The sequence below is a fragment of the Gottfriedia sp. NPDC057948 genome (assembly GCF_042887255.1).
Lineage (GTDB): Bacteria > Bacillota > Bacilli > Bacillales > Bacillaceae_G > Gottfriedia.
This window is the reverse complement of sequence record NZ_JBHVPN010000015.1, coordinates 1-57,671: the sequence shown is the minus strand read 5'-3', so window position 1 is coordinate 57,671 and position 57,671 is coordinate 1. Positions and strand designations below refer to the sequence as shown.

At 31.1% G+C, this 57,671-nt stretch carries 57 protein-coding genes and 5 pseudogenes (1 of these 62 running past the window's edge); 42 read left to right on the top strand and 20 right to left on the bottom strand.

Annotated elements, in window-relative coordinates; translation table 11 throughout:
• The 3 genes in view from ACFVRR_RS18670 to ACFVRR_RS18660 are tightly spaced (at most 33 nt apart) and all read right to left on the bottom strand, a layout consistent with a single transcriptional unit that may run on beyond the window.
• Positions 1–997: the 5' portion of a cyanophycinase gene (locus tag ACFVRR_RS18670; RefSeq protein WP_387331602.1), read on the bottom strand. Its footprint begins 227 nt before the window's first position; only the first 997 of its 1,224 coding nucleotides appear in the window; it begins with the start codon at positions 995–997; its stop codon lies off the left edge, out of view.
• Positions 998–1,019: 22 nt separating this feature from the next.
• Positions 1,020–2,192 (bottom strand): beta-aspartyl-peptidase, encoded by a 1,173-nt coding sequence (gene iadA / locus ACFVRR_RS18665; RefSeq protein ID WP_387331600.1) that lies wholly within the window; start codon positions 2,190–2,192, stop codon positions 1,020–1,022.
• A 33-nt stretch (positions 2,193–2,225) separates the two neighbouring features.
• On the bottom strand, positions 2,226–3,647 hold the full coding sequence (locus tag ACFVRR_RS18660) for a YfcC family protein (protein ID WP_387331598.1): 1,422 nt from the start codon (positions 3,645–3,647) through the stop codon (positions 2,226–2,228).
• Positions 3,648–3,909: 262 nt separating this feature from the next.
• Between ACFVRR_RS18660 and ACFVRR_RS18655 the strand changes: the two genes are divergently transcribed.
• From ACFVRR_RS18655 to ACFVRR_RS18620, 8 genes are all read left to right on the top strand, one after another.
• Positions 3,910–5,967 (top strand): sigma-54 interaction domain-containing protein, encoded by a 2,058-nt coding sequence (locus ACFVRR_RS18655; protein ID WP_387331596.1) that lies wholly within the window; start codon positions 3,910–3,912, stop codon positions 5,965–5,967.
• A gap of 174 nt (positions 5,968–6,141) precedes the next feature.
• Entirely contained in the window at positions 6,142–8,652 is a 2,511-nt protein-coding gene (locus tag ACFVRR_RS18650; RefSeq protein ID WP_387331594.1) for a cyanophycinase, read from the top strand.
• Positions 8,653–8,802: 150 nt separating this feature from the next.
• On the top strand, positions 8,803–9,228 hold the full coding sequence (locus tag ACFVRR_RS18645; protein WP_387331734.1) for a TspO/MBR family protein: 426 nt from the start codon (positions 8,803–8,805) through the stop codon (positions 9,226–9,228).
• Positions 9,229–9,571: 343 nt separating this feature from the next.
• The gene (locus ACFVRR_RS18640; protein WP_387331593.1) at positions 9,572–10,786 is read left to right on the top strand and encodes a DUF418 domain-containing protein; all 1,215 of its coding nucleotides are present in this window, start codon (positions 9,572–9,574) and stop codon (positions 10,784–10,786) included.
• Positions 10,787–11,337: 551 nt separating this feature from the next.
• Positions 11,338–11,778: a MarR family winged helix-turn-helix transcriptional regulator gene (locus ACFVRR_RS18635; RefSeq protein ID WP_387331591.1), complete on the top strand. Its 441-nt coding sequence runs from the start codon at positions 11,338–11,340 to the stop codon at positions 11,776–11,778.
• Positions 11,779–11,815: 37 nt separating this feature from the next.
• Entirely contained in the window at positions 11,816–12,454 is a 639-nt protein-coding gene (locus tag ACFVRR_RS18630; RefSeq protein ID WP_387331589.1) for a nitroreductase family protein, read from the top strand.
• Positions 12,455–12,489: 35 nt separating this feature from the next.
• Positions 12,490–12,783 carry a putative quinol monooxygenase gene (locus ACFVRR_RS18625; protein ID WP_387331587.1) on the top strand — a complete coding sequence of 98 codons (294 nt, stop codon included), beginning with the start codon at positions 12,490–12,492 and terminating at the stop codon, positions 12,781–12,783.
• A gap of 335 nt (positions 12,784–13,118) precedes the next feature.
• On the top strand, positions 13,119–13,292 hold the full coding sequence (locus tag ACFVRR_RS18620; protein ID WP_025671792.1) for a hypothetical protein: 174 nt from the start codon (positions 13,119–13,121) through the stop codon (positions 13,290–13,292).
• A 131-nt stretch (positions 13,293–13,423) separates the two neighbouring features.
• Here the strand turns inward: ACFVRR_RS18620 and ACFVRR_RS18615 are convergent, their stop codons facing one another.
• Positions 13,424–14,698, bottom strand: a complete 1,275-nt coding sequence (locus ACFVRR_RS18615; protein WP_387331585.1) for an MFS transporter — start codon at positions 14,696–14,698, stop codon at positions 13,424–13,426.
• Positions 14,699–14,956: 258 nt separating this feature from the next.
• On the opposite strand from ACFVRR_RS18615, the gene ACFVRR_RS18610 reads away from it, so the two are divergent.
• Positions 14,957–16,123: a sulfite reductase subunit alpha gene (locus ACFVRR_RS18610; RefSeq protein WP_387331583.1), complete on the top strand. Its 1,167-nt coding sequence runs from the start codon at positions 14,957–14,959 to the stop codon at positions 16,121–16,123.
• Positions 16,124–16,293: 170 nt separating this feature from the next.
• On the opposite strand, the gene ACFVRR_RS18605 is transcribed toward ACFVRR_RS18610, so the two are convergent.
• The 3 genes from ACFVRR_RS18605 to ACFVRR_RS18595 form a co-directional block, all read right to left on the bottom strand.
• Complete coding sequence (locus tag ACFVRR_RS18605) at positions 16,294–16,656, bottom strand: YciI family protein (protein WP_387331581.1); 363 nt, start codon at positions 16,654–16,656, stop codon at positions 16,294–16,296.
• Between the two features lie 151 nt (positions 16,657–16,807).
• Positions 16,808–17,059, bottom strand: a complete 252-nt coding sequence (locus ACFVRR_RS18600; RefSeq protein WP_387331579.1) for a hypothetical protein — start codon at positions 17,057–17,059, stop codon at positions 16,808–16,810.
• Positions 17,060–17,259: 200 nt separating this feature from the next.
• Entirely contained in the window at positions 17,260–17,667 is a 408-nt protein-coding gene (locus ACFVRR_RS18595; RefSeq protein ID WP_387331577.1) for a DUF3888 domain-containing protein, read from the bottom strand.
• A gap of 341 nt (positions 17,668–18,008) precedes the next feature.
• Here ACFVRR_RS18595 and ACFVRR_RS18590 point away from each other — a divergent pair, with 341 nt between their 5' ends.
• The 4 genes and pseudogenes from ACFVRR_RS18590 to ACFVRR_RS18575 form a co-directional block, all read left to right on the top strand.
• Positions 18,009–18,674 carry a DUF2642 domain-containing protein gene (locus ACFVRR_RS18590; protein ID WP_387331575.1) on the top strand — a complete coding sequence of 222 codons (666 nt, stop codon included), beginning with the start codon at positions 18,009–18,011 and terminating at the stop codon, positions 18,672–18,674.
• Positions 18,675–19,074: 400 nt separating this feature from the next.
• A complete protein-coding gene (locus ACFVRR_RS18585; RefSeq protein ID WP_387331573.1) occupies positions 19,075–20,430 on the top strand; it encodes an arsenic transporter in 1,356 nt (451 codons plus the stop codon).
• Between the two features lie 36 nt (positions 20,431–20,466).
• Entirely contained in the window at positions 20,467–21,129 is a 663-nt protein-coding gene (locus ACFVRR_RS18580; RefSeq protein WP_387331571.1) for a DUF2642 domain-containing protein, read from the top strand.
• A gap of 133 nt (positions 21,130–21,262) precedes the next feature.
• Positions 21,263–21,403: pseudogene (locus tag ACFVRR_RS18575) on the top strand (SpoVR family protein); the annotation flags it as partial.
• Positions 21,404–21,878: 475 nt separating this feature from the next.
• On the opposite strand, the gene ACFVRR_RS18570 reads toward ACFVRR_RS18575, so the two are convergent.
• The 4 genes from ACFVRR_RS18570 to ACFVRR_RS18555 form a co-directional block, all read right to left on the bottom strand.
• Positions 21,879–22,742 (bottom strand): N-acetylmuramoyl-L-alanine amidase family protein, encoded by an 864-nt coding sequence (locus ACFVRR_RS18570; protein WP_387331569.1) that lies wholly within the window; start codon positions 22,740–22,742, stop codon positions 21,879–21,881.
• Positions 22,739–23,764 carry a YARHG domain-containing protein gene (locus tag ACFVRR_RS18565; protein WP_387331567.1) on the bottom strand — a complete coding sequence of 342 codons (1,026 nt, stop codon included), beginning with the start codon at positions 23,762–23,764 and terminating at the stop codon, positions 22,739–22,741. The genes ACFVRR_RS18570 and ACFVRR_RS18565 overlap by 4 nt, the downstream gene beginning before the upstream one ends.
• 468 nt (positions 23,765–24,232) lie before the next feature.
• Positions 24,233–24,793 carry a VanZ family protein gene (locus tag ACFVRR_RS18560; RefSeq protein ID WP_387331565.1) on the bottom strand — a complete coding sequence of 187 codons (561 nt, stop codon included), beginning with the start codon at positions 24,791–24,793 and terminating at the stop codon, positions 24,233–24,235.
• A gap of 1 nt (position 24,794) precedes the next feature.
• Complete coding sequence (locus tag ACFVRR_RS18555; protein ID WP_387331563.1) at positions 24,795–25,202, bottom strand: hypothetical protein; 408 nt, start codon at positions 25,200–25,202, stop codon at positions 24,795–24,797.
• Between the two features lie 472 nt (positions 25,203–25,674).
• On the opposite strand from ACFVRR_RS18555, the pseudogene ACFVRR_RS18550 reads away from it, so the two are divergent.
• The 5 genes and pseudogenes from ACFVRR_RS18550 to ACFVRR_RS18530 all read left to right on the top strand — a co-directional run.
• Positions 25,675–26,210: pseudogene (locus tag ACFVRR_RS18550) on the top strand (alkaline phosphatase); the annotation flags it as partial.
• A 233-nt stretch (positions 26,211–26,443) separates the two neighbouring features.
• The gene (locus ACFVRR_RS18545; protein WP_387331561.1) at positions 26,444–27,316 is read left to right on the top strand and encodes an alkaline phosphatase family protein; all 873 of its coding nucleotides are present in this window, start codon (positions 26,444–26,446) and stop codon (positions 27,314–27,316) included.
• 279 nt (positions 27,317–27,595) lie between these two features.
• Positions 27,596–28,279: a DUF975 family protein gene (locus ACFVRR_RS18540; RefSeq protein ID WP_387331559.1), complete on the top strand. Its 684-nt coding sequence runs from the start codon at positions 27,596–27,598 to the stop codon at positions 28,277–28,279.
• An 826-nt stretch (positions 28,280–29,105) separates the two neighbouring features.
• Positions 29,106–30,275 carry a M48 family metallopeptidase gene (locus ACFVRR_RS18535; RefSeq protein WP_387331557.1) on the top strand — a complete coding sequence of 390 codons (1,170 nt, stop codon included), beginning with the start codon at positions 29,106–29,108 and terminating at the stop codon, positions 30,273–30,275.
• Between the two features lie 267 nt (positions 30,276–30,542).
• A complete protein-coding gene (locus ACFVRR_RS18530) occupies positions 30,543–31,262 on the top strand; it encodes a metallophosphoesterase family protein (RefSeq protein ID WP_387331555.1) in 720 nt (239 codons plus the stop codon).
• A 49-nt stretch (positions 31,263–31,311) separates the two neighbouring features.
• Here the strand turns inward: ACFVRR_RS18530 and ACFVRR_RS18525 are convergent, their stop codons facing one another.
• A complete protein-coding gene (locus tag ACFVRR_RS18525) occupies positions 31,312–32,208 on the bottom strand; it encodes a DMT family transporter (protein WP_387331553.1) in 897 nt (298 codons plus the stop codon).
• A 272-nt stretch (positions 32,209–32,480) separates the two neighbouring features.
• On the opposite strand from ACFVRR_RS18525, the gene ACFVRR_RS18520 reads away from it, so the two are divergent.
• The 5 genes from ACFVRR_RS18520 to ACFVRR_RS18500 all read left to right on the top strand — a co-directional run bounded on the left by ACFVRR_RS18520 (position 32,481) and on the right by ACFVRR_RS18500 (position 35,936).
• Entirely contained in the window at positions 32,481–33,008 is a 528-nt protein-coding gene (locus ACFVRR_RS18520; RefSeq protein WP_387331551.1) for a dihydrofolate reductase family protein, read from the top strand.
• Positions 33,009–33,336: 328 nt separating this feature from the next.
• On the top strand, positions 33,337–34,023 hold the full coding sequence (locus tag ACFVRR_RS18515) for a Dph6-related ATP pyrophosphatase (RefSeq protein WP_387331549.1): 687 nt from the start codon (positions 33,337–33,339) through the stop codon (positions 34,021–34,023).
• Between the two features lie 177 nt (positions 34,024–34,200).
• Positions 34,201–34,476 (top strand): DUF4190 domain-containing protein, encoded by a 276-nt coding sequence (locus tag ACFVRR_RS18510; protein WP_387331547.1) that lies wholly within the window; start codon positions 34,201–34,203, stop codon positions 34,474–34,476.
• Between the two features lie 162 nt (positions 34,477–34,638).
• Positions 34,639–35,010, top strand: a complete 372-nt coding sequence (locus ACFVRR_RS18505; RefSeq protein WP_387331545.1) for an iron chaperone — start codon at positions 34,639–34,641, stop codon at positions 35,008–35,010.
• A gap of 371 nt (positions 35,011–35,381) precedes the next feature.
• The gene (locus ACFVRR_RS18500) at positions 35,382–35,936 is read left to right on the top strand and encodes an AAA family ATPase (RefSeq protein ID WP_387331543.1); all 555 of its coding nucleotides are present in this window, start codon (positions 35,382–35,384) and stop codon (positions 35,934–35,936) included.
• 34 nt (positions 35,937–35,970) lie between these two features.
• Here the strand turns inward: ACFVRR_RS18500 and ACFVRR_RS18495 are convergent, their stop codons facing one another.
• On the bottom strand, positions 35,971–36,738 hold the full coding sequence (locus ACFVRR_RS18495; protein WP_387331541.1) for a divergent polysaccharide deacetylase family protein: 768 nt from the start codon (positions 36,736–36,738) through the stop codon (positions 35,971–35,973).
• Positions 36,739–37,147: 409 nt separating this feature from the next.
• Between ACFVRR_RS18495 and ACFVRR_RS18490 the strand changes: the two genes are divergently transcribed.
• A complete protein-coding gene (locus ACFVRR_RS18490; protein ID WP_097977912.1) occupies positions 37,148–37,432 on the top strand; it encodes a PspC domain-containing protein in 285 nt (94 codons plus the stop codon).
• Between the two features lie 58 nt (positions 37,433–37,490).
• Here ACFVRR_RS18490 and ACFVRR_RS18485 read toward each other — a convergent pair.
• Positions 37,491–37,664 (bottom strand): annotated as a pseudogene (locus ACFVRR_RS18485) (helix-turn-helix domain-containing protein); the annotation flags it as partial.
• Between the two features lie 364 nt (positions 37,665–38,028).
• Here ACFVRR_RS18485 and ACFVRR_RS18480 point away from each other — a divergent pair.
• A complete protein-coding gene (locus tag ACFVRR_RS18480) occupies positions 38,029–38,340 on the top strand; it encodes a hypothetical protein (protein WP_387331539.1) in 312 nt (103 codons plus the stop codon).
• Between the two features lie 109 nt (positions 38,341–38,449).
• Here ACFVRR_RS18480 and ACFVRR_RS18475 read toward each other — a convergent pair whose 3' ends face one another.
• Positions 38,450–39,319, bottom strand: coding sequence for a metallophosphoesterase (locus tag ACFVRR_RS18475; protein WP_387331537.1), 870 nt, complete (start codon positions 39,317–39,319; stop codon positions 38,450–38,452).
• 174 nt (positions 39,320–39,493) lie between these two features.
• Between ACFVRR_RS18475 and ACFVRR_RS18470 the strand changes: the two genes are divergently transcribed.
• From ACFVRR_RS18470 to ACFVRR_RS18460, 3 genes are read left to right on the top strand one after another with little or no spacing between them, the layout of a single operon-like run.
• Positions 39,494–40,138 (top strand): response regulator transcription factor, encoded by a 645-nt coding sequence (locus ACFVRR_RS18470; protein ID WP_387331732.1) that lies wholly within the window; start codon positions 39,494–39,496, stop codon positions 40,136–40,138.
• On the top strand, positions 40,135–41,526 hold the full coding sequence (locus ACFVRR_RS18465) for a sensor histidine kinase (protein WP_387331535.1): 1,392 nt from the start codon (positions 40,135–40,137) through the stop codon (positions 41,524–41,526). The genes ACFVRR_RS18470 and ACFVRR_RS18465 overlap by 4 nt, the downstream gene beginning before the upstream one ends.
• Complete coding sequence (locus ACFVRR_RS18460; RefSeq protein ID WP_387331730.1) at positions 41,487–41,627, top strand: peptidoglycan-binding domain-containing protein; 141 nt, start codon at positions 41,487–41,489, stop codon at positions 41,625–41,627. Before ACFVRR_RS18465 ends, ACFVRR_RS18460 begins: the two co-directional genes overlap by 40 nt.
• A gap of 234 nt (positions 41,628–41,861) precedes the next feature.
• Here ACFVRR_RS18460 and ACFVRR_RS18455 read toward each other — a convergent pair whose 3' ends face one another.
• Positions 41,862–42,998: a hypothetical protein gene (locus ACFVRR_RS18455; protein ID WP_387331533.1), complete on the bottom strand. Its 1,137-nt coding sequence runs from the start codon at positions 42,996–42,998 to the stop codon at positions 41,862–41,864.
• Between the two features lie 203 nt (positions 42,999–43,201).
• Here ACFVRR_RS18455 and ACFVRR_RS18450 point away from each other — a divergent pair, with 203 nt between their 5' ends.
• The 3 genes and pseudogenes from ACFVRR_RS18450 to ACFVRR_RS18440 all read left to right on the top strand — a co-directional run bounded on the left by ACFVRR_RS18450 (position 43,202) and on the right by ACFVRR_RS18440 (position 44,466).
• Positions 43,202–43,396, top strand: a complete 195-nt coding sequence (locus ACFVRR_RS18450) for a peptidoglycan-binding domain-containing protein (protein ID WP_387331531.1) — start codon at positions 43,202–43,204, stop codon at positions 43,394–43,396.
• A gap of 174 nt (positions 43,397–43,570) precedes the next feature.
• Positions 43,571–43,684, top strand: a pseudogene (locus ACFVRR_RS18445) (hypothetical protein); the annotation flags it as partial.
• Positions 43,685–44,229: 545 nt separating this feature from the next.
• The gene (locus tag ACFVRR_RS18440; RefSeq protein ID WP_387331529.1) at positions 44,230–44,466 is read left to right on the top strand and encodes a glycoside hydrolase; all 237 of its coding nucleotides are present in this window, start codon (positions 44,230–44,232) and stop codon (positions 44,464–44,466) included.
• 190 nt (positions 44,467–44,656) lie between these two features.
• Here the strand turns inward: ACFVRR_RS18440 and ACFVRR_RS18435 are convergent, their stop codons facing one another.
• Complete coding sequence (locus ACFVRR_RS18435) at positions 44,657–44,992, bottom strand: L,D-transpeptidase (protein WP_098234807.1); 336 nt, start codon at positions 44,990–44,992, stop codon at positions 44,657–44,659.
• Between the two features lie 196 nt (positions 44,993–45,188).
• On the opposite strand from ACFVRR_RS18435, the gene ACFVRR_RS18430 reads away from it, so the two are divergent.
• The 3 genes from ACFVRR_RS18430 to ACFVRR_RS18420 all read left to right on the top strand — a co-directional run bounded on the left by ACFVRR_RS18430 (position 45,189) and on the right by ACFVRR_RS18420 (position 47,173).
• Positions 45,189–45,830: a glucosaminidase domain-containing protein gene (locus ACFVRR_RS18430; RefSeq protein ID WP_387331526.1), complete on the top strand. Its 642-nt coding sequence runs from the start codon at positions 45,189–45,191 to the stop codon at positions 45,828–45,830.
• Between the two features lie 139 nt (positions 45,831–45,969).
• Positions 45,970–46,386, top strand: a complete 417-nt coding sequence (locus tag ACFVRR_RS18425; protein WP_387331524.1) for a GNAT family N-acetyltransferase — start codon at positions 45,970–45,972, stop codon at positions 46,384–46,386.
• 346 nt (positions 46,387–46,732) lie between these two features.
• A complete protein-coding gene (locus tag ACFVRR_RS18420; protein WP_387331522.1) occupies positions 46,733–47,173 on the top strand; it encodes a hypothetical protein in 441 nt (146 codons plus the stop codon).
• Between the two features lie 83 nt (positions 47,174–47,256).
• Here ACFVRR_RS18420 and ACFVRR_RS18415 read toward each other — a convergent pair whose 3' ends face one another.
• Together ACFVRR_RS18415 and lexA are read right to left on the bottom strand one after the other, a co-directional pair.
• The gene (locus ACFVRR_RS18415; RefSeq protein ID WP_387331520.1) at positions 47,257–47,436 is read right to left on the bottom strand and encodes a GyrI-like domain-containing protein; all 180 of its coding nucleotides are present in this window, start codon (positions 47,434–47,436) and stop codon (positions 47,257–47,259) included.
• A gap of 131 nt (positions 47,437–47,567) precedes the next feature.
• Positions 47,568–48,215: a transcriptional repressor LexA gene (gene lexA, locus ACFVRR_RS18410; protein WP_387331518.1), complete on the bottom strand. Its 648-nt coding sequence runs from the start codon at positions 48,213–48,215 to the stop codon at positions 47,568–47,570.
• Between the two features lie 140 nt (positions 48,216–48,355).
• Here lexA and ACFVRR_RS18405 point away from each other — a divergent pair, with 140 nt between their 5' ends.
• From ACFVRR_RS18405 to ACFVRR_RS18380, 6 genes and pseudogenes are all read left to right on the top strand, one after another.
• Entirely contained in the window at positions 48,356–49,012 is a 657-nt protein-coding gene (locus tag ACFVRR_RS18405; RefSeq protein ID WP_387331516.1) for a YneB family resolvase-like protein, read from the top strand.
• Positions 49,013–49,237: 225 nt separating this feature from the next.
• On the top strand, positions 49,238–49,477 hold the full coding sequence (locus ACFVRR_RS18400) for a DUF896 domain-containing protein (protein WP_387331514.1): 240 nt from the start codon (positions 49,238–49,240) through the stop codon (positions 49,475–49,477).
• Positions 49,478–49,663: 186 nt separating this feature from the next.
• Positions 49,664–51,667: a transketolase gene (gene tkt / locus ACFVRR_RS18395; RefSeq protein WP_387331512.1), complete on the top strand. Its 2,004-nt coding sequence runs from the start codon at positions 49,664–49,666 to the stop codon at positions 51,665–51,667.
• A gap of 182 nt (positions 51,668–51,849) precedes the next feature.
• Complete coding sequence (sirA, locus tag ACFVRR_RS18390) at positions 51,850–52,287, top strand: sporulation inhibitor of replication protein SirA (RefSeq protein ID WP_098860635.1); 438 nt, start codon at positions 51,850–51,852, stop codon at positions 52,285–52,287.
• Positions 52,288–52,372: 85 nt separating this feature from the next.
• Complete coding sequence (locus tag ACFVRR_RS18385; protein WP_056476721.1) at positions 52,373–52,585, top strand: YneF family protein; 213 nt, start codon at positions 52,373–52,375, stop codon at positions 52,583–52,585.
• Positions 52,586–53,316: 731 nt separating this feature from the next.
• Positions 53,317–53,469, top strand: a pseudogene (locus tag ACFVRR_RS18380) (FIMAH domain-containing protein); the annotation flags it as partial.
• A gap of 137 nt (positions 53,470–53,606) precedes the next feature.
• Here ACFVRR_RS18380 and ACFVRR_RS18375 read toward each other — a convergent pair.
• On the bottom strand, positions 53,607–53,765 hold the full coding sequence (locus ACFVRR_RS18375) for a hypothetical protein (protein ID WP_387331510.1): 159 nt from the start codon (positions 53,763–53,765) through the stop codon (positions 53,607–53,609).
• A gap of 245 nt (positions 53,766–54,010) precedes the next feature.
• On the opposite strand from ACFVRR_RS18375, the gene ACFVRR_RS18370 reads away from it, so the two are divergent.
• Both ACFVRR_RS18370 and ACFVRR_RS18365 read left to right on the top strand, forming a co-directional pair.
• Positions 54,011–55,762, top strand: coding sequence for an ABC transporter transmembrane domain-containing protein (locus tag ACFVRR_RS18370; RefSeq protein WP_387331508.1), 1,752 nt, complete (start codon positions 54,011–54,013; stop codon positions 55,760–55,762).
• A gap of 1 nt (position 55,763) precedes the next feature.
• Complete coding sequence (locus ACFVRR_RS18365; protein WP_387331506.1) at positions 55,764–57,548, top strand: ABC transporter ATP-binding protein; 1,785 nt, start codon at positions 55,764–55,766, stop codon at positions 57,546–57,548.
• The last annotated feature ends 123 nt before the right edge of the window (positions 57,549–57,671 follow it).

Below are 57,671 nucleotides of genomic sequence, written 5' to 3'. Positions count from 1 at the left end.
TTGTAATTAATGATTTAGATGATGTGATTGATTTCGTGCTCGTATTATAAGTATCACCAGATGTTAAATAACTTACTTTTACATTATTTGCCGTAAACGATGAAGCAGTTCCGTAAGTTGCATTTGTTGAGTCTACTACGAAAACACCATGTTCACCATAAACTTTACCAGTAGTACCGTTCAAATAAAGTGCTGTGTTTTCGTCAATTCCATAGCCTACCTTTTGACCTAAGTCTCTTTCAGCTATAAGAATACGACCTATGCGACCTCGTGCATCGAAATGAGTATCAATTGCAGCATTTACAAAACCGAAACCTGTAGTATAGCCACCGTTATCCGGATATAGAGGATCAGCTAGCGAGATGTCACTGATTTTTTTAGCTAATAAACGGTTGTAATTTAAATAGCCATAACTAACACCTTCACCGTAAGTTTTTGGACTTTGGACAGCAGTACCAGCACTTGTACCAGAAATAATAGCTCCAGCTGCTGCTCTTTGTTGGATTGCTGCAAAAAGTGGGGTAGGCGTTCCGTCATCCTTTAGTAAACTTCTTACGTGACGGGACTGATCTCCACCGTTAAAGAATATAACGTCAGCTGAGTTAATTAAATCAATATTACTTTGCTTATAAGCTTCTGTTGTATAGTTATCAACTGCCACAGGTATAAATACTGGTGTAAAACCATAACTAGTAAACAAATTTTTATATGATAAGTGACCTGTTATATCATTTGTGTATGCGTCTAATGCAGTTGCGTAGTCAGCAGCTGCGCTACATACAATTGCAACTACTGGATTGGATTTGCCAGTTGCAGCTTTTAGTGCATTGTAAATTTCGGCATTACTATCATCAATTGCACCACCCATTAAAAAGATTTTAGGTGCAGCTGCAGCTTCAACACTTTTTTCAGCTCGTAAGAAAGAAGTTCCAAAAACTAACGAAAATACTAAAACGAATGACAATACGATTGAAATCTTAAACTTGTTCATCTTCATCATTAATACCTCCTGAAATTTGTTATTCAAAAGTGCCTTTTACGATCGGATTACCTTCTTCAACCATTTTTTTGCCAAGTGCAAATACTGTTTCAATTTCTAAAGTATCTTGATTTAACATGACAATATCAGCATCGTTGCCAGGTTTTAAGTTACCTTTGTGTGGTAATTTTAGCACTTGTGCAGGGTTTGAAGTAATGACTTGTAATGCTGCTTCTAATGGAATTCCTTCGTCAATTACTCCATCCCTTACTTCTTGATATAAAGATGAAATTTTTCCTATTTGAAGTCCTAAATAGTCTCCATTCGTATCAAAAAATGGAAGACTTGCTTGACCATCAGATGAAAAAGTTATGTTTTCAATCTGAACTCCTTCTTCAAGCATAACGCGTAGTCCTTTGCTACACTTTACTTCGCCTTCTTCTAAAAACTGAGGGATAGTGCTTGTAGTAAAATCTACAAATCCTCCTTTAAGTGCATAATCAATACCAGCTTTAAACAATTCTTCATTCCGATTAATATGAGTCGGGTGGAACTGACGAATTGGAATATTCGTCTGTTCAACTAGTTGATGTAGAAGTGAAAGTTGATCTTTGCCATCACCGACATGAATTTCTAAGATGCCAGCCTTTCCAGATAAAATTCCTCCATTACGTGCAGAAGATGCAATCTTTGCAAGTTCTTCAATAGTTGGTTCTGAGGAACGGTGGTCTGCAATAGCAATTTCACCAACTCCAATAATCTTATCAATTAGAATAATATCACTTTGAATTGATTCTGTTAGTGTCTTTACAGGGATTTGATAAGAACCAGTGTGAATATAACAAGTAATCCCTTCTTCTTCTAAACCACGTGCTTTTGCAAGCAAATTCTCCATTGTTCTTGTTGTACCGTCTGTACCTAATACACCAACCACTGTCGTAACACCAGCAGTAGTAACATTAGTAAGCATGAGTTCTGGAGTGCGTGTTTTATATCCGCCCTCACCACCACCTCCAATGATATGTACATGTGAATCAATAAAACCTGGTACAACTAAAGAGTTGGAGGCATCTATGACATCGCAAGAAGGAAAGTCAGGTGGAATTGTGATATGATCTGCTATCATTTCAATTTTTCCACCTGCTAAAAGTATATCTTTTCTGCCAATAGAGTGTGGTGTGTATACTTGACCGTTTTTTATTAAGGTTAACAACTTTTTTCTCCTCCTAAATCCTTTGTTAATTCATTAAAAAGGACCGTAGTTCATTAAGTGAGCGATTACAACTGCAACTAAACCAATTACATATTGTACTAATATTAATGGGAAAATCCATTTCGCCCATTTTGTCCAAGGAATCCCAGCAATTGCTAATCCTGCCATTAAAGTTCCTGCTGTTGGGAAAATAATATTACCGATTCCATCAGCAAAAGAGAATGATAGAACAGCAGTTTGTCGTGTAATTCCTAGTAGATCAGCAAGCGGAGCCATAATTGGCATTGTTAACATGGCATGACCGCTACCTGAAGCTAAAATAAAGTGAATTGCTGCCTGGAAATTATACATTCCAATTACACTTAAAGAAGCAGGGATATGTTTAATGACTTCAGATACTCCGTGAAGCATTGGATCAACAATATGTCCTTGATTTAAAACAACTAGAATTGCACGGGAAACACCTATAATAAGAGCACCACTAATTAAAGAAGCAGATCCTTGTGTAAAAGATTTAACTACGTCATCGATTGATAATCTACCAATTATTCCAATTGCAATTGTTAAGATGATAAATAAAGAAGCAATTTCAGTAATATACCATTGATATTTAATAACTCCAAAAGCTAAAATAATATAGTTTATAAGAAAAGCAGTTAAAATCCATTTATGTCTAGAAGATAATTTAGCTTTAGAAGTTACTAGATCGTTAGTTTGTTCAACTGAATACTTACCATAGAATCCTAAGTTCGGATTTTTCTTTACTTTCATAGCGTATCGATAAATAAAAATAACAGATACTAAATAAACGATTACAAATAGAACAAGTCTAAAGCCCATACCAGAAAATGTAGGAAGTTCTGCGATTCCTTGAGCTATACCAACTGTAAACGGATTCATTATTGCTGTTGTAAAACCTGCTGACGCTCCAACTAATACGATTGCAGTTCCCGTCATTGTGTCAAAGCCTAAAGCAAGTGCCAACGGAACCAGAAGTGGAATATAAGCTAAAGTTTCTTCAGCCATTCCCATTAAGGAACCTCCAACTGCAAAAAATAACATCATAATAGGAATTAATAACTTTTCTCTAGTAGCAAGTTTTCTAGCCATTGTTGAGATTAACACTTCAATTGTGCCGGTAGCACTTAAAACACCAAAAAATCCTCCAATAATTAAAACGAAGAAAATGATATTGCCCGCTTCTACCATACCCGAATGAATGGCTTTTACCATATCGAAGAGACCAACTGGTGTAGCAGCGATTGATTTAAATGAGTTCGGATCGACTGATGAATGTCCGTCAACGTCGATATGGGCGTATTCCCCAGTAGGTAATACGTAAGTAAGAGCTGTCGCGATTAATAGAATTACTAAAAGTAATGCAAAAACATTAATTTTACGTTCTTTCTTAACTTTTGTCTCAGGTGTCATTTTATTTGCGTGAATTTGTGACATAGGTCCATCTCCTTTTGATGATTAAGTAGCTAATTAATTATAATAGAATTTGATAAATAAAACGCTTTCAAGTATTCCCTCCCAAATTTGAATTCTCAAAATCTATTAAAATGGCTATAACATTCTATAAGCAAGTAGCGTGCCAATTTTAAATGTCTTATTTTTAAGAAAATTTGATAGATTCTTCAGATTAATTGGTTCTTTTTGGTTCATTTGATGCTATAATAAAACCAATTTAATCAAATATGGAGAGAAATTAAAAATGAAAAATTCATTAACATTGATAACAGGCAGTTCAAAAACAAGACAAGCTTTGTCTAATCAACTAACGCAATTGCTAGAAGAATACATAACGATTAACTCTTATGCAATTGATGAGGGAGAACATAAAGTATTTCAAGATGAAATTATACTTTTTTCGTCGGAGGCAGTAAAAATTGAAACGGAAAAATTTGCACAATTAAGTGCTAAACAAATCATAGTTGGGAAAAGAACACTTAATCATGAAAATGTAGACAAATTATTGAGAATTGAGGGGGGGACAAAAGTTCTTGTAGTTAATGATGATTTTCATTCAACAGTTGAACTTATTCAGTCTTTGTACCAATTGGGGATTAATCATTTGGAGTATGTACCATTTAAAAGTGATCAACTATATTATCCAGATATAAATCTTTCAGTTTCACCAGGTGAAACTCACTTAAGTCCGTCATATATAAAACATGTATTGGATATCGGCGTAAGACTTTTTGATATCTCTACAATTTTACACATTGTAGAATATTTTCAATTTAACGATAATATAGCAACATTAATTTCAGAAAAGTATTTACGCAATATTATTGACTTACATAGGGAACTTTTCAATGCAGAGCAAAGTGTAAAGAAAGTAAATAGACATATCCAAAGTGTTGTAAATACGGTTGATGATGGTATTTTAGCAATTGATGGATATAAAAGAATAACTGTGCTAAATGATCGGATTATTAAGTTGTTTAAATTAACTAAAAGTAACTATGAAGGTAAGCATATAGAAGAGATTATTAAGGAACAAAATATAAGAGACTTTATTTTAAATGGTACAGATGAATCTAAATTTTTTTCAATTGACAATATAGATAATGTTATCTATCGGACGTATAGTCATGAAGATGACAGGATCGTTGCTACTTTTAAGAGTGTTAATCAAGCATTTGAAATAGAAAAAACAGCGCAGAGAGAGTTTAGAAAGCAAGGCTTTTATGCAAGATATGACTTTGCGGATATTATTGGAGAGGATGACACAATTTTAGAATGTAAACGAATAGCAACAAAACTTGCAAAAGCTGAGCATTCTATTTTAATTCAAGGTGAAACAGGTACAGGTAAAGAACTTTTTGCACATGCAATCCATAAACAATCAAACAGGAAAAACGGCCCTTTTTTAGCCATAAATTGCAGTGCCTTTACTGAGAGTTTACTAGAAAGTGAACTATTTGGTTATGAAGATGGTACGTTTACTGGGGCAAAAAAAGGTGGGAAACAAGGTCTTTTTGAAATTGCTGATGGAGGAACGATATTCTTAGATGAAATAGGTGACATCAGCTTAAATGTTCAATCTCATTTACTTCGTGTTCTCCAAGAACAAGAAATTCGTAGAATAGGTGGCAGAAAAATCATTCCTATTAATGTTCGCATCATTGCTGCAACTAACAAAGATATCCATCATAAAATCTCAGACGGCTCATTCCGTTCCGATTTGTATTACAGATTAAATGTTTTAAATCTCATCATTCCACCTTTACGCTTAAGAAGAACAGACATACCGTTGCTCGTTCAACACTTTATCGCTAAAAGTGGAAAAGGGGTTACGATTGAGGAAGAAGCTTTAAATGAATTAATAGGTTTAAATTGGTTAGGTAATATTAGGGAATTGAAATCAGTTATTGATTATATGCTTACTGTTTGCGAAGGAAATACGATTTCCCAAAATAACTTTCCTCATTATAACTATTCAGAGCACAGAGAACACCCAAAAAGAGACTCAAATCAATTTGAACTTCCTACAAGTATTCTTGAGCTTGAAGAATCGATTACAATTCTTGAAACGATAAAAAAATGTAATGATTTAGGTAAAGCAGCGAGTAGAGACTCTATATCCAGCTCTAGTGAGGAAAAGGGTAGATACTTATCTCCACAGCAAATAAGACTTCGATTAGAAATTATGGGGAATAAGGGCTTGATAACAAAAGGAAGAGGAAGAGCAGGAACGAAGATTACTGCTAATGGAATTGATTACTTACATTTTCTAAAAGCTAACATACAAAATAAACTACTTTAAGATTTGAAAATAATACATTTCTTTTTGGTTGAAATTGGTTGTAATCATTCACCCAAAACTAGTTTTTATATGGAATAAATAGTCTTGAAACTTTGTCTAATCAGTCTACTTATTTTTGGTATAAAACTTGCTTATATTCAGAAGTAAGCTAAAAATAAGTAAAGGGGTTAAGAAATGAGAAAAAAATTTATTGCATTTTTGGTTAGTTTTATTTTAATGTTTTCAGTTTCAGGGTTATCTTATGTAAGAGCTCAAAGTTCACAAGAAGATATTCAAGGAAACCTTGTCATTGTTGGCGGTGGGTTAGGTTCTTCGAATAAAGGAGTGTATGAAAAATTTATTGAATTAGCCGGATCTAAAAAGGCTAAAATTGGCATTATTCCAGCAGCTAGCGGTAAATTAAAATCTTCTTTAGATTTTAAACATGATTTAATAAATTATGGTGTAAGTCCAGAATCAGTAGAGATTTTACCTTTATCAAATCATGATTTTTCTGATACAGATGAAAATGAGTCTAATTGGAAAGATCATGCTAATAGTTCAGAACTTGCAAAGCAAATAAGAGGGCTGACTGCTATTTGGTTCGTAGGTGGAGACCAACAACGTATAGTTGATACATTACGATCAGAAGGTAAAGATTCAAAAGTCTTACAAGAAATTTGGGATATCTATCGAAATGGTGCAGTTATTGGTGGGACGAGCGCTGGAGCTGCAATAATGAGCAACACGATGATCACGGGTGGAGATAGCCTTGGTGCATTAAAGGGATATTATGAAAAAAATCAAAACCAAGGGGAAGGTAAAGAGTATGAACCTCTGTCAGTTGAAAAAGGACTAGGTTTCTTTCAAAATGGTTTAGTTGATCAACATATGGATGAAAGAGCTCGTTATGCTAGATTGGCAATTACAGCAATCCAGTATGAAAATAATGGGAATCTTGCTTATGGAATTGACGAAGACACTGCAATGGTTGTTAGCAACAAAGAAAAAACCTTAGAAGTAATAGGACGCAGTGGTGTATCTGTTATTGATGTAAATGAAGCAAAAAGAAATGGAAATTTAGAAAATATTAAAATTAACTACTTAGCTCAAGGTGACAAGATCCATTTTGATACTAATACGATTGATTTTTCTAAAAATAAATATGAAACAAAAGGATATGAGTATTACGCTTTTAAAGCATTACCAAATACAGGGTTACTAACACCTTATGGAAAGTTAAAAGATTATTTAGCTTACTCGCTTGTTGATAACGAATCGTCACAGGAAGTAAAATCATATTTATATGATAAAGAAGGCAGAGGGTATGAAATCGTTTTCCGAAAATCAAAGGATACAAATGGTTACTGGAATTATACTGATGGACAAAAAGATGATTATTCGATTCAAAATGTAACAATGGATATTCATCCTAGAAAATTAGTCTTTAGTGAACAAGATTCGGAAATTGACATTGACTATAAGAAGTCAGGTTTTAAAGTATCCAATCAGGCTAGCGAAGAACCGATAAAAGGGAATTTAGTCATTGTCGGTGGAGCGTTGGGAAGTAGTAATAGTGCAGTTTATAATAAATTGATTGAACTTGCAGGAGGACCTGAAAATGCAAAAGTAGGAATCATCCCTGCGGCTAGTACAAAACTGACTTCTTCGAATGATTTTACAAAAGATTTAATAAAATACGGAGTTAAAAAAGATTCTATTGAGATTTTACCAATTTCTAATCATGATTTTAAAGGTACTCCAGTAGACGAAAAGCAATGGATTAACAATATGAATGATGACCAGTTGGTTAAAAAGATTAGTAAATTAAATTGTATTTGGTTTGTTGGTGGGGACCAGACTTTAATTACTTCATCTTTATTAAATGAAAATGGTACAAATTCAAAAGTTTTAGATGCTATCTGGAAGATTTACGAAAATGGTGCTGTTATAGGTGGAACAAGTGCAGGAGCAGCTATTATGAGCAATACCATGATCGCTGGCGGTGACAGTTATGGGGCTTTAAGATATGGATTTACAAACTCTTATGATGATATGGAACAACAGGAAGGTGGACCAGTTTACCTAGAAAAAGGATTGAATTTCTTTCAAGATGGAATTGTGGATCAGCATTTTGATAAGAAAGCTAGATTAGGACGTTTAATAGTTTCAGCAAATGAAAAAGGAAAGAAAAATCAATTAGCATATGGGGTTGATGAAGACACGGCTATGGTTGTAAATAACAAAAAACATCAAGTTGATGTAGTTGGACGTGGAGGATTAACTGTTATTGATTTATCGAAAGTAAAAACAAGTAAAAATATGCCAAACAAGTATAAAAATGTTATAGTTTCAGTTATTTCACCTGGAGATCATGTTAATTTATTAACGAATGAGGTAAGCGTAAGTAACTTAAAGTCATCAACAAAAGGATTTGAATATTATGACTCAAAAGTAGCACCTTACACAGGAGTATTTTCTCCGCATGGATTGCTAAAAAATTTCTTAGCATATAATTTAGTTGATAATGCTCAAGCAAAAGAAGTACATAGCTATAGTTTTAATGATGGTAAAGGATTTGAACTATCATTTAGAAAAACAGCTGAAACGAATGGTTACTGGACTTACAAGGATGGTCAAAAAGATGATTATAGTGTGATAAATGTTTCCTTAGATATTAAACCGATAAATGTAGTCATACGATAGGACTTACTGAATATTGCATTGCCTAAAAAAGAGTATTTAATAAAGTACTCTTTTTTTCATACAAAGTATTAAATTAAACATATATATTGGTAGAGTACAAGTATAGGAGGTACGAATGTGAGCTCAATTCTTACGTTTATTTTCACATTAATGCTATTTTCATTGTCTGGGATCTTATTTCCAATAGATCTTAAATGGTATAGCAAGTTGAAAAAACCTGTATGGACTCCACCTAGTAAATTATTTGGAATCGTATGGGGAGTGCTCTATGTATTAATTGCGCTGTCACTCTCTATAGTACAGTACAAAGTTGGTCTAAAAAATACCTCAGTTACTTATTTGATTATTTGGATCATAAATTATATAAGTAACCAGGCATTTAGTTATTTTCAATTTAAATTAAAGAGACTTGATTTAGCAGCATTAGATTGTTTAATTGTAGCAGTTACAGCGGTTTTATTAATCATTTTAACGATACCCTATTCGATGTTAGCCGCTGTATTATTAATTCCATATGCTGTATGGACTATCTTTGCAACCTATCTATCCTTTAATCTGTATTATTTAAATAAATAATACGTTTTTTAAATTACATAGTAGAGAGATTTTGAAAATTTGTCCCAAAGATCTCCAATTTGTTCCTCAAAAAAGAAATAAATTTAGCGATAAAAAAACACCCCGAAACATGTTACTTTGCCTAACATTTTCGGGGCATTACTTTTTTTACACATACTCAATTAATTTGGTATTTCAGTATCTTGATAATTCACTGTTTCTTGATAGTACTTTACAGAAAACTAAATGAAGACCGCTCTTTTTATAGAAATTAAAATGTAAAGTGATATTTGAGTGCTCTTCTTTGCTAAATAGCTTGTAGATCTGTTTATTATTAGAATTTTATTAAAGAGGAGTATAGTAGATGGAAAAACGAATGGTTTCGTCTGAAAATAGGATTGACATATTAGATGCAATTCGTGGATTTGCTTTATATGGAATTTTTACTATAAACATCGCTTCATTTACAATTGGTGGTCCACCTGGATTTGTTAAAAGTAGCAATGAAATTGATAATTGGATGACCACAATTTTACTATTACTAGTTGAATCAAAATTTTTTACTCTTTTTTCTTTCTTATTTGGAGTGGGGTTTTCAATCCAACTAATAAATGCGAATAAAAAAAATAAATTATTCATCCCACAATTTACTCGTAGATTATTTGGATTATTTTTATTTGGATTAGCACATATTTATTTTTTATGGGATGGTGATATTTTATTACTTTATGCACTTGTAGGTGGGATCTTACTTTTATTTAGGAATTCTAGTGAAAAAAAACTTATTAAATGGGTCGGTGGGCTACTAATCATACCTATTTTTTTACTTACAGTAGTAATGATTGGAATAACAGTGTTGAGAAATATACCAGAATATGGAATACAAATACATCATATTGATGTTTCCTTTCTGAATGAATTTAGGAAAGGACAAATTGCGTCCAATAACCCTTTAACAACTAGTTCTTTTTTTCAAGCAGCTAAAGAAAGAATAGTAGGTTATATTGAAATTTTCCCTTTACTATTTTCAAGAATCCCCTCGGTATTATCTATGTTTTTATTAGGTTATTTTGTAGGGAAAAAAGGATACATTAATAATATAGAAAACAATAATCAACTTTTTTCCAAAATTGCAAAATGGGGTTTAATCATTGGTTTATCTTTAAATTCCATTATTATTTTTATGTTTGAAATGCTTCCTCCGTTATCTAGTGTAATTGTTTTGTTTTTCAACCAATACTTAACAGGTCCAATATTATCATTAAGTTTTGCATCATGTTTTATCCTATTATTTAAAAATAAGCGTTTTAATAAATTATTAAAAAACTTTGAGTATACAGGAAGATTAGCACTTTCAAATTATATTTTCCAATCTATAATATATTCTATTTTATTCTATGGTTACGGTTTAGGTTTATATGGGAAAATAAGTACTTGGCAAGCAATTGCTATTACGTTTGTCATTTATACGATTCAGATTTACTTAAGTAAACTTTGGCTAAAATATTTTAGAATTGGACTGTTAGAATGGTTATGGAGAGTAATAACGAAACTAGAAATTCAACCCATAAAAAGATAAATATTAATATTAAATTTAAAAACTCCCTTATTTGATGGATCAACTTGTTAAATAAGGGAGTTTTTGTCTTTTTTTGTAATTTGAAAGAAGATATTTTTAAAGTTTATATCTAAGTTATCATTCCTAATTTTTCGCTTAAAAAATGTAATCTAATTTACCTAAAAAATTAAGTCTTAGTACAGCTTATATTTTACTGCCCAAAATAGAAAAGAGGCTGATTAACCATATTTTTAATATATTGAACAAAATAGTCAGTAACCAGATGAAATCATCCATTGTTGGAAAATATATACATTAAATAGCGGTAAAGTCCTGTCCTTTTTTGACCAGAAACCGCTGCTAAAGGAAAGATGCGAAGTTTGTAATATCAAAAAAGGGGATAAAATTGAATCATCTGAAATTTATAACAATATTAAATTTAGATTTTATACTTGATTCATGAAGTACTACGGTGTATATTAATTGACATATCAATGGTTGACCCCTCAACTATTAATAGTCAAAATTAGTAACTGGTAATAAAATTTCATCATATTTTTTGGAGGTAGCGCGTGCCTAACACAAAAGAAACAAAAGTACTATCACTATTAAAAGAATTAAAAGTTCAAATTGAAACAACATTTGAAAAGTGTATGGGTATTAGTCAATCGCGATTAGAAATTTTGAATCAATTGTTTGAGTACGGTGAAGTTAGTCAATCCCAGCTTCAAAAAACATTAAAAATTGATAGTGCTGCTATTACTAGACATTTAAAACAACTTGAGTTAAATGGAAAGATCACTAGAAGAAAGTGTGAGACTGATAACAGAATAACCTTAGTTAGATTAACGCAAATGGGACAAGATCAAATGTCTAGTTTATGGAAGGAAAAGATTGAGTTTGTGAATAAGATGCTTATTGGCTTTTCCGAAGAAGAAATTGACTTAACGATTGAATATTTAAACCGTATACAAGTAAATATGAACCAAATTAATTCAGATCGCGATAACTAAATAATACTTAAAAATTAGTAAAGAGGAGAATACAACAATGACTACGACAACATTAACTAATAATTTTAATGAAATTTTAAAAGGAAGACGTTCAATCCGCAATTATGATCCAAATGTTAAAATCCCAGTGGAGGAAATGCATGAAATAATAGAAACAGCTACTTTGGCTCCTTCTTCAGTAAATATGCAACCGTGGAGATTCTTAGTAATTGAAAGTGATGAAGCAAAAGCTACATTAGCTCCATTAGCTAGATTCAATCAATCACAAGTTGAAACTTCTTCTGCGATGATTGCACTATTTGGGGACTTAAATAATTTTGATAATGCTGAAGAAATATATGGTCGTGCAGTTGAATTAGGTTATATGCCAGCAGACGTTAAAGAAAAGCAACTAGAAACACTTAGTGGTTTCTTTGCAAACAGTACTGCAGAGCAAATGAAAGATACTGTTTTAATTGATGGTGGATTGGTAGCAATGCAATTTATGCTAACTGCTCGTGCGTATGGTTATGACACTTGCCCAATTGGTGGCTTCGAAAAAGACAAAATTGCAGAAGCATTCGGTATGGATAAAGACCGATATGTTCCTGTCATGTTGATATCAATAGGTAAAGCTGTTGGTGCAGGATATCAATCTGTTCGTTTACCAGTTGAACGTGTAGCAGAGTGGAAATAAAAATAAAAAAAAACAGTGAAAAGAAGGTAAATATTATGATTATTATTCATGCGAAAATGACAATTGATTCAGCAAAAGAAACGAAATTTTTAGAGGAAATGACTTCGCTTTTAGAATTATCAAGAGCAGAAGAAGGTAATATTTCATACGATTTGACAAAACAAACGGATAGCGAAAATGAATACATCATGGTCGAAATTTGGCAAGATTTAAATGCTGTAAATGCACATAATACAAGCGCTCATTTTACAGCGTTTGCAAAAAAAGCTTCAGATTACCTTTCAGCGCCAATTCAAATAAATCTTTTTGAAGCAAATAAATTAAAGTAATTTATCAAAAATGGAATAGTGTTTAGAAAATATACCAGTCGAAAAAAACATTTTTGGAACGTATAAAAATTAATCTATAAGAGCCTGTAAAGAACTAGTTCATATAATAAATGAAACCTGTCTTAATCTTTGTGCTAAGATAGGTTTTTTTCTTCTCAAAAAATAACTTAGTAAGAGTAGAAAATTAGTGGGCTTGAATTTCATCATAAGTCATTACTTAGTAGGATTTGAATTCATGTTGCTTTTTGAATTCTTACATACATAGAATTATTATAGCGGATACTAAGATTATGGTGTATATTACATCATAAACTTCGATGTGGGGGTAAACTTATATGAATATTCGTGAAGGTTTAATTCCAACAGTTTTAGGTTCTGCTGTAACAGCTACTGGTTATGCATTAAAACAAAAACGAGGAACAAATAAAATGATCGCCAATACAGTTTTTGGTTTTGGTTTAGCCCATATTGTATTAGGTGCCATTGACTTAGTTGAACATCGAAGTTAGATTGAAAAAAAGGGAGTGTTAATTTTAAACACTCTCTTTTTTCAATCTTATATTTATCAGCATTTTTACTGGTCAAATTTTTTAGGTTAATAAAGATGAAAGCATTTTGTGACACCCTCATATCTTCTTTTTTAGTAATTAGTAGTTTTCGCTACTTCTGTATTATTAGGTTCAGATACACGAGTTAAAAAGAAAATACCAATAACAAATAGAATAATTAGACTAAATACACCCATATTAGAACGGCCTGTAATTTGAGCTGTCAAACCGACTATTAATGGTCCCATGATCGATGCAAATTTACCGAAAATATTATAGAAGCCAAAAAACTCATTTGATTTTTCTTTAGGTACAAGTTTTGCGTAATATGAACGGCTTAATGCTTGGATTCCGCCTTGAGATGTGGCAACAAGCATAGCCAAAATCCAAAAGTCTAAGGTGGAATTTAAAAAGTAAGCATATATACAAACAATCATATAAATAATGATTCCAACATAAAGCATAATTTTACCTGAAAATTTATCAGCAAGTTTACCGTAAATAATTGAAAATGGAGCAGCAACGACCTGTGTGACAAACAAAATAATTAATAGATTTGTTGAACTGATTCCAAGGTCAGTTCCATAAGCTGTTGACATTGTAATGATCGTTCCAACGCCATCAATATAAAAGAAATATGCCAGTAAAAATATAAATAAAGCACGATATTGTCGGATATTTTTAAAGGTTTTTCCTAGCCGTTTAAAGCTACTTAATATAGGATTTTGTACAGGTTCAATAAAATAATTTTGACGAACGTTTCGTAACAAAGGAATAGTAAAAATGCCCCACCAGACAGCAGTTATAAGAAAGGCAATTTGACTTGCAAGAGTTGTTGAAATTGAAATTATCTCCTTTTGAGATAATACGATAATTGCAATACTAATGATAAATGGAATTGTACTACCTATATATCCAAAACCAAAGCCTCGAGCGGATATCTTATTCATTCGTTCTTCTGACGTTACATCTACTAAAAAAGCGTCATAAAATACATTCGCACCAGCAAAGCCAATAGCTGTAATCGTGTAACAAATCAATAGTAAAAGCCAGTTATCATTAGGAATAAATGCAAGTAGTGCAGTAAAAGAAACACCGAGAGTAAAAAAGAAAGAAAATAGCTTCTTTTTAAATCCTTTATAGTCGGCAATTGTTCCAAGGATTGGACCTAACATAGCTAATATGAATGTAGAAATTGCGATTGTATAACCTAAATAAGCAGTAGAATCAGAGGCACTTATTCCGGCTTTGGTAGCAGAAGCTTTATAAAAAAGAGGGAATACGGCAGTGCTAATAATAATAGAATAAGCTGAATTGGCCCAATCGTAGAAAATCCAACTATTTTCTTGCTTCGTAAAACTCTTCATGAGTTTTTTCCTCCTAATGATTAGTAACTGCTATTTATAGATTAGATACTACTAATATTTTATTTATCCTCTACAGTTTTCAGTATATTATCTAAAAATTCCCTGTATAAGTAGTGGACAAGAGGAGAATCCTTAAGATTTTTGGACACCGGGCTAAAGAAAAACACGAAAAAGGTAAAAAAGTAGTAGATGTTAATACATTAATTACCACTTCTATGTTATCTTAGTTATATACACAATTCTTGGAGGTTACGAGTAATGAAATCTACTTTAAACGATACTACAAATGACAAACTACCATATTCAAGGACCAATCCATTTCAAGCGAAGGTTCTCAAAAATATTAATTTAAATGGAACAGACTCAAACAAGGAAACAAGGCATATTGAATTATCATTGAAAGGGTCAGAACTTACTTATGTACCAGGTGCTGCACTTGGCGTGATTCCTTCAAATGATCCAGAGTTAGTTGCTGCTCTTATAAATGAAATGAAATGGGATGAAGAAGCAAATGTAACAGTTGGTAAGCAAGGTGAAACACTATCTCTAAAAGAAGCGCTTACATCCTACTGTGAAATTACACTGTTGACGAAGAAGATCTTACAACAGGCAGCTGCATTTACCGAAAACGAAGAGCTGAAAAACCTTGTGTTGGTTGAAAATGCAACTCAATTAAAGGAATATTGCTATGGACGAGATTTACTTGATATGTTACGTGATTTTGGTCCATGGAGTGCATCTGCTCAAGAAATCGTTTCATTATTAAGAAAAATGACTCCAAGACTATATTCAATCGCAAGCAGTATTGCTGCAAATCCAGATGAAGTTCATCTAACAATCGGTGCTGTACGCTACACTGCACACGGACGCGAGCGTAAAGGTGTTTGTTCTGTTTTATGTTCAGAACGTATTAAAGAAGGAGATACTCTTCCAGTCTTTGTTCAAGTAAATAAACACTTCTATTTGCCAGAGTCTGGGGACAAAGATATTATTATGGTTGGACCTGGAACGGGTATTGCACCATTCCGTTCGTTTATTCAGGAAAGAGCAGTTAATAAAGTCTCTGGCCGTTCATGGTTATTTTTTGGAGACCAGCATGAAGCGTCAGATTACCTTTATAAAGGCGAGTTAGAAAAATATCAACAAGATGGAGTATTAACAAAAATTGATACTGCATTCTCCCGTGATTCAGATCAAAAAGTTTATGTGCAGCATAAAATGCTTGAAAATAGCAAAGAATTGTATGAGTGGATTGAAAAAGGAGCTTATTTCTATGTTTGTGGAGATAAGGAATATATGGCGAAAGACGTCAACGAAGCGCTAATTACTATTCTTGAAAAAGAAGGTGCGATGGAACGCGAAGCAGCTGAAGCACATCTTAAAGATATGCAGAAGCAAGGGCGTTATCAACGTGATGTGTATTAAGATTAAAAGGTAATAATTAGATAGGTATTTTGTAAAAAGAAGTAACCCTCCGTTCCAGTTGGTACAAAGGGTTACTTCTTTTATTGTTTTTAAGGTCAATTTTTTGCTCCGATGCCTAATATAGAATCACTTCTTTTAATCATTGTTAATCCAATGTTTAGCCTACTGTTCTATTCAAATACTTGGCGTAGCTCAATCTGTCCTTCTCCAAGACCATGTGGGTCTGGCGCGCGCATCGCCCACTCGATGGCTTCCTTTCGAGATTTCACATCTATGAACCAGTATCCTGCTATCAACTCATTGACTTCAGCGAAAGGCCCCTCTGTAATGGTCGGCGGTTCTCCGGGAACAGGGTAAGTAATACGAATACCATTGGAACTTGGATGGAGTCCACCGACTGACACCAGAACTCCAGCTTTCCTCAATTCTTCATTATATTTCTTCATCTCAGCAAACATCTGATCCATCTGCTCCTTTGGCATTGTCCCTGCTTCAGAATCCTTTGATGCCTTTACAACCATCATAAATTTCATTAGTAACTCCTCCTCTGGTTATGGCTTTCTAATGTTAAACCCTTATACATTGGTAACATTCATACTGCTAACAGCTATATTATTATATCTTGGTTCAAGCTTTTATTGAAGGAGGTATGATTCTATTTCAAATTCATATAACTATCAAAATTTATCGGTTATTTTTTTCTTTTAAATATCTCTCGTATGCTACCTTCACTTTATCCTTTTTCATAGCATTGGACTCTGATTGTGATGCTGATATATTATCTCTTATTTCTTTAAGTAAAAATAACCCCTTTAAGAGACAACCTAAAATGATACCAAAACAAATTCCTCCGCCTAAAACTGGATTTGCTAATGTAAACAAAGTTAAGAAAAAGCCGCCAATTGTACAGATAACAATTAAACCAAATAAATTCATGTATACACTCCTATAAAATGATTTCATTTTAACTAAAACATTTCGTTCTTCACCTCAAAATCACCTTTATTCTCTGAGACTAAACTGCAATTTTTCTGTAAAAAAAAAGCTGCATATAAGCAGCTCGTGTTGTTCAACTAAAGCATGCTTTAGTTGAACAAATCAACAAGGATTTTACCGCAACTTACCTTGTTGTTTGATTACTGTATAATCATAGGTTTTCTACATATCTTTGTGTAATCTTCATTCTCGGCTATTTTTCTTACTTTTACATCTTTAATAATCCATTCTGTTCGAGAGTTGTTTTCAACCTTTAAAGTAAACAGGTGGTATGGAGGCATTATTGCTCTTTCATATGTGACAAATTGATAGGTTATTTTATATCTGTATGCCTGTTCAGGCTTAGACTTAACCTCTACAAACTTACAAAAATGAGATAGGTACATCTCTCCAAAATAATCTTTAATTGCTTTTGATTCCAATGGGGATAAGAATGTATATATTATATCTTCAAGCATCTTATCATAACGTGAATTAACAGTTTCAGCTTGAACAGGAGATATAGTAATAAAAGTAATCAGACAGCTAATAAAAATGATTTTTCTCAAATTTAATACCTACTTTCTACTATTTGGTAGGTATTTTCTCCAAATGAAGAACTTGCATTCTTATTAAACTATCCTACAAATAATTGAATAAGAAAATCAACAATCCACATTAACTCAGCTAAAAAAATAAAATAAGATGGAGCGATGCCATCCAAAATAAAAATTAAATGTCTTATCACATTTTCAATCAACTATAGACATTTTTAAGATGCATATCTTAATTGATAATAGAATAAAAGTAAAACTGTAGAAATAAATAAATGTACGATTTAGGTAGATCAATATTTATTTTGTATAAGAAGTGAACGGTTTTATTTTAGATTATAAAGGGGGGAGAAAAGGTGAGTTATATCGATTCATTACTAAATCGACAAGTATTTGTACTTTTATCTGGAGACATAGCTTTTGAAGGTATTCTAACAGATGCAGGACAAGACATACTTGTATTATATAATGGTCAAAAATATTATTATATCCCTTGGATTCATGTTCATCGAGTACATTTATGCCAGCATATTAAAGATAAGATAGATATTCCTAACGAGCCTTCAATTGCAAATGAAATTGAATTAATTTCTTACAGAAAAGTATTAACAAATGCGAGAGGGATCTTCTCAGAAATATATGTTACAGGGAATTTGACGTTTCATGGCTATATTACAAGTGTTTTAAGTGACTATATCGTTTTTTATTCACCTGTATTTAAATTGATGTATATCTCTTTATCTCATCTGAAATGGCTCGCACCTTATCATCAAAATGTAACACCTTATTCAATTGATAATGTGAAATTTCCAATTAATCCATCGAATATCTCCCCTGTGCGCTCATTTGAATCTCAATTAAAAAAAGAAGAAGGTAAACTAGTTATTTTTGATGGTGGGAATGATCCAATGAAAATTGGTTTGTTAAATACGATTGAAAATAGTGTAATTGAATTATCAGTTGCAAGTGGAGAAGTAGTTTATTTAAGGCTTAATCATATTAAGTCTGTTCATTTGCCTTAAATGAATTTATGTTTTTAATGAAACACTTACCGATTGGAAAGCTCTTATTCTAGAGCTTCCCTTTTTTATTGGTTTCTTATAGTGGAAAATATTTTAAGATAATTAAACTGACTGATATTTTCTAGTTTATATAATTGGAAAAAAAATCCATCGGAGAAGTTTAATTCAAAAGTAATTTGAATACCCACTTAATGTGATATTTATTGTGATTTTTCGATCAGGATTAATGGGCAATTGTTACCATAGTTATTTATCTTTAAGGGGTATTTGCATTATATAGGTAAAACAACCATCTTCTATAAAATAATGAAATCATCTAAAACATCATTGTTATATTTGAATAATAATATATAAAATGGACAAGTTTCATTGGAAAATATTTTATAAGAAGGTGAGTTTTATGAATTTCGAAATTCTAATGAGTGCTTCAGTTTTTTTATTAACGATGGCGGTCATTTTTTGGAGACCAAAAGGTATAAATGAAGCATGGCCTGCTGCATTTGGTGCAGTAATCATTTTAGTGACTGGGATCGTAACAAAAAGTAATTTAATCGATATTGTACACAAAATAGGTGAGGCTTCTATTACAATTATCGCAACGATTGTCATGGCGATTATTTTGGAAAGTTTTGGATTTTTCCATTGGTCTGCTGCTAGACTTGCAAGTTTAGCAAATGGGTCAGGGCGCAGATTATACTGGTATATCCAGCTTTTATGCTTTTTAATGACATTACTCTTTAATAATGATGGCAGTATTTTAATTACAACTCCGATTTTAATTCTCCTATTAAAAAATTTACGTTTAAAACCACATCAACAAATTCCATATCTTCTTAGCGGGGCATTGATTGCCACAGCTTCAAGTGCACCGATTGGTGTAAGTAATATCGTAAACTTAATCGCATTAAAAATTGTTCATATGACACTTTATATGCACACAGCTATGATGTTTGTCCCTGCTAGTACTGGACTTCTATTTATGTCATGGCTAATGTACATGGTATTAAGAAACAAATTACCAAAACAATTGCCGGTGTCTACCGATGACATAGAAGAGTCATTTTTTATGAAAAATTTTCATCCTTTAAAAGGGAAAATGTCAGTAGAAACAAAACAAAAAAGAACAAAATTTATGTTAAAGATATTGGGATTCGTATTCCTAATGCGCTGCTTATTATTTGTCGCTTCATTTCTTGGAATACCGATTCAATATGTAGCAGTTCTAGGTTCACTCGTCCTATTAACTTGGAGATGGTATCACTTACGGACAAGCCCTGTTGATATCTTAAAAAAGACACCTTGGCATATTTTAGTCTTTGCTTTTTCGATGTATGTGATAATTTATGGTCTCCATAATGCTGGTTTAACGGCAGCTTTAGTAAAATTCTGTGAGCCAATCGTAAATCAAGGCTTATTTCAAGCAAGCTTTATCATGGGGGGACTAGTTTCAATCCTATCAAATCTGTTTAATAATCATCCAGCTTTAATGGTTGGAACCATTACACTAACGGAAATGGGGCTTGATCCAATTACACTAAAGACAATATATCTAGCTAATATTATCGGTAGTGACATTGGATCGTTATTACTTCCAGTAGGTACTTTAGCATCCCTAATTTGGATGCACATATTAAAACAAAATAAGATTAAGGTGAAATGGAAGGATTATTTAAATGTATCATTAATTGTCATTCCATTAACAACAATCGTAACGCTGTTTCTACTATATTATTGGGTACAATTAGTTTTCGCCTAATAAACAATTACAATCTACTAGAAAGAGGAGATGCAAGTGAGTGATGTACAATCATTAGTTGGAGAAAAAATTTATGTGCAATTATCAGGTGGTAATTATTTTGAAGGAATACTAACAGATTATGGTAGAGACGTCCTTGTAATTTACAATGGACAAAAATACTATTATATTCCATGGCTTCACGTTCACAGGGTTAGTCTAAGTAGCAACTATAAAGACAAAATAGATCAACCTACTGGACCTTCCATAGCAGAAGATATTGGAACAATCTCTTATCGTAAAATATTATTAAATGCAAAAGGAATCTTTGCAGAGATTTATGTTACAGGTAATATCACATTTCATGGAAATATTATAAACGTATTAAGTGACTATATCGTGTTTTATTCACCAGTCTTTAAAATGTTGTATATCCCTTTATCACATTTAAAATGGTTAACACCATACAATCATAATGCCAACCCCTATAACTCTGAAATCAATCTATTACCTGAAAATGCAAATAAGTCATTTTCACGCCTGTTTGATACACAATTAAAGAAAGAAGAAGGAAAATTTGTCGTATTTGATGGGGGAATTGACCCAATGAAAATTGGAGTACTCAAGAGTGTAGAGGATGGTGTTATTGAATTAAAAGTAGCAAGTGGGGAAGTCACTTTATTGAGGTTGAATCATATTAAATCTTATCACTTACCGTAGCTAATTATGTTTTTAATTGATTTTTTGTGCTCAAGTTCATCCTAGGTATCTGAGGAATCTATGTCAGTATATTTAATAAATCTACCCTTGACGTTTTATGCGTAAGGGTTTTTCTATTATAGGTCATCATTCTATGAATGAAGGCTGGGCAAGTTATTGGCATATAAGAATTATGCGTGAACTAAATCTTTAATCAAATGAAGCAATCGAATACGCGAAATTAAACGCAGGAGTACTTCAACCCTCTAAAACAAGTATTAATTCATACTACTTATGACTAAGAATGTTTGAGGATATTGAAGAGCGATATAATAATCCAACATATGAAATGAAATGTGTGAGTTAGAATCCGATAGTAACTTCATAAGAAACTATTTTAATTGAGAGATAGTGGATATTATTCCAATGACAAGGCAAGGAGTATAAGGTTACTGATCTAATCCTTATCTTCTAATATCTTCATTAACGGTTTATTTATAATTTACTTAATTATTTTCAGAATTTTTCTGCACTATCAAAATATAAATTTAAAGTATCTTAAAATCATCTAATAAATGATAATAGCCCGTTATGTACGATTGTAGCAGATTCTTGTTTCAAGATTATAAATTCGTATTTAACCCTATAAAGATCTAACGATATAATGTAAAGAAATGGACCTATCAATAAAAAAACGTGTAAGGAATCCAAGGATATCCATACACGTTTAGAAAAAAAGACAAGTTCGGTTTAATAGATTTTAAAATATTTTATTTACCCACCTGTACATTTGACCCATCATCATTAACATCGGAACTATATTGATCTATTCCATCTGCTATCTTCATCATCAAATTTGTTAAATATTGTGGATCCGATAGTTTTCGATCTTCTTCGGGATTTGTCATAAAACCAAGTTCAATTAAAGTAACAGGAATCTTTGACCAATTAAATCCTGAAATATCGTCACGAAAAGATATTCCTTTTACATCTGTAGATTGCTCTTTTTTTACTTCTTCAACAATATTCTGTGAGATTAGTAAACTATCCTTATAAAGTTTAGGAATATATGGATTATCTTTAGACGGAGTTAAGACAGAAAATCCTTTTGTTGAATGATCATTCGACCCGTCGGCATGGATTCTTATAAATAAATCTGCATGGTTTTTATACGCTATTTCTGCTCTTTCTTTATTACTTAAATTTACATTATTTGTTGTACGAGTGAATATGACATTGTAACCTCTTTTTTTAAGGATTTCTCCTAATTTAAGTGATGCTTCTAAACTTAAAATATACTCGGGCTTCTTCGTCACTACTCCAGTTGTACCACCAGCTACCTTTATCTTCATTTCACTAGAGCCTGGTCCTAATGGTTCAAGCACTGTATTTGCCTTACTTTGGTGACCTGGATCTATACAGATTACAAGTGGTTTTGTGGATTTCTTCTTTTCATATGTTTTAATGTCTTTATAAGGTTTTTCTTTAACGTTTTCTATTTTAGGCTGCTGACTTAGTGAAGTTTTATTCGGTTTAATATCAGAATGATCTTTTGGATAAAATAAAAAACTTAAAATACAGATTGTAAAGATCATAAAAAAAATAATGCTCTTTTTATTAACTACCAACTTCAATTAAGGAACTCCTCCCTAGCTTTGATAAGGTTTACATTATAAGTTTCAATCTCACTTAAAGTACCATTATAATTCACATTTGGACTATACCATGATTGAGCAAAAAAATAGTCACGCATTTTATCCGTTTTAAAAATGTATCCATGACGTGCATAAATTTCGTTTCTAGCAAAGCTCAACTCATCTTTCGTCAAATAAACTATATCATCTTGAGTTAGTTTTCTTATATTACTCATTGGCAAGATAAACTCATTTGCAGTAGACATGTCACCATATACCATTGTATGGATTACGATAGCTAAATCATCTTTTGAATTTCCTTCCAATACAGGTATTGAAACACCGCAAGAGCCTGAATAATACGCTAAATCATCGTTAGATAACGTTTTTGGATACTGTACAACACATTGATCACCTACATAAATATACCATGATGTATTTTTAGACATTGCTACTTCATCTGCAATATTTGCTACTTTAATAGCCCAATCTCTTATTGGAGAAATATTTCCACTATCATATAAATTAAATATTGATTGAAGGTTTTGTGGAGAAATATTATTAGCTGTTAAATTAATGACACCATCAATTTGTGTTATGTCCCAACTACCAACAGAAAGACTTCTACTACCAGCGTAAATTTTTAATTGTTCTAATTGAGCTTTATAAGAAGGGATCGTTTGAGTATTAGGTGGATTATTTGCAGAGTCACTAACTTCCTCTTGCTCATTATCATTATTTTCTACCTGATTCGATACATGTTGAGAGTGTTTATATTTATTTGTAAGTTTTGGATAAATTAAATAAATTGCGACAGCCAATATAATTAATACGGCAATTGAAATTAATATACCTTTCATTCTATTATACTTATTTTTATAATTACTTTCCTGCAAATTTCGATTTTCCGAACGAGTTTCAATCTGATTAGTCACTTCTGGAATACTAGTTTTTTCACCACAATTTGTACAAAATATTGTCCCTTTCTCTAAGTTTCCACCGCATTTAGTACAGTAAGCCAAATTGTCTCACTCCCTTAGCTAAAATTATTCTAATGTTGACTTTAAGAAAAAATGCATTTTTTTTGTAAGAAAGATTGGAATCGAGTGGAGGGGTTGCAATGTAGGAAATTCTGTTGGAAAGAAGTTGCATGTTAATTGATAAAATTTAAAAAAAGATGATTAATCCACAAGAAAAGCATTGGATTAAAAAAACGACTAAGAGGATTCTCTTTAGTCGCTTAGAATTTATTTGCTTAATTGCAATAAACATTTTGTTAAATAAATGAAATTTACACAATAATAAATATATGATTGATCTCAATTTCAAAGCACAAAAAAATGTACTTCCAATAATGCATACAAAAAATTTATAAAAATATTCTAAAAAGTGGTGAATTCCCCCAATTATAAAATTCAACTAATTAAATATAATGATTAGAGTGCCTTTCTATTTATAAAATATAAATGAGGTAGGTGGAGAAGTCTTTTTTAAACAGAGGTTTTTTCTTTTAAATGCCAACACAAGTATACTCTAGAAATAATCCAGCCTATTAATATCCCAATTACATTTAAGATTACATCATCGATATCCATTACTTTATTAGGATATCCTGTTACATAATTGATACCGAGCTGAATAGTTTCAATTGATAGAGACAGCAAAAGACCCATTAAAAAAATTTTATAAAAAAGTACAATTTTCCTTTTTAGTACTACATAGAGAACTGGTATTGGTAGCAACAAAAGAATATTACCAATTACTTGTATCCATAGATCATGTTCAATCGACTTAAGAATTGTATTAAAAGGTGAAAATTGATAATATAGCTTACTAGTTATGTCAGGATTTTTATTATAGAAATACGTAATTGGAAAGAAAACAACTTTTACTAAAGATAAGTAGTAAAAAAACCATAATGTAAAATGAACGAATTTTTGTTTTGTAATTGATTTACTAATCCATTTTATCTTAATGAAATATGCTATTAATCCTAGCAAAAATACAAATAAAAATTCAATAGGATCTAATGATATTGAATAGCCGAACATATTAGTATTTCCAAGATATAGATGTTTTTCCTTCCATTTGAAGGCCTGTGTAGTTACGGTAATAAATATAATATTTACCCTTTGTCTTATTTGTAAAAGTTTTGTTTCCACCAGTTACTGATGGTACATTTGTTACATCTATTATCGGATCTAAGCCAAAAGCATCCATTTTAAATTGTAGTTCTATATTAGCTTGTTTTGTTTTCTTAGTATCTACCCAAATACCCTTGGTAGGATTAACTGCAACAATAAAGGTAGGATTACTACCAACATCAAGTCTTTTACTTTCGACTCCACCTGTCATGCTATATGTAGTAGAGTATTTACCATTTGCTGTAAAAGCTGTTCCACATATTAATAATAATGAAGATAATATACAAATAGCTAAACCTTTTTTAATTCTAATCATTGTATTTCCTCCTTAAATTTAGTAATGGGAAAGTCCCATAACTATTAAATCGGAGGAATTTAAAAGTAAATAAAGTAATCTATGTGAACAAAAATTAAACTTTAATTTAATATATTGGTGGGGTAGTTAATTTCGCCAAAAAAGGAAATATTTACGATTATGCCGAAATAATATAAAACACTACCTGAAAGGCGGGTCTAACATGCTAAATTTTGTTTTTCCTGGTTTAGTCCTAATTATATTAGTTGCTGTTTTTGCATTATTTAATAGGATCGTTAAGAAATCTAAAAGATCATAGTTTGAGAGAGAAAAGAATCTACAATTTGATTCTTTTTTTATTTGGCTCTGTTAAATAATATTTATTCAAATTCATATATTAAACAATGAGCAAAATTAAAAATCGAAAGAACCAATAACAAAGATTACAAAATATTCATACAAATTTATACCATATTTACAGTATCTATACAGTTTTGCAAATGAAGAAATGTTCGAACAAAGAGAAGAGGGAAAAGGTGATCTTTATGAACCAGCATTATCTCTTCCTGACATGACTAAAAAAGCGATCGATACTTTATCAGATAATAAAAAAGGTTTCTTCTTAATGGTAGAAGAAGAGGGCGCAGAAGAAATGTCTCATGAGAACAATGCTGAAAAAATAATCAAGGCTGGTCAAGAACTAGATAAATCAGTATCTGTACTAAGGAATATGCCAAGAACCACCCTGACACTCTTGTTCTTGTAGTAGCAGACCATGAATGTGGCGGCTTATCAATTGAAGATGTGGACAGCAAAAATGAGTCAGGCGATGGAATTTTTAAAGAAGACGGACCATTTAATGTGGCAAACAGTAGCAATCAATTCATGATTGACTGGACATCAAGTGGACACGGTGGCGTATCTGTTCCATTAACAGCAATTGGTGCTGGAGCAGAGCTATTATCAGGAACATATGAAAACACTTATATCTATGAGGCTATTAAACAAGCAATGGGTTTAAAAGAATAATTTTGTTGAAAAACATTCCATTTATCTAATGTGATGTTTTTTTATTGTGCGCTCGACAAACTTAACAACAAAAAGAAGATCATCATTATTTATTAAATGAAAGAAATAAATCAAAGAAGGGTAATTACATATACAAAGAGAATTAATGTTTTAAGGAAAAAACTGAAGGGAAATTATGCTAAAGATACTTTAAATAATTGAAACAATAAAATAATTAAGAAAAAGGTAGTGTTATGTTGAGAAAATGGGTTATAGTACTTTTTTTAATCTGTTTTGTATTAATTGCTTGTATACAGATACAAAAACAGAATACGTTTAAATTATTTAATTTCAATTCACTAACAGAATCGGGAATTCCAAAAATTGATCACATTGTAATAGTAATTGAAGAGAATCATGCGAAACAGCAGATTATGGGGAATCATTCTGCACCTTATATTAATTCACTAATGAACCAAGGGGCCAACTTAATTAACTATCATGCAATTGAACATCCTAGCCAACCAAATTATTTGGACCTATTCTCTGGATCAAATCAAGGTGTCAAAGACGATGCTTTACCAAAAACAAAATTCTCAACAGATAATTTAGCAAGTGAGCTTATTGAAAAAAAATTAACATTTGCCGGTTATTCAGAAGATTTGCCTTCAATTGGTTTTAATGGAGAATACTACAAAAATTATGCACGTAGGCACAATCCTTGGGCTAATTTTACAAATGTCCCTAAAAAAGCAAATCAGCCATTAGAAAATTTCCCAACAAATTTTAGTAAACTTCCAACTGTTTCGTTTATAATCCCTAATCTCCAAAATGACATGCACGATGGAACAATTAAACAAGGAGATCAGTGGTTAAAAAAACAAATTGGTGCTTATGTCAAATGGGCAAAAACGAATAATAGTTTGTTAATTGTAACATGGGATGAAGATGACCTTTCACATAATAACAAAATTCCCACCTTTTTTGTCGGACCCATGGTAAAAAAAGGACAATTTAACGAAAATTTAAACCATTTTGATCTTTTACATACAATAGAGGATATTTACGGATTAAAACATGCAGGGACAAATAAATCTGTTAAAACTATTAAAAATATATGGAAATAATTGGTGGTTTATTAATAGATGAAGTTGACAACAAAGATGAGTCTAGCGATGTGATTTCAAAGACGGTCTATTTAATATGTAAAAAAGTAGCTCTCAATTCAGGATTGACTGGACAACAAGTGGTGATTTTAAGAAACATTCCTTTTTAATTATGGAATGTTTTTTTGCGCTAAAAATTAAGTGGATAAATTAATTGTAAAAAAGTTGACAAAATTTTTATAAAGGGATTTGTAGAATTATGTAGAATTTTATATTCATAATTAGAGAGAAGGTGTTTTCATGTACTTAGAAGAAATACGCTCAAGAGCAAGGGATACATTGAGAGGGAATTGGAAAAAATTTATTGGATATACGATCATAGTGCATCTATTAACTACACTAGTTGAGAATAGACTTTCGGTTTACTTCCCAAATCCCATTAAAAATGAATTGACGAAATACATATCCTATGTAATTAGTTGGGATGACTACCTATCGTTTATTTATAGTCTATTTATTTCGGCAATAATTACGATTGGGAGTACACGATTATTTACATTTGCGACAAAGAAAGATGGTCAAACTTATTCCTTACAAACAATATTTTATTATTTTACTAACTTGAATCGATATCTAAATGCATTTTTACTAAATTTCTTAACTTATTTATATTCTACGCTTTGGACATTGCTTTTGATTGTTCCTGGCATTATAAAATCATATTCATATAGAATGGCCCCATACATATTTATTGACGAACCAAATTTGTCTCCTAATGATGCTATTTCAAAGAGTAGAAGAATAATGGATGGATATAAGTGGAAATTATTTTGTTTAGACATTTCTTTTCTTGGTTGGATTATTTTATGCATTTTAACGGTAGGGATTGGGTTTTTATGGTTGGTTCCTTATATGAATGCAAGTGAGGCACATTTTTATCATGAATTAAAAAATAAAGAACTTGACTCTAATATTGAGAATTAGGTTAAAAGTTTTAAACTAAAAAACGGCTGACCTATTTGAAACAATAGAGGACAGCCGTTTTTTTACTTAATAACAAACTGTTGAAGGACTGATTTTAATAAAATTCAAAGTCAAAAAACATATTTGTAATTAATAGAATAATCCTGGAGTAGATACAAAATAAGGGCACAAAAGGAAAGTGTAAATTTAAGACGAATATCTATCATTAGAGGTGTTGGGAGAATGCCGTTATTAAAGAGATATGGGAAATGGCTTTTCAAATTTGACAATAGGAGGTATGACCTCACTGAATTCATATTGGAGATATTTTTTTTACCTTTACTTTTTATTGGAACAAAATTTCTTCTTAAGAATTTTTCTTTTATTATTGCTTTATTAGTTGTGTTTTTAGCTATAAATCTTTATTCTCTCTCAGATAGTTTATTGAGAAAAACTTTAAAAGAATTTAATATCAATATACCAAATGGATTAGTATTATTCCGACTACTTTGATCATCGCTTATATAATTTTTATAGATTTTTATAGATAAATAGAAATGCTCTAAAACAAAGTTGAGGTGGGACCTAATAACTTAGTAGGAGGAATAATCATTAAAAAAAGCGCTGAAATATACCCTTATAAAATTAGTATTAAATACATATTAGTAACTGTAATAGTACTTCATCTTGTAATTTTTTTATTTCATTCTTTGAAACCTGAAGACTTTATTATTTCTATCGTATTATTTTGGGCAATCATTCAGCATAACAAAGAAGTAGATAAGCTAAATAAATCTAGTATTTAAAGGTAGATAGCATATTTGAACTCTTCAAAAAAGGAAGTGATATGTTGAGGATGGAGTGTGAACCAAATGTATCAAAAAAGAAAATCTTTGCATCTCTTTTATTTGTTCCAGGTTTTTATTTGATGGTTTTATTTACAACTGGATTAATCGTATTTGTTGGAAGTGGCTTAATCTTTATCATTCATTATTTTGTAGGTAAATTTTTAGGTGAATTAGGATTTGCATATTTTGGATTAATTTTACTCGATGCTTTACCTTTTTTTGGAATGATATTTGGAGTGGTAAGTTGTTTTATTGCAGTTATTTCTATGTTTTTTAAAAATAAACAATTTGAGCCGGCTATATTAATTAATCCTCATGATCATCCAAAACTTCGTGATTTAATTTCTGAACTTTCTGGAAAAATGGATTCACAAATGCCAGACGCAATCATTTTGCATGTGAAATCAAAATTTTTTGTCTCTGAAGGCAAAATTAATGTCTTTAATGGAATTGCAAAAGGTAGAATACTAGCAATTAGTTATCCTTTACTTCATGTATTAACGGTAAATGAACTACGTGCGATTATTGCCCATGAACTTTCTCATTTTACGGGTAGAGATTTAGTTTTTAAACGACTCGTTTCGCCAGTCTATAAAGGTGCAAATAATTATTTAGACTATATTACATCCCTCTTTAATCACAATGGTCGTCGTCGTCCAATATTTATATCGATTCCAATGATATTACCAAAAGTGCTTATGGAGTATTATCTTAGAATTTTTCACAAATATAATATGAAAATTTCTCAAGAAATGGAGTACAGAGCCGATTATATTGCATCTAAAATGTGTGGAAATGAAATTTTTAAAGAGGCATTATCTAAGTTAATAAGTCATGGTAATGTTTTTAATCGATTAATTGATGAACAAATGACCGAGAAAATTGTTCATGGTTTTCAATTTGAAAATTACTTTAGCTATTATCGTGAGCATATTGAAACTTACAATATGCAAATAGAAGAGTCATTAGGTAAAGCTTTAAGTGATCATGTAGAAGAATACGCTTCACATCCTACATTGAACAATAGGATAGTAAATTTACCGAGTGTTGATACAATATATAGTAACAATGAAAAAGCATTAGAGTTAATAAATTCGTTTGATTATTTAGAAGTAAGTATGACAAAGCACTATAATTATTATTTAAATGACAATGCTATTCATTTCTGATGGTTCATAGCTCTACTAAAATTAGATTTTAAAATGTAATTGAAAAACTCGTAAAAACTAGGAGCTAAAAATAGCTCCTTTTTTCTTTTATGGTAAAATAATAAGGAAGGATAAATATTTTTTTTAATTGAATATTTATATAAATAACAAATATGAGAAGGCCTCTTTAACAATTTCAATCCAAATAAATGTTTGCTAGTTTAAAAGGTATAATTAGATTAGGTCTTTGATGTAAAATGCAAATGTTTGAGAACAGGAGGAAGCTTCATGACAAAAATAGCAATTATTTCCGATATACACGGAAATAAAACTGCGTTAGAAGCAGTTTTGAAAGACATTCGCTCTAGAGAAATTGAGAGGATTTTTTGCTTAGGTGATCTAATTGGTAAAGGGCCTCAAGGCTCAGCGTGTATAGAGCTCGTTCAAAAAAATTGCGAAAAAGTAGTTCGTGGCAATTGGGATGTATTTATTCAGTCACCTGCAGAAAATGATTTTATTCAATGGTTTAGAGACCGATTAACAGAAGAAGACTATCAATTTCTAGCTTCTTTACCATTTCATATTGACCTTGAATTAAATGGACAATTAATCAGGTTTTTTCATGCTTCACCAAGGAGTGAATTTGAGAGGATTTTACCATTCCATCCAATTGAAAAACGGTTAAGTATGTTTGAAAATAGTGAGATAACAAATGCAAACAAAAACGATAAGACTCCTGATATCATCTTTTATGGAGATATACATACTACCTTTTTGGAAACTTTTAAAAACGGAATTTTATGCAATGTTGGAAGTGTTGGAAATTCCCTTGATTTAACTTCAGCGTCATATGCGATTCTTGATGGTTCTTATTCAACGAATTCAATCCAATTTGTAAGGGTGGAATATGATAGGGAAGCTGAACTTATGATTGCCGAAGAGTTAAAATTACCGGATCTAGATAAATATCATGACGAAATAATGTTCGGTAAATACAGAAATTCATAATCTAAAATTAAAAACAGTGGGAAATCCTAACTTCCCACTGTTTATTTTATTATTTAGCTGTTTTTTTCAAAAATGGTTTTGACAGTTTCAATGAATGGTTTTCACTGACAAATGTTGAACTTAATAGCAAGACCCCACCAATCATTTGAACAATTGTCATTTTCTCTTGTAAGAAAACAGTTGACATTAATAAAGAGGTGATTGGATCAACATAACTTAATGCTGCTATACTTTGCCCGTTTAACTTCTGCATACCTGAAAAGAATAATAAGAACCCAATGCCCGTGTGTACCATCCCTAAGATTATTATAAATGGAATTGAAGAAACTGACATTTCCAAAAGCCCGAATCCTTCAGTAATGAATACATATGGAATGAGAAGTGATGATGCTGTTCCAAGCTGGATAAGTGTAATTTCTAAGCCATCCATGTTTTTAATAAACTTATTGAGTAGCATTAGAGAAGCGTAAAACACAGCAGCTAATAATCCATAACCAATCCCAATAAAATCTTCTAATCTAGCCGTGCTTAACCCACCACTAGCAACAACTAATAACATACCGAATATGGATATGACAATGCAAATTAATTTCTTAGTTGATAATTTTTCTTTTAGTACGAATGGAGATAAAATTAGGACAAAGACTGGTGCAAAATAATAACTTAGTGCCGCGTTTGAAACAGTCGTATATTTATAAGCTTGGAAAAGGAAAATCCAATTTCCACCCAATGTAATACTAGAAAGTAACAAAATATAAGCATTATTTTTTACTAATGCCCATGATATTTTTTTCTTACCGATAAGCATGTATGTTATTAAAAATAAACTACCAATTAAACCACGCAATAAAGCTATTTCACTCGAAGCTAAATCAATGTATCTTATAAATACGCCAATCGTACCAAAGATCGCCATTGATAGTAGGAATTGAATTTTAGATTTCATCGTCTACTCCTTCGAATCTACGAAACAGCTTATATTTCGCAGATTCTTAATCTGTTTTTAATATAAGCTCACTTAGTGTTGCTTGAACAGCAGGAGTGAACGGTGGTGGCGGTGAAGTTGAAAATGGTTTCCAAATATATAAATTAAAAGAAGATAAAGGCATTTCGATTCCCCCTATTTCAAAAGCATATTATTGTTACATTCAATTATACTAGATTAATGAATAGGTAATGAACTAAACAAACATCAAAAATAATGATAGGAGATTTAATATGGAAAAACAACGTAAAATTATCTTATACATTGGTACGTCTATTGATGGTTATATAGCAAATAATGATGGAACGTTAGAATGGCTAGAAACAACAGAAGTAGAAGGAGACTCTGGCTATCATACACTTTTAGAAAGAATTGACACTGTAGTAATGGGTAAAGCAACATATGATGTCGTTCGTGGATTTGATATGGAGTATCCTTATAGTACATATAAAAACTACGTGTTTTCAAAATCTGCAACCGGATCAGATGAATATGCTACTTTTATAGATGAAGATATTAAAACTTTTATAAAGGGTTTAAAGCAAAAACCTGGTAAAGATATATGGTTTGTTGGTGGAGGAAACCTAGCTAGAGAATTTTTTAAAGAAAATTTAATTGATGAATTTCAACTAGCGATCGCTCCAATCGTTTTGGGGAAAGGAATCTCTCTTTACACGGGTGATGACATTACCCAAAAATACACTTTAACGAAAGTAGAAAAATTAGGTCAACTTGCTATGCTTCATTATGTTAGGAGGTAATCTTAATTACATGTCCCCTTATTAGTGGTCTGCAGTAGCAGATCTTTTTATTTGCTTAATTAGGAGCTTTTAAAAAAGATTAAAATTATTGGCTAACTATAGCTATGAGGAGGTGTTTAATTTAGATTCTATTAGATATAAATTAGCTAATTCCATGAAAAGATCGACTTTTTTCAGTCTTCTTATTTTCGTAACAATTGGTTGAATAAATAACAAGGGAGGCTGAATATTTTGTCGAGTATTAAGATTAGTATTAAATTAATTTTTTAAAAAATTGTACTTCATATAAATATAGTGAAAAATTCATTAGGATAAGGGAGTAAGTTGAATGGTAGAAACTGTAAACTGGAAAAATAATGCTATTGGACGTAAATTTATAACTTCTTTTAGTGGAGGGAAAGATAGTGTACTGGCTTTATATAAAGCTATGAAAATAGGGGAAGCGGTTGGATTAATCGTTATGCTAGAGGAAGAAGGGAATCGTTCTAGATCCCACGGAATGCCTCCCGAAATAATACGCGCTCAAGCTGAATCAATCGGTTTACCTGTTTATACAGGGGTGGCAAGTTGGCAGGAATATGAAAAAGTATTTACACAACTATTAGAAAATGCAAAAAATCAAGGAGCAGATGTATTAGTAACGGGTGACATTGATATGCCTACTCAAGATTGTTGGCATGATAAAGTTACAAAAAATGTTGGATTAAAGCTTGGTATGCCATTATGGGAAATGAATCATCGTGAAGCTGTCGATGAGTTTATAAATAAAGGTTTTCAAACGATTGTTGTATCAGTCAACTTAACGTTAGGAATGCGGGAAGAAGATTTAGGACGAACGTTAACTCACGAATACGTGAAGGAGATTAAAACGCGAGGTATTGATCCATGCGGAGAAAGTGGTGAGTTTCATACAACCGTGATAGACGGACCGATTTTTAAATATCCAATTTTAGTTAAGAAGTGTGAGATTATTAGGGACGGAGAATATGCTTATTTACCTTTAGAACTTGCATAATTGAATTAGGAATATAGTTAAAGATGGAAAAAACATAAAAATCCCCCAAATTACAAAAATAAGTTGGTAGTGTAATATTAAAATATAAATAATAGATTGGTAATTATACACTATTTTAGAATTAAAATTTTTATTATTTATATTAAATCTAATTTTAAATTCATGGGGGATATTGAATTGGGAACAACAAATAGTAAATCTATTTCTTCATTAACTTTAGGCGTATTATCGATCATCATACCTTATATTGGGTTTATACTTGGTATAATTGGTCTATTTATTTCTAGAAAAAGTATTACCGAAATTAATCAATCGAATGAAAAAGGGAAAGGTCTAGCAATTTCCGGCAGGGTTTGCAGTATTGTTGGAATAAGCATACAGACAATTTTAATTATCATTTTAGTTTTAGGAATTATTACTTTTTTTTCAATGAATGATAATATGACTTTTTAATGAGAACATAATAAAAAAAAGGTTTTCTAATGAAAAAAGTAGAGAAATAGTTTTTAATTATGATTAAACATTAAAGCGACTTTGACTGTTTAGATTTAAATGTATATAGTTTAAATTAAAGTCCTACATATCTACATAATTTTGGATTGAGGAGGTACGGACATGGAAGTTTTTGCAGAATATTTAGCAGGTATTGATCATCCAGACCACCGTGAGCGAACGGCTGAAATTTTGAATTGGATTTCGAATAAATTTCCTAGCCTAGAGCCACAAATTAAGTGGAATACGCCGATGTTTTCCAATCATGGCACATTCATCATTGGCATTTCGACCGCGAAGCAACATATGAGTGTATCACCTGAAGAAAAAGGCATTGTTCAATTTGCCGATGAAATTGCAAATGCTGGCTATAGTGCTACAAAAGGTTTGTTTCGTATTCCTTGGAAAGTCCAGGTTAATTATGAATTACTTGAGAAAATGATTGACTTCAATATTCAAGATAAAGCAGAATATACGTCTTTTTGGCGTAAATAATGTTTCTTATTTCTTAAACTAGTTGGTAATGATTAAATTTAATAGCAGAACGATTAAATAAAAATAGGAGCTGATTAGAACAGCTCCTATCAGTGTGTAGACAGAGTATTAAAAACTTGACTTTCAGACTGATTGCAAGCGCTTGTCTTTCGAGGCGCGAAGCCTGGTGAGGAGCGGAGTTACCTTAGACGGTAATGAGCACCGCAGATAGGCGAAGCAACGAAGAAAGCGAGCGTTTGTCAACAGTCTGATAGGAGCTGATTAGAACAGCTCCTATTTTTTTTACATAAAGATTTAAATAATAACAAGGTCATTTTAAGGACTAAATCGAATAATATAGAATCAATTTTTTAAGATAAGTGGTGATTTAAGTGGAAAATAGCCTACCAAATAAAATACATATCATTGGTTCAGTTGGGAGTGGAAAGACGACATTAGCTAGGCAGATGTCCAAAAAGCTAAATTTACCTTATTTTGAGTTAGATAATGTTGTATGGAAAAGGCAAAAGGGTCAAGAAGATATCAGGCGTTCCGAGCAAGAAAGAGAATGCTATTTAGATACACTCATTCGTTCGAATACATGGATAATTGAAGGTGTTCATAATGAAGAATGGGTTAGCAATAGTTTTCAAAATGCAGAGTTGATTATTTTTTTAGATACGAGCTATTCTGTTAGAACCTACCGAATCATTAAAAGATATTTCTTACAAAAACTTAAATTAGAGAAGTCAAATTATAAACCGACACTTAAAATATTCTTCAAAATGTTTAAATGGAATAAGTATTTTGAAGAGGTGGGGAGACCAACATTTTTTAAAAAGTATAAAGATTTCAATGATAAAATATTGGTCGTTAATAATATAAATGAGGTTGAAGATTATTTTAAAGAACAACATAGATCAAAAAATATAGGAATCGCAAAATAGCGGTTCCTAATTTTTTGTTTATCGCAGTAAGTTTTTAATGTAATGGGATGGGTAGGTTTTCTACTAATTCTGATAAAAATACAAATTTAGCTTCTTCTTTAATTTTAGGTATGTATTCCTTTATTACATTTGAGGTAATTTCGCCTGGTTCTCCTACATGTCCAATCGCAATCATAGTTGGTTCGACTTTTACTTTTTCTAATAATAATCGAGTTTGTTTTTCTATATGCTTATAGGTGTATAAATCATCGAAAAATAACTTGTTTTCAATGACCGGCACGCCTATCTCATCTGCAATTTTAGTAACTACGCTCCGATAATTCGTTTTACTATCGAAAAAAAATAGGCCCCTTTCTTTACACGCAGTTAGGACAATGCGCATTACTCTCTCATCGGAAGTTGCCTTTGAACCCATATGATTATTTATTCCTATTGCATATGGGACGTCATCAATTGCGGCTAGAACTCTTTTTCGAATTTCGTCATCACTTAAGTTGGTCTTAATCGGATTTGGACCTAACCAACTTGCTTTCCCTTTTCTTGGTTCCATTGGTAAATGAACTATTACTTCATAGCCTTTAGAGTGAGCGACAGTTGCATCCTTTTTAGTAGTAGGTAAAAAAGGCATCACTGCAACTGTTAATGGGATTGGTAGTGAAAGCATTTGGTCCGTTCCTTTCATGTTATTACCAAAATCATCAATCACTATAGCAAGCTTATGATTAGGCTCAGCAAGTACTGAAGAGCAGGTAGTAGATAGAGCTACTAATATAGAGAAAATAGAAGTAATCCAAAGCTTCATCGGTAAATCTCCTTTTCCATTAATTACTATGCTCTTCTATTTTCTGTGATTATAAAGAAAATAACCGTAAAAATTGAAAAGAAACTAAAATGTTTAAATACAAAAAGGAAATGTGATTTTTATGCTCATTTTAAAAAAGGAACTTTAATTCTGTTGGCGAATGTAATTAAGTTAAAGTTTTGCTTTCATCTTAGGAGGTATTATGAAAGATTTTCATTGCTGCGCAACCTGCCAGCATTTTATAACAAAGAAACAAGTAAAAGGGATGAAATATTATTGTAGTAGATTGGGTTTTGAAACAATGACGACCTATAAGTTTAATTGCTGGAGTCCAAATGAGAATGTGAAGAAATTGATAAATAAGTTCAACGTGGACCGATAGACTCACAAACAAAAAGAGGAAGATAAAATGAATAGAAATAGGTTATATAAATCGAATACAGATTATGTATTTTTAGGTGTATGTGGAGGAATTGCAGAAGCTTTATTAATCCCATCAATTCTTGTAAGATTGGTATTCTTATTTTTGCCAGTATCACTTCTAGTCTATCTAGTTTTGGGAGCGCTGATGGGAAATGATGATTTTTATTATGTTGAAAATGTAAGAAAAAAGAGTAGGTTTAAAACAGTGATACTTGCTTTTGTATTTACTGTAATCGTAATAGTCATTTTATCAAATTTAGGATTTTTATGAACTAACTCAAACAAATAAGGATGACCAAAAACTAAAATCCTTAATTAAAAGGTCATATTTAATTTTCTAAATAATGATATAGAGTAGATTTACTAATCCCAGTCTCTCTTTTAATATCTTCAAGTGTATATTTTTTACTTTCATACATAACGATCGCTCGTTTTACATTTTCATCAGGTTTTTTAGGACGTCCTGAAGTAACTCCTTTTTGTTTGGCTTCATATACTCCCTTTTATAAACGAAAATATTGGACATTAAGTAAAGGTTTCTTCATTTTGAAGAAGCTTTTTTAATTAGGGATTTTTAAATTTTGAATCGGCTACACTGAGTTAGACAATTAATTTAAGGTCAAGATTTCCCATGCTAATGTAGAACCAATCGATAATTTCCAGATCAGACTAGTTATATTTTCAGATGAGTTCAGTGATTTTGTTTCTACCATAAGCACCTCTTATAGAAAATTCTATTTTTTTATATTATCCTCTCAAATTAAATCTAATAAGTATAAGATGTCTATAAGAATAAATAAGAAATTGAAAACTTATAATAGTGTTTAGCTAATAGACAACAACAAAAAATAGAAATGGGTTGAAGGAATGATAACAGTCTTATTTGAATATAAGTTTGAAAAGAAGTTTTTAGAGGATTTTAAATCAAGATTAAGAAAGTCAGCACATCCAAAATTTCATTCAGAGGCCTCAAATATTGAAATGAATTTTATGCAAAGAGAAGATGAGCAATATTATTACATCAATTTATTTATTAAATATAGAAGTAAAGAAGAATATGAAGAAAGAACCAGGTTTGAAAGAAGTCAGGTTGAATGGAATGAAACATGGTTTCGTAAAGACATTACCCATGAACTATTATCAGTAACAATCTGGAAGGATTTTAGTCCAATGTCCTAAAATGTTCATTGCAACATGATTCTTTTACTTTACGAAAATTTTGTGAACTTGGTGATAAAGGATAATTTTTATGTACCCGCAAGGAATTCATATTTCCTTGCGGGTTTTATCATTTTTTCGTTAAAGTAAAAACTGAAATTTCTGGTACACTAAAAAATCGAAACGGAAGCCTTGTTGTTCCTATACCCCGATTAACGTATAAGTTCATAGGTTTTATATGATGATTTATTTTATATAACCCTTCAGTATAAATAGTTGCTAATGGCGGAGTATAAATTGCTTCGTGAAATGGAAGTTTAACTTGTCCACCATGACTATGGCCAGAGAGTTGTAAGTCTATGGGATACTCTTTAAGTCGTTCTGCCACATCAGGTTCATGGACTAGTAAGAGATTAAAGGCGTTTTTTTGTATATTTTTAAATGCTTCAGCCGGATTTGGTCTTCCTAAAAGATAGTCATCCAAACCAATAATATTTAGTTTACTATGATCTTTTAAGACGATTTCTTTCTGTTCATTTTCTAAAACGGTAAAACCAGATTTTATAAAAACCGATGATGAGATTTTCTTCCCTGCACCACCTACGTCATGATTTCCGTATATAGCATATTTACCATACTTTGCTTTTAATCGTTTAAGCACAGCAGGGATTTGATCTAATTTATTGTATAAAGCGCTATTATCAATTAAATCACCAGTAAACACAATTATATCAGGATTTTGTTTATTAATTTGTTCGACAACATTAGTTAATTGCTTTAATGTATAATGAGCACCTAGATGGCTATCACTAAATTGAACAATTTTCATTCCTTCCATCTGTTTTGAAACGGAAGTTGATGAGATTTTTATTTGATTTACATCTAACATTTTTGGTTCAATACTTTTTGAATAACTATATAAACTAATAGTGAAAATTAATAATATCAACGTAAAAACTATTAATCTTCTAACTACCTTTCGAAATATGGTATATTTCATATCTATAACCTGCCTTTATGAATGAATTGATACAATTAAAATTGTAAATAAAATAAATAGAGTACTGACTAAAATTTCAATAATCCTCATATTATCACTCCCCCTAGAAAACAGTTTAAGCTCCTTTTGTTACATGAACGTGACAAAATAAGCTAATGAACGGAGGAATTAAAAATCAATATTTTAATCGCTGATGATGAAAAAGATATGTTAAAAATCTTAGAGGCATATTTCAAAAAGGAAGGATACAACGTTTTCTTAGCGGAAGACGGAGAACAGGCTATCGAAATCTTTTATAGCGAAAAAATTGATTTAGCTATTTTAGATTGGATGATGCCTTTTAATAGTGGAATTAATGTTTGTAAAGAATTAAAGAAAAATGGTGAAACAAAAGTATTAATGCTGACAGCTAAAAGTGAAGATGAGGACGAATTGCAAGCACTAAAACTAGGGGCTGACGATTATGTACGAAAGCCATTCCATCCGGGTATCTTAATTACTAGAGCTAAAAAATTACTAAAAGAAGAGCATCATATTGTAATTGGTAATTTAAAAGTAGATTTTAAAGGTAAAATCGCATTTAAAAACGAGGAAAATTTAAATTTAACGAAAAAGGAAATTGATTTACTAAACTGTTTTGTACGTAATCGCGGAAATATTTTATCACGTGAGGATTTATTAGTGAATGTATGGGGTATTGATTACGATGGGGATGATCGAACGGTGGATACCCATATAAGAAGATTAAGAGAAAAAATAGGAGAAGACCTTATTCAAACACATCGAGGTTTAGGATACAGTCTTATAAAAGAAAAATGAATCGATTAGGAAGAAAAATATCGATCACAATTACCGTATGTATTCTTTTTGTTTTTATTTTTTATCTTATTATTAATTCGTTTTTATTACCTAAATATTACTTATTTCAGATGAGAAATAGAGTACATGACCTTTCAACTGCGATAAACAAGATGCCTAGCCTTGAGTTTAAACAGTCAATTAATCATTTGGAACAAAAAAATAATGTAACAATCGCTTATGAACCAATTCAAACTAATTTAGACCAGTTTAATGGAATATTAAGAGATAAGTTATATCAAAAAAGAGTAACCTTAAATAAATTTTGGGTTACAGAACAAACACTAAACCAAGTTGAAAGTGGTAAAAGAATTAGTAAAATCTATGATCAAGGTAAGTTGAAATCTAGTTTTTTAGTCGATTTTATTCAAAAGGATAATGTATTCATTGTAGTCGGTGTTTCTATTGTATATTTAAGTGATGCTGTTCATATCGTTAATAAGTTCACCATTTATATTATGGTTTTCTTGATTTTAATGCTGATTTTAATGGTTTGGATTTGGTCAAAAAAAATAACAAATCCATTAAAAGAATTAAAAGATATTTCTAAAGAAATCGCTCAATTGGATTTTAAAAAGGCAAAAATTTCAACAAATGATGAAATCGAAGAACTTGCTAAAAGTATAAACGAAATGAGTGACAAATTGAGGATTGCCCATGATGATTTAAATCAACGGAATGCAAAATTAAAAACATTCATTTCAGATATATCTCATGAACTTAAGACTCCATTGGCTTTAATCAAAGCTTATTCTGCAGGCATAAAAGATGGAATAGATGATGGAACTTATGTTGATACGATTATTAAACAAACTGATCAAATAAACCGATTAATCGATAAATTATTAGAGTTATCAAGAATTGAACGTGAAATATTACATATAGAAAAATTTGACTTAATTCAGCTTTTTGAAACTAGTTTGGAGAACTTTGAAATCGAATTGAATCAAAATAATATCATTTTAATAAAAGATTATATTAGTACGAATCAACTAAATATTGAAGTAGATCGTGACCAAATTGAAAAAGTATTTAATAATTTAATTAGTAATGCAATTAAATATACAAAAAATCCGGGAATAAATATTAAGATTTATGAGGAGAATGAGGAAATTGTATTCATGATTAATAATGAAACAAATCTTAAAAATTCTACTCAAATTAAGCAAATCTGGGAACCTTTTTATGTTATGGAGGCTTCCCGAAATAAACATTTTACAGGTACAGGCTTAGGTCTAGCAATTGTAAAATCAATTTTAACCCGTCATCAGTTAAAACATGATGTGAAAATAATAGATGGAACCATTCAATTTTCAATTCATTTTCCAAAACCCAAGCACTTAAAGTAGATAATATCTATGGAGAAAAAACTTTAGCAACAGTTAAAGAATTTCAGAAGAAGAATAATTTAGTTGGTGACGAGAAGACTTGGAGTAAGTTTTTAAAGTAAAGAAAAACCCTCTTAAGAAATTAAGAGGGTTTACAACTTTAAGAAAATATTAGCTCTTTTTATCATTCGTAATTAAAATTACTGTAGTTATTACTATCAGCCCACCTACATTAACTAAATCTGTAAGAAAATTATTATGTTCAATTATCAAATTAGTAATGGTCATAGTTAATAACATTAGTAACACAATAAAAAAGGAGAATTTATTAATTAACTTAATAATATTTTTCATAGTTACTCCACACATGCTGATACTATAGCAGTTATACCAAAAAATTGAAGCAATGCACTTTTTAATTCAGGAGCTGTTGTAGCTGAAGCACCTTTTACTGCTCTCTCCCAAGCGTACGTTTTTGTATATCCTAGTTTTCTATAATTTTTGTAGTAATTAATTGCTGTTTTAACAAATTTACTAGTTCCTCCTAAAGCTTTAATCGCGCTTTTTACCTTTAGTATTTTGCTGGGAGCCCATGCGAGACCTATAAGTGCTACAGTTACAGCTGATATGCAACCAAGTACTCCGTACGGCTGTATAGTATATTCACTGTCTTCATTAATAATTATGGGATTATTAACAATCTCAGGGTTATTTAAATCTTCTAGTATATTTCTGTTATCAATATTTAGTTTAAACCAATTAATAATTTCATCTGTACCTTGTGACACCACTTCATCAGGAATTTGTTTAATTGCTTTTGCTGCGTCTTCATAATCTTTAAGATTATCTAGTTCTTCGTAAGTTAAAATTTTAGTTAGATCTTCTACAGGAATTGCAGTTGTAGATGCATATGAAATGGGACTTGAACCATCTTCAAAAACAGCAGTTACTCTAACATAGTATTCTATTGATTGAGCATAATTTAATCCGCCACTATTAACTTCAAACGCTTTTTCATATAAGTATGTTGGATCAATAGAAAATTCCTCGCCACTACCGTCACGTTTAAAATTTACCTGGTCGGCATCAATTTGTTCAGCAGTAGGAAACATTCCTTTACCTTTTGTTGTCCATGATGTTTTATCTGCTGGAACATCCCAGTAACTATGTATCGATCCATTAAATAAGATTACCTGGTATTTTGTTACACCTGTTACGGGCTTCCAAGAAACATTTAAATACCCTGTTCCAGTACCGTTTTCATTAGAAAATGCTTCTACAGTTGGCATTGGCATTTGAGGGTACATATCATTTACTGCTCTACCTTGGACAATCGGAGGTGCGGGTAAACTAGTTTGAGTGTTTACTTGATTAATAGTGTTTTCTAGATTTACCTTAGAAAATTCCTCTGCATGAGATTTCATTGGAATGATAGATCCTAAAATTGCTGTTGTTATTACAGAAACAGTAGCTTGTTTAAATAATTTTTTCATGTAATACCTCCGACTTGTAATTTAATTGGATATATTGTCCAATTTAAACGTTACTATAATAATAGCGGTAGCATGATTCCTTATTTGAAACTCATTGTTTCAATTTAAAACAGTATGTTTTAATAAATGTTATTATTAGTGTGTTGTTGCAGTGCTTTTTAATATGATTCATTAAAACTCCAAGTAAAAAGGATCTTTCCAGAATGATGCTGAGATGGTCCTTTTATCATTTGTGTAGAATTGAAATATTTAATTCATTTTCCGAAACCCATTGCCTTGCAGTAGATAATATCTTTGGAGAAAAAACATTAGCAGCAGTAAAATCGTTTCAAGAGAAGGAAGGTTTAGTTGTTGATGGAGTAGTTGGCGAGAAGACTTGGATTAAAATATTTAAATAAGTACAAAGGGAATGATAAAAACAGGCCCTTTTATTCTTGAAATTATCTATTTAGATATTTTTTTATGTGTTTTAAAAAAAAGTAAATAGCAATGACTAAACAACTCATTACACAAAGGAGTGAAAGTGTAAGTATTAAAAAAGGATGCAAGTAACTGACCTCCTAATTATTTATTTTAAAGTAGCAGCCCAAATAATTGAAAATGCAGGTGATGCAACAGATCCTAATTATGCAGAAAAATTGATTAGTACGATTGAAAAAAATAATCTTACTATTTACGATGTAGTCCCTTATCCAGGTAAGCTAATTAAAAAAGGATCTAAAAATAAATTTGTAGGCATGGTGCATCGTAAGTTATATATATTAAGGAATTTAATTATTTATTTTTTTCAGTAGTATTGAAATATCTTTTTTAAAAATGGATATTAGTGTAATTAAACAGATATCCAATGAAAACATTACTATATTAATAGATGTAGTGTGAGTCCTTATTTGAGATAGCATAATTCATTTAAGATTCATACCTAGGTTCTTTAACTTGATATATTTAAAAAGTAATCAAGTTAATTAACATATGAAACCTCCTAACTTTTATATGTTAAACAGAAAAGAACCATTCCAGAAGCAGCGGAATGGTTTATTATATTTGTGTGATATATTCTTCTACTAATTAACTGCTGCCAAAGTAATTTTAAAAAATGAGTTAGTAGTTGGTGGGGGGCGGTGAGAAGACTTGGAATAAGATGTTTCTTAGTTTGCGTCTGTCCATTTTTTTATAAAAATCCCCCAAATTAAAAATACATGATGAAATAAAAAATCGGATGCTCTATGAATTGCTATATAATGTTCCTACCTTGTATCATCTTGATTCAAAAGAGTGGGAGAATAATAAAAAGATAATAACATCATATTTAAAAATATGGTTACCATTTCATGAAAAAGCAGTACAAAAAGAAATGACAAATAATAAAATCCTTACAAAAGATCTGACTGTTCAATCAACTGAATTCGTTAAAAATGTAAAAGTTATAGTTAATTTTTCGGATAAAAAATTTCAATTACCGAAATGAGACGATTCCAGCAAAGATAGCTATTATTTATGAAGGGAATCAAAAGATTGTATTTAGTCCTAACAATTAAAGAATAAGGCAGTTCTCGAGACTAGGTTTATAAACAAAACTATTAAACACCTAAATCTACAAGGTTTACAGCTCTTGTAGTTTAGGTGTTTTTTTGAATGATCGAACAACTCTTTGCTGTTTATTGATGAATAACAACACCTGTACCAATTGGAACCATTGAGGATAACTCAAGAACATCCTTATTATACATTCGAATACAACCATGTGAAACAAAGTGACCAATAGTTGATGGATTATCAGTTCCATGAATTCCGTAATGTGGAGCAGATAGTCCCATCCATAGTACACCAAAAGGTCCACCAGGATTTGGATCTTTATTTATAATTGTATAGGTTCCTGTAGGAGTAGGTGTAAGCATTTTTCCAACACCGATTGGGTAAGTTTTAAGCAGATTGTTGCCATCGAAAAGTTTTAGTTGGCGGTTTGATGTAGAAATGTAGATCCAATTAGTCATTTTATCAGCTCCAGTTTTTAACCATATTATGAAGAAAGTTTAATAGTTGTTAAATACAAGAGTAGTAATAGAAATATGAAATTTAGATAGAAAAAATAGTAAGTTTCCATTACTTTTCTACTATTTCCTTAGTACCAAGATTAGGGCAACTGAATAATCTATAGGACAAGCACTTTAAGGAGAGGATTAGTCTATAGTGTCTAATACAATAAAATATTTTCAATATGCTCAAGATGTTTCAAAGAAAATTGGCTGGTTACCCGAAGTAATTTATACTCAATGGCAAGTAGAAACAGCACATTTTACGTCTAAAAATTTTAAGAAAAATAACAATATCGCAGGGCAAACATGGTATCCAGGCTTACCTCTTAGTAGCAGAGGAACAGCTAGACCTAAAAGTGAAGGAGGGTATTATATAAAATATAATGATCCAGTTCAGGGCTATGTTGATTTTATTTTAAATAATCCGAGGTACAGTAAAGTTAGAACATACAAAACTGCTAATGAGCAATTTAATGCGATTGCTGCTGCAGGATGGGCAGTAGCTCCAAATTATGCAGATGTACTAATCTCGGTTAATAATGCAAATATTAAAAATGGATTATATAAAAGGATTATTGAAATTGAATTACATCCTTATAAGGGAATCTTAAAAAAAGGATCAAGGGGAGTGCAAGTAAAGAAAATTCAAGAAAAAATAGGCGTCAAAGTGGATGGGATTTTCGGGATTTTAACCGAAATAGCGGTTAAAGAGTTTCAAAGAAAAAATGATTTAGTAGTTGATGGAATTGTTGGAGTAAAAACATGGGGCAAACTTTTCAATCCAACAAATCTATAAGGCAATTAAATATTAATATTTAAAAATGACCTGTATGATTTTTTATACAGGTTATTTAATATTAACCTACTATATAAGAGGATTTGAAAGAATTTTATAGAAAAGTTAACAATAACCATTTAAGAAAAGGAGAACGAAAGTGGAAATTAGAAATGCGGAAATGAATGATTGTGAATCAATCGTAATTCTAGATTCTCAAATTATTGAAAGTCGAATTAGGGAAAATCAAATTAAAATATCAATTGAAGAAAATCGATGCATTGTTTGTGAAATGAATAAGAGGATAGTAGGTTTTATGATTTATCATAAATTTTTCTTTGGCCATTTATTTATTGATTTAATAATTGTTTCACCAAAAACGAGGAGGCTTGGTATCGCAAAAAATCTCATGAAATATGCTGAAGTTTTATCAAAAAAGAAATTATTTTCCTCTACCAACAAATCAAATAGCCAAATGCAAAACGTATTTCAATCTCTAGGATATATTGAAAGTGGATTTATCGATAATTTGGATGAAGGAGATCCTGAAATTATTATTGTTAAATTAATAGATTAAACGATATTTTTGGTCATTTATTTTTTGAAGAGGAATAAAAATATTTTTATTACCCCAATTATCATTAGCCACTTCCAAAAACCCATCTTCAATTCTATATAAATTTACTCTCTACAGTTTCTCAAATTTAGTTCGAAATAATCCTATCGAAAAAGTTTACTATTATTCTCAATAATTACGAAAAAAAGTGTGTAAAAAGTCCTGATGGAATGATCGATTTGTTACTTTAGGCTAATTAGTATAAAAAAATTTTAAATACATTCTTCCTGTTATTCTATTTTTCAGTACTTGATGAATAGTAATAATATATAAATGCTCCAATTATATCACTATAAGGAGTGGAAATATGGATTTTAAAAGGGAATTCATCTTAAAAACAAAAGCAATATATAAAGAAACTGTTACAGAAAATATGGCATACAGTAAGATGTGTGAGAAATTCGAATCATATTTTATTGATTTAAAGGAGTCTTTAAAAAAAGAAATTGAAGTTTCGAATGGTGAGTTTGATATTATGATTGATAAAGATGGTGTTATTGAGGTCTTATTAAATCAAAGAGAGTTATTAATTACGATTGATGACGCTGGGGTAGTAGTTAGTATTAAATATTTTGATGAAGTGCAAAATGAACAGGTTGAAAATAAGATTGATATAATTGAATATGATGGTGGCGCATATAAAAGTCAAGTATTTCAATCACCTATTACTAGAAATATAATTGATAATTATTTGGCAATTGCGTTTAGAGATGATTTAGAGAAGAATTTTGAGAGTTATAGTGAATAATAAAGTAATTTATTTAAAAGTGATCTGTTCCAGTTAACTAATAGTAAGACTAGAGCTTGGAATTTCCAAGCTCTTTTAATTTGTTATAGTTCTTGCACTTGAAATCTTAAAACAGTTTTCAATTTTTCAGGTTGAGTTTTTCTTGCATCAGAAATATAAATCTCTTTATGTGTTTTTTGAACTCTTTGTAGATTATTCTCCATACAGAATTCTTCCATTAGTTTAAAAGTTCTTGGCTCGTCATCATAGCTTCCGGTGTGCATGGTTTCTCCACTCAAGTTTACTCACTAGAAAAACTCCCTAAATAATAAGTTAGTTTGGTTTATTGTGTTATGACTTTGCTTGTTAAAAACAAAAAGCAATCACATAAAGATGTCATTGCTCTTAAAAGGTTTTAATGATATGTACGATAAACTCCTATTACTTTCCCTAAAATTGATACTTGTTTTAATAAAATAGGAAACAGGGCATCATTTTCAGGTTGAAGTCTAAAATGGTCGCTTTCTTTATAAAAGCGCTTTACAGTAGCTTCACTATCTTCGGTCATGGCAACAACAATTTCGCCATTTTCAGCAGTAAATTGTTTTTTAACGATTACAAGATCTCCATTCAAAATACCCGCATTGATCATACTATCTCCTTCTACGCGAAGCATAAAAACTTGTTCGTTAGATGGAGCGACAGATGTCGGTAAAGGGAAATATTCTTCTACATTTTCGACTGCAGTAATTGGAATACCTGCAGTTACTTTACCGATAACTGGAATGTTAATAATATCGTTATAGATTTCATTGTATGATGCTTGTACTTCATTTACAACCGTTGCTGTATCGCCAAGAATCTCGATTGCACGCGGTTTCGTAGGGTCTCTTCGAATATAGCCTTTTTGTTCTAGTCTCTCTAAATGACCATGTACTGTAGAGCTTGAAGCTAAACCAACAGCCTCCGCAATCTCTCGAACTGAAGGTGGATAACCTTTAATTTTTACTTCGTCTTTAATATAAGCTAAAATTTCTGCTTGCCTTTTCGATAGTTTGTTCATTCGAATTTCCCCCTTGCCTATAAAGTAGATAATACGTTCCTCTTTATTTTTTTCATTATATCATGATAGGATATGATATACAAACGTTAGTTCTATTTTTTATTAAAGTAGTTTTCGTGTTCGTATGGAGGGAACAGTAAATGAATGCAATAATTTACGCGAGAGTAAGTACAGCAAAGGATTCTCAAGAAACATCATTACATAGACAAATAAGTGAACTAACCGAATTAGGTGAGCGGATGGGAATGTGTATTCTAGAAACAATAGGCGAACAGGCTAGTGGATATGAAGTAGAAAGAGAAGGGCTATTCCAGCTATTCCAAATTATAAAAGAGCATCAAGTTGATGCTTTGTTAATTCAAGATGAAACAAGATTAGGAAGAGGTCATGCAAGGATTGCTTTATTGCATTTTTTAAAAAGGGAAGGAATAAGATTATTTACTTCTTCTCAAAATGGACAATTTCAATTAAGTGAAAGTGATGAAATGGTTTTAGAAATTTTAAGTATTGTAGAGGAATATCAACGGAAAATTCATAATATGAAAATAAAAAGAGGGATGAAAAAGGCAGTTGAAAACGGGTATAAGCCTCAAAAAAACTTAGAAGGTAGTTTAAACGCCGGTGGTAGAGATAAGTTAGAATTACCGATTTCCGAAATTGTAAGATTACGTCAAAACGATCTAACATTTGAAGAAATAGCTGCAACCTTAAAAGGATTTGGATATAACGTTTCAAAGGCAACTGTCAATAGAAGGTATAATGAACATATGAAAGAAATCTCCAATATTGAAAGCTAATGCAATTTATTGTAAGATGAGATACATTGAATAGAATATCAGACTCTGACTAACGATCGCCTTTCTTCGTTGCACACCTGCAAAGCGCGATGCTCTTTACACCAATGGTAAAACAGTTCGACGTCAGACTTTTTCGCAAAGAAAGAACATATAATTATTCGTCTGATTATCAAAGTGAAGGAACTAACAATGAATAGATAGATACAAATAAAGGAGAGGTTACGAATGGTTACTAAAAAATCTTTAGATAGAATAAATGAATTATCAAAAAAGTCAAAAGAAGTAGGGTTAAGTCCTGAAGAGAAAATTGAACAAGATCAATTAAGAAAAGAATATTTATCAGACTTCCGTTCCCGTATGGTCGATGAATTAACTTCAATTAAAATTGTTGATGAAAAAGGGAATGATATTACACCAGCAAAGTTAAAATATGAAAAAGCAAAGCGTAAAAAAAACTTACATTAAAAAAAATTTTACAATATAAAATTTCATATTTTGTTAAAAATAACAGAAAAAGCAGAAGAATATTCTGCTTTTTTCTATTTCTTGGAAAGAATTTGTTAAAAATGTCAAAACTTAGTGTTAGTTATTGTAATAAATCATGGTAAATTATATGATAATATCTATGAATAAGCTAAAGGAGCGAAATTTATGTCTAATAATATTGAACAATTAGCAATTAATACGATTCGTACATTATCAATTGATGCAATCGAAAAATCTAATTCTGGTCACCCAGGAATGCCAATGGGTGCTGCACCGATGGCATATGCATTGTTTGCAAAATTTATGAATCATAACCCCAAAAATTCAAAATGGTTTAACAGAGACCGATTTGTGTTATCAGCAGGCCATGGTTCAATGTTACTATATAGCATGTTACATTTATCAGGCTACGAAGTGTCAATTGAAGATATTAAAAACTTCCGTCAATGGGGTAGCAACACTCCAGGACATCCTGAATTTGGACATACACATGGTGTTGAAGCTACAACAGGTCCATTAGGACAAGGTATTGCAATGGCTGTTGGGATGGCTTTAGCAGAGCGTCATTTAGCAGGTACATATAATAAAGAAGATTTAAATGTAGTTGACCACTTTACATACTCAATTTGTGGTGATGGAGATTTAATGGAAGGTGTTTCTGCAGAGGCAGCTTCATTAGCGGGACATTTACAATTAGGGCGCTTAGTAGTACTTTATGATTCAAATGATATTTCATTAGACGGAGAATTAAATCGTTCATTCTCTGAAAGTGTAGAAGACCGCTTTAAAGCTTATGGATGGCAAGTGATCCGAGTAGAAGATGGTAATAACTTAGATGAAATTACTGCAGCGATTCAAAAAGCTCAAGAAGAATTATCAAAACCAACTTTAATCGAAGTGAAAACAACAATCGGTTACGGTTCTCCGAATAAATCTGGTAAATCAAAATCTCACGGAGAGCCATTAGGAAAAGAGGAAACGATTTTAACGAAACAAGCGTATGCTTGGGGGTTTGAAAATGCATTCCACGTTCCAGAAGAAGTGTATGCACATTTTAATAAAGTAATCGTTGAAGCTGGTACAAAGAAAGAAGCAGAATGGGATGCTACATTTGCAAAATATGAAGAAAAGTATCCTGAATTAGCAGCTCAATTGAAGAATGCGATTGAAGGTAATATTACTGTAGATTTAGAAACAGCATTACCTAAATATGAAGTAGGTAAAAAAATTGCGACTCGTTCATCTTCAGGTGAAGCAATAAACGCTATTGCAAACGTATTACCTAGTTTCTTTGGTGGATCTGCTGACTTAGCTGGATCTAACAAAACGTATATGAATGGTAAAGGTGACTTTACAAGAGAAAGCTATGATGGACGTAATATTTGGTTCGGTGTACGTGAATTTGCAATGGGTGCTGCTTTAAATGGTATGGCTCTACATGGTGGCGTTCATGCGTTTGGCGCGACATTCTTTGTTTTCTCTGATTACTTAAAACCAGCAATTCGCTTAGCAGCTTTAATGAATTTACCAGTTACTTATGTGTTTACACATGATAGTATCGCAGTTGGTGAAGACGGACCTACTCATGAACCAGTTGAGCAACTAGCAGCATTCAGATCAATGCCTAATCTGAATGTAATTCGTCCAGCTGACGGAAATGAAAGCTCTGCAGCATGGAAAGTGGCAGTAGAAGCTAAAGACGCACCTACAATGTTGGTATTGTCTCGTCAAGATTTACCAACTTTAGAGGGGACTACTACTGATATTCATAATAAAGTTTCTAAAGGTGCTTACGTTATATCTCCTGCGAAACAAGATAAAATTGATGTTTTATTAATTGCAGCAGGTAGTGAAGTACAATTAGCAGTTGGAGCACAAGAAAAACTAGCGGCAGAAGGAATTTCTGCATCGGTTGTTTCAATGCCTTCAATGGACTTATTTGAAAAGCAATCTGATGAGTATAAACAATCAGTATTACCAAGAGAAGTTACGAATCGAGTAGCAGTAGAAATGGGCTCTTCATTCGGCTGGCATAAATATGTAGGTTTGGATGGTGCAGTTATCTCAATCGATACATTTGGTGCATCTGCTCCAGGTAATTTATTAATGGAGAAATTTGGATTTACTGTTGATCATGTCGTGTCAGCAGCAAAAAAAGTATTACAGTAAAAGGTAAAGATAGGGAAAGAATTTTAAATTCTTTTCCTATTTCCTAAACCTTTTTCAATATAATACTTTATTAAAGATTTTTCGACAAAACTAGTTGATTTTCACTCCTTAAAAATGACAAATATTTTGAATGGAATTTTATATAATCTTCCTTACAGATAGTTGTTGGGAGTGGACAAGATATGAGGGAATATAAAATTTTTTTAATTCGAGAACCACTGTCTATAGAATTTTATGGGAAAGAGCATAAAATATATCAACTAGTATATGAGTATTATTACTCATCTATTGAACTAAGGAATATAATCGAAAAACAATTAGAATATATAACAGAACCAATACCATTATTCGAGCTACATACATTTATTCGCAAATTTGATTCTCAACAGATCTACTTTTATGAGGAAACTGGAGAGTATCTTCTCGAACTTGTTGATGGTGCAAAAGCTCAGCTAAAACTTTATCCTCACGAACTAATTTTATATGCAGAAGGATCATTAGAGGCAGAAACAATATTCTTTGAGCTATTAAGAAAATTTCGTTCAACATTCATTGCAATTGATGTGAAGGATCAGCGATTTGGCTGGCTAAGACCTATCGCCTATCAAAAGTATATTTAAACGATTAAATTGCAGTTTGCTCTTGTATAAACTGGTTAGTTTTAGTAAAATTGTTTCTAGATGATTTTAAGGAGGAAGCAATAAAATGTGGGTATACTTTCTAGTCGGCATCTTAGCATTAATTGCAGGTGTAGCGATTGGATTTTTCATAGCTCGTCAATATACAATGAACTACCTAAAGAAAAATCCACCAATTAATGAACAAATGTTAAAAGTAATGATGGCTCAAATGGGACAAAAACCTTCACAAAAGAAAATTAACCAAATGATGAAGGCTATGAACAACCAAACAAAATAATAAATCCTTTTAAAATATAAGGCTTTATAGCTTGTTTTGAAATAAATATTGAACATATTCTTTCAGGAAACAGCTCTTTATAGTGAATCCTTTATCAAGAATTTGTAATTATTTAAATCATGAATCATTTTACTAATCTGAAACCACTTATTCTGTTGGAATTAACCAACAGGAAAAGTGGTTTTTATGTTTTAGAGGGAAATTTTTATGTTCACTAAAAGAAGTTTGTCCTATATTAGAGAAGAAAATAAAAAATTTAAAACATCGACTTTCGTGAAAAGTTGGTGTTTTTTTATCTTTTTCTTCATTTTAATTTAGAAGATTTTGATTATCTTAAAATTTTTAATGCAACACGGCAATTCATTACTTGATAAGAAATAAAATACTTTAATCATTTAGTACTTCGGTAATTTTTTTAGAACAAATATTTTTATGCAGAACATGCCAAAATCCACAAACAGTTGACAAATATTTAGAAATATAATTGTATGAGACGTCGGTTCTAACTATTTAACAAGTTACACAAAGAAGAAAGTCTATAAAAAAGTTTATGATAGTTCCAATATTTGTTAAAATGCGCATTATTAAAAGATTAGAATGATTAATAAATTATTAAATATTTTATTATACTTGATCAATATTAGCCCATCTAGAAAACTATCAATGAAGTCTATTATTAGTAAATTATTAGCTTTATCTAAAAGAAAGATTTCAAGAATTCAGTAGAACAATTTGAAAAGAAAGGTTCTGCGGATAAGGTTGTTAAACATATTAATGATTTTAAAGGATTTTTAGATAATGAAAATGCTTCGAAAAGGGTTTCAGCAAAAGCGTATAATAATTTAAAAGCGAATGCCGATGCGATGATTGAAGTTTGGAAATAGGGTAGATTGACTGTTCAGGATAGCTTACCTGTGCCTAGGATGAGCGGGTAAGGGTGATCACAAACTAAATCACTTTCTATTGGATATTGAAACAATGGAAAGTGGTTTTTTTGTGTTAAATTAACATAATTAGATACCTAGAGAGAACAGCCATTAATTCGTTTTTTTATTTTATCAATTTCAACCTTTATTTTCTTATTCAAGTTAAGTAATAAACTATTTTCTTTAGGACGTTTTGGTAAAGTACCTGTGGGCTTGTTCGTAAAATAGGTTTCTTTTTCGTTTTTATTTTCCATAATTCACCTCCGTATTAAAAGTTTACTATATAAAGAAGTAATTTTTTGGCCATGTTATTTCAATTTTTTGTCAATATAGCACATCTTTATCGTGACGCATGTCTTTAGCATTACCGAACATTAACAACCATTCTAAATAAGCAGATTATTAAAAAATATTTAATTTTTATGTTATAATGAACACTATGTTTTGAGTTTTCTAAATATTGTAAAATAAAGTTTGATAGTATTGCGGGGGTGAAGAAATGTCAGTTTTTAAAGATTTGTTTTGGTTTTTTAAACAAGAAAAAAGAAGCTATGTATGGGGAATATCTCTTTTAGTAATCGTTGCAATTTTAGAGCTACTACCTCCGAAGGTTATTGGTTATGTAATTGATGAAATGGTGAAAAACTCACTTAATAGTAAAAACTTACTTTTTTGGGTAGGTTTAATTTTTATTAATGGATTACTTCTTTATGCATTTCGATATTGGTGGAGGAGATTAATATTTGGTTCTTCTTTAAAGTTAGCCAGACAGCTTAGAGATGATTTATACAATCATTTTTCAAAAATGTCTCCATCGTTTTATCAAAAAAATAGAATAGGAGATTTAATGGCTCACGCAACAAACGATGTTCAAGCAGTACGCGAGACGGCTGGGGCTGGGATCTTAACTTTTGTTGATTCTATTATTTTAGGTGGATCGGTACTAATAATGATGGCAGTTTCAATAAGCTGGAAGTTAACGCTTATTAGTCTATTGCCATTACCAGTTATGGCCATTTTGACTCAATACTATGGTAAATTATTACATCAACGTTTTCATTTAGCGCAAGAATCATTTTCAGAATTAAATAATAAAGTTCAAGAAAGTATGAGTGGTTTAAAGGTTATCAGAAGTTTAGGGCAAACAAAAGAAGATATAACCGCTTTTAAAAATCAAGCAGATTTAGTAGTGAAATACAATATGAGAGTTGCTAGAATTGATGCACTTTTTGATCCGACAATCATGTTAGTTGTTTCGATTTGCTATATTATTGCGGTTGTTTATGGTTCTAGATTAGTTATTGCAGATGATATAACTGTAGGCCAATTAATTACATTTGTTACTTATTTAGGTATATTAATTTGGCCAATGCTTGCTATTGGGTGGTTATTCAATATTGTCGAAAGAGGTCGCGCTTCTTATGATCGAATCCGTTCTTTATTAAGTGTTGAACCTGAAATTAAAAATAAGAAAAATGCATTAGAAAAAATTCCGATGGGTGAAATTACTTATTCAATTAATTCATTTAAGTTTAATAAAGAATCAAATTTTGAATTAAAGGATATTTATTTTAATGTTCAAGAAGGTCAAACTATTGGAATAGTTGGTAAAACTGGTCAAGGAAAAACAACTCTTTTAAAACTTTTATTGAGAGAATATGAAGTAGTTAACGGGAGTATTTCAGTTGGCGATTTAGATATTAAAGATACAACTTTATTATCTCTTAGATCACATATCGGTTATGTACCACAAGAACATTTCTTATTTTCATCATCTGTTAAGGAAAATATTGCGTTTAGCCAAATTGATTCTTCAATCGAAACAGTACATAAAGCTGCCGAGATTGCTAATATTCATGCTGATATTTTAGAATTCCCATTAGGCTACGACACGATTGTAGGAGAAAGAGGAGTATCATTATCTGGTGGACAGAAACAAAGAATTTCAATCGCTAGATCTTTAATTAAAAATCCTAATATTTTAATATTAGACGACTGTTTATCCGCAGTGGATGCAAAAACAGAGGAAAAAATATTACACTCGTTAAAGGATGAGAGAAGTGGGAAAACAACATTTATTACTTCTCATCGTATGAGTGCTGTCATGCATAGTGATTTCATCATCGTTTTAGATGAAGGGAGAATTATACAAAGAGGTAAACATGAAGATTTAGTTCAAATTGATGGTTGGTACAAAGAAATGTTTGAAAGACAACAACTAGAAGAACTAGTAGAGCAAGGAGGGAGATAATATGAATCAAGAGATTGAAATCGATGCTAAAAGGCAGAAAAAAGATTTAATACGACTTCTTTCATTTCTAAAAAAATATAAAGTTTTACTGACTTTTGCATTTATTTTCTTATTCCTTGCAACAGCATGTGAAATGTATGGTCCAATTTTAGTTAAAAGATTTCTAGATGATCATTTAATGAAAAGGTATTTTCCAAAAGATACAATCGTAATGTTATTTTCTATATATGTTGCAATAACAATCGGTAAAATTGTTTTATCATATTTACAGCTTTTATTGTTTCAACAAATTGCTTTTAAAGTTGTTCAAGATATAAGAATGAAAGTTTATGAGCATGTACATTCATTAGCTTTTTCATTTTTTGATAAAACGCCGATCGGAAGTATCGTATCAAGAATTACGAATGATACAGAAGCTATAAAAGATTTTTACGTTAGTGTTCTGGCAACGTTTATCCAACAAATTGTCTTTTTAGTTGGAATCATTATTGCGATGTACTCATTAGACGCTAAATTAGCAACGATTTGTGTAGGGTTAGTTGTAATTGTTTATTTTATTATACTTGCGTATCGTAAAAAGAGTTTTCCATTTTTTATGGAAACTAGAGGACAGTTAAGTAATTTAAATGCTAAATTAAACGAGCACTTACAAGGTATGTCAATCATACAAGCATTTAACCAACAAAAAAGATTACAAAATGAATTTGAGGGTGTAAATAAGTCTCACTATAATGCAGGTGTAAAAACAATACGATTAGATTCTCTGTTTTTAAGACCGGCAACAGATTTAATTTATACAATTGGTATAATGTTTGTTCTTAGCTTCTTTGGCATTACTTCTTTTAGTAATCCAGTTGAGATTGGTACAGTTTATGCATTTGTAAGTTATTTAGAAAGATTTTTTGAACCGATTACGCAAATGATGATGAAATTATCTTTATTACAGCAAGCTGTCGTATCATCATCTAGAGTATTTGACTTAATGGATGAAGAGCAAAAAGCTCCTACTAAAGTTGGAACTGACTTACCAAAAGTAAAAGAAGGAAGTATTGATTTTAAAAATGTATCATTCGCATATGACGGAGTACACAATGTCATTCATGATATTTCATTCTCAGTTAAACCTGGTCAATCAGTTGCCTTTGTTGGTCATACAGGAAGTGGTAAGTCTACAATTATGAATCTATTATTACGTTTTTACGATGTGAAAGACGGGGAAATTCAGATTGATGATCAAAAACTATCAACATTTGAAGAAAGTGAATTACGTTCTAATATCGGATTAGTTTTACAAGATCCATACTTATTTGTTGGTGATATAAAAGGAAATATCTCAATGTATAATAGCAATATAACTGATAGAGAAATTAAAGAAGCATCCGAATTAGTTAGAGCGAATGAATTTATTGAAAAATTACCAAACGGGTATGATGAGGCAGTTGTTGAAAGAGGTTCAACTTTATCAAGTGGACAGCGCCAATTAATCACGTTTGCAAGAACAATCGCAGCTAAACCTACTATTCTTATATTAGATGAAGCAACTGCAAATATTGATAGTGAAACAGAAGAAGCAATTCAAGAAGCTTTAACAGAGATGAGAAAAGGTAGAACTACTGTTATCATTGCTCATCGTTTATCAACAATTCAAGATGTTGATTGCATCTATGTACTGCACAAAGGAAAAATCGTAGAAGAAGGCAACCATCAACAGCTTCTTGCAAAACAAGGATTGTACTATAATATGTATTTATTACAAAATAAAGGGTCTTTATTATTGGCCGAGTAATGAAAAAGCAGCTAGATTTTCTAGCTGCTTTTTCACGCTGTTGAAAAAAGACTTCGTCAAGTAAATGCCACGAATTTTTCGTGGCATTTTGTTATAGTTGTCCAATTAGTCTGTTTTTTGGTA

Coding starts and splice junctions, on each gene's coding strand:
- ACFVRR_RS18405 (WP_387331516.1), top strand. CDS start 48,356: ATGAATGCAATAATTTACGCGAGAGTAAGTACAGCAAAGGATTCTCAA.
- ACFVRR_RS18400 (WP_387331514.1), top strand. CDS start 49,238: ATGGTTACTAAAAAATCTTTAGATAGAATAAATGAATTATCAAAAAAG.
- ACFVRR_RS18530 (WP_387331555.1), top strand. CDS start 30,543: ATGACAAAAATAGCAATTATTTCCGATATACACGGAAATAAAACTGCG.
- ACFVRR_RS18535 (WP_387331557.1), top strand. CDS start 29,106: ATGTTGAGGATGGAGTGTGAACCAAATGTATCAAAAAAGAAAATCTTT.
- ACFVRR_RS18655 (WP_387331596.1), top strand. CDS start 3,910: ATGAAAAATTCATTAACATTGATAACAGGCAGTTCAAAAACAAGACAA.
- ACFVRR_RS18585 (WP_387331573.1), top strand. CDS start 19,075: ATGAATTTCGAAATTCTAATGAGTGCTTCAGTTTTTTTATTAACGATG.
- ACFVRR_RS18375 (WP_387331510.1), bottom strand. CDS start 53,765: ATGGAAAATAAAAACGAAAAAGAAACCTATTTTACGAACAAGCCCACA.
- ACFVRR_RS18555 (WP_387331563.1), bottom strand. CDS start 25,202: ATGATTAGAATTAAAAAAGGTTTAGCTATTTGTATATTATCTTCATTA.
- ACFVRR_RS18475 (WP_387331537.1), bottom strand. CDS start 39,319: ATGAAATATACCATATTTCGAAAGGTAGTTAGAAGATTAATAGTTTTT.
- ACFVRR_RS18640 (WP_387331593.1), top strand. CDS start 9,572: ATGGAAAAACGAATGGTTTCGTCTGAAAATAGGATTGACATATTAGAT.
- ACFVRR_RS18545 (WP_387331561.1), top strand. CDS start 26,444: ATGTTGAGAAAATGGGTTATAGTACTTTTTTTAATCTGTTTTGTATTA.
- lexA (WP_387331518.1), bottom strand. CDS start 48,215: ATGAACAAACTATCGAAAAGGCAAGCAGAAATTTTAGCTTATATTAAA.
- ACFVRR_RS18610 (WP_387331583.1), top strand. CDS start 14,957: ATGAAATCTACTTTAAACGATACTACAAATGACAAACTACCATATTCA.
- ACFVRR_RS18465 (WP_387331535.1), top strand. CDS start 40,135: ATGAATCGATTAGGAAGAAAAATATCGATCACAATTACCGTATGTATT.
- ACFVRR_RS18480 (WP_387331539.1), top strand. CDS start 38,029: ATGATAACAGTCTTATTTGAATATAAGTTTGAAAAGAAGTTTTTAGAG.
- ACFVRR_RS18450 (WP_387331531.1), top strand. CDS start 43,202: ATGATGCTGAGATGGTCCTTTTATCATTTGTGTAGAATTGAAATATTT.
- ACFVRR_RS18490 (WP_097977912.1), top strand. CDS start 37,148: ATGAATAGAAATAGGTTATATAAATCGAATACAGATTATGTATTTTTA.
- ACFVRR_RS18455 (WP_387331533.1), bottom strand. CDS start 42,998: ATGAAAAAATTATTTAAACAAGCTACTGTTTCTGTAATAACAACAGCA.
- ACFVRR_RS18645 (WP_387331734.1), top strand. CDS start 8,803: ATGCTATTTTCATTGTCTGGGATCTTATTTCCAATAGATCTTAAATGG.
- ACFVRR_RS18495 (WP_387331541.1), bottom strand. CDS start 36,738: ATGAAGCTTTGGATTACTTCTATTTTCTCTATATTAGTAGCTCTATCT.
- ACFVRR_RS18525 (WP_387331553.1), bottom strand. CDS start 32,208: ATGAAATCTAAAATTCAATTCCTACTATCAATGGCGATCTTTGGTACG.
- ACFVRR_RS18630 (WP_387331589.1), top strand. CDS start 11,816: ATGACTACGACAACATTAACTAATAATTTTAATGAAATTTTAAAAGGA.
- ACFVRR_RS18540 (WP_387331559.1), top strand. CDS start 27,596: ATGTACTTAGAAGAAATACGCTCAAGAGCAAGGGATACATTGAGAGGG.
- ACFVRR_RS18365 (WP_387331506.1), top strand. CDS start 55,764: ATGAATCAAGAGATTGAAATCGATGCTAAAAGGCAGAAAAAAGATTTA.
- ACFVRR_RS18600 (WP_387331579.1), bottom strand. CDS start 17,059: ATGAATTTATTTGGTTTAATTGTTATCTGTACAATTGGCGGCTTTTTC.
- ACFVRR_RS18620 (WP_025671792.1), top strand. CDS start 13,119: ATGAATATTCGTGAAGGTTTAATTCCAACAGTTTTAGGTTCTGCTGTA.
- ACFVRR_RS18370 (WP_387331508.1), top strand. CDS start 54,011: ATGTCAGTTTTTAAAGATTTGTTTTGGTTTTTTAAACAAGAAAAAAGA.
- ACFVRR_RS18660 (WP_387331598.1), bottom strand. CDS start 3,647: ATGTCACAAATTCACGCAAATAAAATGACACCTGAGACAAAAGTTAAG.
- tkt (WP_387331512.1), top strand. CDS start 49,664: ATGTCTAATAATATTGAACAATTAGCAATTAATACGATTCGTACATTA.
- ACFVRR_RS18415 (WP_387331520.1), bottom strand. CDS start 47,436: ATGCACACCGGAAGCTATGATGACGAGCCAAGAACTTTTAAACTAATG.
- ACFVRR_RS18615 (WP_387331585.1), bottom strand. CDS start 14,698: ATGAAGAGTTTTACGAAGCAAGAAAATAGTTGGATTTTCTACGATTGG.
- ACFVRR_RS18650 (WP_387331594.1), top strand. CDS start 6,142: ATGAGAAAAAAATTTATTGCATTTTTGGTTAGTTTTATTTTAATGTTT.
- ACFVRR_RS18625 (WP_387331587.1), top strand. CDS start 12,490: ATGATTATTATTCATGCGAAAATGACAATTGATTCAGCAAAAGAAACG.
- sirA (WP_098860635.1), top strand. CDS start 51,850: ATGAGGGAATATAAAATTTTTTTAATTCGAGAACCACTGTCTATAGAA.
- ACFVRR_RS18520 (WP_387331551.1), top strand. CDS start 32,481: ATGGAAAAACAACGTAAAATTATCTTATACATTGGTACGTCTATTGAT.
- ACFVRR_RS18515 (WP_387331549.1), top strand. CDS start 33,337: ATGGTAGAAACTGTAAACTGGAAAAATAATGCTATTGGACGTAAATTT.
- ACFVRR_RS18560 (WP_387331565.1), bottom strand. CDS start 24,793: ATGTTCGGCTATTCAATATCATTAGATCCTATTGAATTTTTATTTGTA.
- ACFVRR_RS18505 (WP_387331545.1), top strand. CDS start 34,639: ATGGAAGTTTTTGCAGAATATTTAGCAGGTATTGATCATCCAGACCAC.
- ACFVRR_RS18435 (WP_098234807.1), bottom strand. CDS start 44,992: ATGACTAATTGGATCTACATTTCTACATCAAACCGCCAACTAAAACTT.
- ACFVRR_RS18385 (WP_056476721.1), top strand. CDS start 52,373: ATGTGGGTATACTTTCTAGTCGGCATCTTAGCATTAATTGCAGGTGTA.
- ACFVRR_RS18420 (WP_387331522.1), top strand. CDS start 46,733: ATGGATTTTAAAAGGGAATTCATCTTAAAAACAAAAGCAATATATAAA.
- ACFVRR_RS18605 (WP_387331581.1), bottom strand. CDS start 16,656: ATGAAATTTATGATGGTTGTAAAGGCATCAAAGGATTCTGAAGCAGGG.